This window comes from Variovorax sp. GW821-FHT10D07 (genome assembly GCF_059415325.1).
The window spans coordinates 1-55,686 of record NZ_JBWKMZ010000012.1 but is presented as its reverse complement, the minus strand read 5'-3'; the positions used below and the strand labels follow the sequence as shown (position 1 = coordinate 55,686).

At 69.0% G+C, this 55,686-nt stretch carries 52 protein-coding genes and 1 riboswitch (1 of these 53 only partly in view); of the genes, 27 read left to right on the top strand and 25 right to left on the bottom strand.

What is annotated here, in order from left to right:
• From AC07PU_RS29415 to AC07PU_RS29385, 7 genes are all read right to left on the bottom strand, one after another.
• Positions 1-188: the start of a branched-chain amino acid ABC transporter permease gene (locus AC07PU_RS29415; protein ID WP_495321890.1), read on the bottom strand. 790 nt of this gene lie to the left of the window's left edge; only the first 188 of its 978 coding nucleotides appear in the window; its start codon is at positions 186-188; the stop codon falls past the left edge of the window.
• Positions 185-1,057 carry a branched-chain amino acid ABC transporter permease gene (locus AC07PU_RS29410; RefSeq protein WP_495321889.1) on the bottom strand — a complete coding sequence of 291 codons (873 nt, stop codon included), beginning with the start codon at positions 1,055-1,057 and terminating at the stop codon, positions 185-187. Before AC07PU_RS29410 ends, AC07PU_RS29415 begins: the two co-directional genes overlap by 4 nt.
• Before the next feature lie 268 nt (positions 1,058-1,325).
• Entirely contained in the window at positions 1,326-2,528 is a 1,203-nt protein-coding gene (locus AC07PU_RS29405) for an ABC transporter substrate-binding protein (protein WP_261215011.1), read from the bottom strand.
• Positions 2,529-2,551: 23 nt separating this feature from the next.
• The gene (locus AC07PU_RS29400; RefSeq protein WP_093354113.1) at positions 2,552-3,334 is read right to left on the bottom strand and encodes a GntR family transcriptional regulator; all 783 of its coding nucleotides are present in this window, start codon (positions 3,332-3,334) and stop codon (positions 2,552-2,554) included.
• A gap of 141 nt (positions 3,335-3,475) precedes the next feature.
• On the bottom strand, positions 3,476-4,324 hold the full coding sequence (locus AC07PU_RS29395; protein WP_093353970.1) for a fumarylacetoacetate hydrolase family protein: 849 nt from the start codon (positions 4,322-4,324) through the stop codon (positions 3,476-3,478).
• A 46-nt stretch (positions 4,325-4,370) separates the two neighbouring features.
• Positions 4,371-5,123, bottom strand: coding sequence for an SDR family NAD(P)-dependent oxidoreductase (locus AC07PU_RS29390; protein ID WP_261215006.1), 753 nt, complete (start codon positions 5,121-5,123; stop codon positions 4,371-4,373).
• Positions 5,120-5,854, bottom strand: coding sequence for an SDR family oxidoreductase (locus tag AC07PU_RS29385; RefSeq protein ID WP_208509329.1), 735 nt, complete (start codon positions 5,852-5,854; stop codon positions 5,120-5,122). The genes AC07PU_RS29390 and AC07PU_RS29385 overlap by 4 nt, the downstream gene beginning before the upstream one ends.
• 123 nt (positions 5,855-5,977) lie before the next feature.
• Here AC07PU_RS29385 and AC07PU_RS29380 point away from each other — a divergent pair, with 123 nt between their 5' ends.
• Genes AC07PU_RS29380 through AC07PU_RS29350 form a run of 7 tightly spaced genes read left to right on the top strand, consistent with a single transcriptional unit; the run spans position 5,978 to position 13,349 of the window.
• Positions 5,978-6,685: a FadR/GntR family transcriptional regulator gene (locus AC07PU_RS29380; protein WP_057590941.1), complete on the top strand. Its 708-nt coding sequence runs from the start codon at positions 5,978-5,980 to the stop codon at positions 6,683-6,685.
• Positions 6,686-6,737: 52 nt separating this feature from the next.
• Positions 6,738-7,748, top strand: a complete 1,011-nt coding sequence (locus AC07PU_RS29375; RefSeq protein ID WP_398496127.1) for a sialic acid TRAP transporter substrate-binding protein SiaP — start codon at positions 6,738-6,740, stop codon at positions 7,746-7,748.
• Positions 7,749-7,806: 58 nt separating this feature from the next.
• A complete protein-coding gene (locus AC07PU_RS29370; RefSeq protein ID WP_495321887.1) occupies positions 7,807-8,364 on the top strand; it encodes a TRAP transporter small permease in 558 nt (185 codons plus the stop codon).
• A gap of 21 nt (positions 8,365-8,385) precedes the next feature.
• A complete protein-coding gene (locus AC07PU_RS29365; RefSeq protein ID WP_208509332.1) occupies positions 8,386-9,780 on the top strand; it encodes a TRAP transporter large permease in 1,395 nt (464 codons plus the stop codon).
• A gap of 34 nt (positions 9,781-9,814) precedes the next feature.
• Complete coding sequence (locus AC07PU_RS29360; RefSeq protein ID WP_495321886.1) at positions 9,815-11,341, top strand: UxaA family hydrolase; 1,527 nt, start codon at positions 9,815-9,817, stop codon at positions 11,339-11,341.
• A 13-nt stretch (positions 11,342-11,354) separates the two neighbouring features.
• Complete coding sequence (locus tag AC07PU_RS29355) at positions 11,355-12,287, top strand: SMP-30/gluconolactonase/LRE family protein (protein ID WP_495321885.1); 933 nt, start codon at positions 11,355-11,357, stop codon at positions 12,285-12,287.
• Between the two features lie 3 nt (positions 12,288-12,290).
• Positions 12,291-13,349 (top strand): malate/lactate/ureidoglycolate dehydrogenase, encoded by a 1,059-nt coding sequence (locus tag AC07PU_RS29350; RefSeq protein ID WP_495321884.1) that lies wholly within the window; start codon positions 12,291-12,293, stop codon positions 13,347-13,349.
• A 15-nt stretch (positions 13,350-13,364) separates the two neighbouring features.
• Here AC07PU_RS29350 and AC07PU_RS29345 read toward each other — a convergent pair whose 3' ends face one another.
• From AC07PU_RS29345 to AC07PU_RS29325, 5 genes are all read right to left on the bottom strand, one after another.
• Positions 13,365-13,925 (bottom strand): hypothetical protein, encoded by a 561-nt coding sequence (locus AC07PU_RS29345; protein ID WP_296794449.1) that lies wholly within the window; start codon positions 13,923-13,925, stop codon positions 13,365-13,367.
• 126 nt (positions 13,926-14,051) lie between these two features.
• Positions 14,052-15,575 (bottom strand): catalase, encoded by a 1,524-nt coding sequence (locus AC07PU_RS29340; RefSeq protein ID WP_495321883.1) that lies wholly within the window; start codon positions 15,573-15,575, stop codon positions 14,052-14,054.
• Between the two features lie 121 nt (positions 15,576-15,696).
• The gene (gene slmA / locus AC07PU_RS29335; protein ID WP_093353943.1) at positions 15,697-16,344 is read right to left on the bottom strand and encodes a nucleoid occlusion factor SlmA; all 648 of its coding nucleotides are present in this window, start codon (positions 16,342-16,344) and stop codon (positions 15,697-15,699) included.
• A 111-nt stretch (positions 16,345-16,455) separates the two neighbouring features.
• The gene (argB, locus tag AC07PU_RS29330; RefSeq protein WP_208509337.1) at positions 16,456-17,349 is read right to left on the bottom strand and encodes an acetylglutamate kinase; all 894 of its coding nucleotides are present in this window, start codon (positions 17,347-17,349) and stop codon (positions 16,456-16,458) included.
• Between the two features lie 58 nt (positions 17,350-17,407).
• Complete coding sequence (locus AC07PU_RS29325) at positions 17,408-18,505, bottom strand: glycosyltransferase family 4 protein (protein ID WP_093353938.1); 1,098 nt, start codon at positions 18,503-18,505, stop codon at positions 17,408-17,410.
• A gap of 43 nt (positions 18,506-18,548) precedes the next feature.
• Here AC07PU_RS29325 and AC07PU_RS29320 point away from each other — a divergent pair, with 43 nt between their 5' ends.
• Positions 18,549-19,307, top strand: a complete 759-nt coding sequence (locus AC07PU_RS29320) for a glycosyltransferase family 2 protein (protein WP_495321882.1) — start codon at positions 18,549-18,551, stop codon at positions 19,305-19,307.
• Between the two features lie 13 nt (positions 19,308-19,320).
• Here AC07PU_RS29320 and AC07PU_RS29315 read toward each other — a convergent pair whose 3' ends face one another.
• From AC07PU_RS29315 to AC07PU_RS29300, 4 genes are read right to left on the bottom strand one after another with little or no spacing between them, the layout of a single operon-like run.
• Entirely contained in the window at positions 19,321-20,364 is a 1,044-nt protein-coding gene (locus AC07PU_RS29315) for a glycosyltransferase family 2 protein (protein WP_398496107.1), read from the bottom strand.
• 18 nt (positions 20,365-20,382) lie between these two features.
• A complete protein-coding gene (locus AC07PU_RS29310) occupies positions 20,383-21,408 on the bottom strand; it encodes a glycosyltransferase family 2 protein (protein WP_495321881.1) in 1,026 nt (341 codons plus the stop codon).
• Positions 21,405-23,315 (bottom strand): glycosyltransferase family 2 protein, encoded by a 1,911-nt coding sequence (locus AC07PU_RS29305; protein WP_495321879.1) that lies wholly within the window; start codon positions 23,313-23,315, stop codon positions 21,405-21,407. Before AC07PU_RS29305 ends, AC07PU_RS29310 begins: the two co-directional genes overlap by 4 nt.
• Complete coding sequence (locus AC07PU_RS29300; protein ID WP_495321877.1) at positions 23,312-25,165, bottom strand: glycosyltransferase family 2 protein; 1,854 nt, start codon at positions 25,163-25,165, stop codon at positions 23,312-23,314. The genes AC07PU_RS29305 and AC07PU_RS29300 overlap by 4 nt, the downstream gene beginning before the upstream one ends.
• 324 nt (positions 25,166-25,489) lie before the next feature.
• On the opposite strand from AC07PU_RS29300, the gene AC07PU_RS29295 reads away from it, so the two are divergent.
• From AC07PU_RS29295 to gmhB, 7 genes are all read left to right on the top strand, one after another.
• Positions 25,490-26,293: an ABC transporter permease gene (locus AC07PU_RS29295; protein WP_208509342.1), complete on the top strand. Its 804-nt coding sequence runs from the start codon at positions 25,490-25,492 to the stop codon at positions 26,291-26,293.
• 6 nt (positions 26,294-26,299) lie between these two features.
• Positions 26,300-27,001, top strand: a complete 702-nt coding sequence (locus AC07PU_RS29290) for an ABC transporter ATP-binding protein (RefSeq protein WP_208509343.1) — start codon at positions 26,300-26,302, stop codon at positions 26,999-27,001.
• A 171-nt stretch (positions 27,002-27,172) separates the two neighbouring features.
• The gene (locus tag AC07PU_RS29285) at positions 27,173-32,128 is read left to right on the top strand and encodes a glycosyltransferase (RefSeq protein WP_495321876.1); all 4,956 of its coding nucleotides are present in this window, start codon (positions 27,173-27,175) and stop codon (positions 32,126-32,128) included.
• Positions 32,100-33,206 carry a GHMP family kinase ATP-binding protein gene (locus AC07PU_RS29280; protein ID WP_495321875.1) on the top strand — a complete coding sequence of 369 codons (1,107 nt, stop codon included), beginning with the start codon at positions 32,100-32,102 and terminating at the stop codon, positions 33,204-33,206. Before AC07PU_RS29285 ends, AC07PU_RS29280 begins: the two co-directional genes overlap by 29 nt.
• A complete protein-coding gene (locus tag AC07PU_RS29275) occupies positions 33,194-33,793 on the top strand; it encodes a D-sedoheptulose 7-phosphate isomerase (protein ID WP_495321874.1) in 600 nt (199 codons plus the stop codon). Before AC07PU_RS29280 ends, AC07PU_RS29275 begins: the two co-directional genes overlap by 13 nt.
• Positions 33,793-34,479, top strand: a complete 687-nt coding sequence (locus AC07PU_RS29270) for a nucleotidyltransferase family protein (protein WP_495321873.1) — start codon at positions 33,793-33,795, stop codon at positions 34,477-34,479. The genes AC07PU_RS29275 and AC07PU_RS29270 overlap by 1 nt, the downstream gene beginning before the upstream one ends.
• Positions 34,476-35,030, top strand: coding sequence for a D-glycero-beta-D-manno-heptose 1,7-bisphosphate 7-phosphatase (gmhB, locus tag AC07PU_RS29265; protein ID WP_495321871.1), 555 nt, complete (start codon positions 34,476-34,478; stop codon positions 35,028-35,030). Before AC07PU_RS29270 ends, gmhB begins: the two co-directional genes overlap by 4 nt.
• A 44-nt stretch (positions 35,031-35,074) precedes the next feature.
• Here the strand turns inward: gmhB and AC07PU_RS29260 are convergent, their stop codons facing one another.
• The 5 genes from AC07PU_RS29260 to rfbB form a co-directional block, all read right to left on the bottom strand.
• Positions 35,075-36,307 (bottom strand): class I SAM-dependent methyltransferase, encoded by a 1,233-nt coding sequence (locus tag AC07PU_RS29260; RefSeq protein ID WP_431511380.1) that lies wholly within the window; start codon positions 36,305-36,307, stop codon positions 35,075-35,077.
• Between the two features lie 324 nt (positions 36,308-36,631).
• On the bottom strand, positions 36,632-37,180 hold the full coding sequence (rfbC, locus tag AC07PU_RS29255; RefSeq protein WP_495321868.1) for a dTDP-4-dehydrorhamnose 3,5-epimerase: 549 nt from the start codon (positions 37,178-37,180) through the stop codon (positions 36,632-36,634).
• The gene (gene rfbA, locus AC07PU_RS29250) at positions 37,177-38,076 is read right to left on the bottom strand and encodes a glucose-1-phosphate thymidylyltransferase RfbA (protein ID WP_495321866.1); all 900 of its coding nucleotides are present in this window, start codon (positions 38,074-38,076) and stop codon (positions 37,177-37,179) included. Before rfbA ends, rfbC begins: the two co-directional genes overlap by 4 nt.
• A gap of 49 nt (positions 38,077-38,125) precedes the next feature.
• A complete protein-coding gene (gene rfbD, locus AC07PU_RS29245; RefSeq protein WP_495321864.1) occupies positions 38,126-39,016 on the bottom strand; it encodes a dTDP-4-dehydrorhamnose reductase in 891 nt (296 codons plus the stop codon).
• Entirely contained in the window at positions 39,013-40,083 is a 1,071-nt protein-coding gene (gene rfbB / locus AC07PU_RS29240; protein ID WP_495321862.1) for a dTDP-glucose 4,6-dehydratase, read from the bottom strand. Before rfbB ends, rfbD begins: the two co-directional genes overlap by 4 nt.
• Positions 40,084-40,342: 259 nt before the next feature.
• A riboswitch (glycine riboswitch) is annotated at positions 40,343-40,460 on the top strand.
• 88 nt (positions 40,461-40,548) lie between these two features.
• On the opposite strand from rfbB, the gene AC07PU_RS29235 reads away from it, so the two are divergent.
• Positions 40,549-41,856 (top strand): D-amino acid dehydrogenase, encoded by a 1,308-nt coding sequence (locus tag AC07PU_RS29235; RefSeq protein WP_495321860.1) that lies wholly within the window; start codon positions 40,549-40,551, stop codon positions 41,854-41,856.
• A 22-nt stretch (positions 41,857-41,878) separates the two neighbouring features.
• On the opposite strand, the gene AC07PU_RS29230 is transcribed toward AC07PU_RS29235, so the two are convergent.
• The 3 genes from AC07PU_RS29230 to AC07PU_RS29220 form a co-directional block, all read right to left on the bottom strand.
• Positions 41,879-43,159 carry an FIST signal transduction protein gene (locus tag AC07PU_RS29230; protein ID WP_261214948.1) on the bottom strand — a complete coding sequence of 427 codons (1,281 nt, stop codon included), beginning with the start codon at positions 43,157-43,159 and terminating at the stop codon, positions 41,879-41,881.
• A gap of 40 nt (positions 43,160-43,199) precedes the next feature.
• Positions 43,200-43,982 carry a PhaM family polyhydroxyalkanoate granule multifunctional regulatory protein gene (locus AC07PU_RS29225; protein WP_495321857.1) on the bottom strand — a complete coding sequence of 261 codons (783 nt, stop codon included), beginning with the start codon at positions 43,980-43,982 and terminating at the stop codon, positions 43,200-43,202.
• 71 nt (positions 43,983-44,053) lie between these two features.
• Positions 44,054-45,496, bottom strand: a complete 1,443-nt coding sequence (locus AC07PU_RS29220; RefSeq protein ID WP_495321855.1) for an aminotransferase-like domain-containing protein — start codon at positions 45,494-45,496, stop codon at positions 44,054-44,056.
• A 100-nt stretch (positions 45,497-45,596) separates the two neighbouring features.
• Here AC07PU_RS29220 and AC07PU_RS29215 point away from each other — a divergent pair, with 100 nt between their 5' ends.
• The 10 genes from AC07PU_RS29215 (at position 45,597) to AC07PU_RS29170 (ending at position 53,854) form a co-directional block, all read left to right on the top strand.
• Entirely contained in the window at positions 45,597-46,196 is a 600-nt protein-coding gene (locus AC07PU_RS29215) for a LysE family translocator (protein ID WP_495321853.1), read from the top strand.
• Between the two features lie 7 nt (positions 46,197-46,203).
• Positions 46,204-47,148 (top strand): DMT family transporter, encoded by a 945-nt coding sequence (locus AC07PU_RS29210; RefSeq protein ID WP_495321851.1) that lies wholly within the window; start codon positions 46,204-46,206, stop codon positions 47,146-47,148.
• Between the two features lie 76 nt (positions 47,149-47,224).
• Entirely contained in the window at positions 47,225-48,427 is a 1,203-nt protein-coding gene (locus AC07PU_RS29205) for an aminotransferase-like domain-containing protein (RefSeq protein ID WP_093353872.1), read from the top strand.
• Positions 48,428-48,450: 23 nt separating this feature from the next.
• On the top strand, positions 48,451-49,089 hold the full coding sequence (locus AC07PU_RS29200) for a LysE family translocator (RefSeq protein ID WP_495321848.1): 639 nt from the start codon (positions 48,451-48,453) through the stop codon (positions 49,087-49,089).
• Positions 49,090-49,099: 10 nt separating this feature from the next.
• Positions 49,100-49,933, top strand: coding sequence for a PhzF family phenazine biosynthesis protein (locus AC07PU_RS29195; RefSeq protein ID WP_495321846.1), 834 nt, complete (start codon positions 49,100-49,102; stop codon positions 49,931-49,933).
• Positions 49,934-49,973: 40 nt separating this feature from the next.
• A complete protein-coding gene (locus tag AC07PU_RS29190) occupies positions 49,974-50,615 on the top strand; it encodes a glutathione S-transferase family protein (protein WP_093353865.1) in 642 nt (213 codons plus the stop codon).
• Between the two features lie 3 nt (positions 50,616-50,618).
• Positions 50,619-51,542 carry a PhzF family phenazine biosynthesis protein gene (locus AC07PU_RS29185; RefSeq protein WP_495321843.1) on the top strand — a complete coding sequence of 308 codons (924 nt, stop codon included), beginning with the start codon at positions 50,619-50,621 and terminating at the stop codon, positions 51,540-51,542.
• 14 nt (positions 51,543-51,556) lie between these two features.
• Complete coding sequence (locus AC07PU_RS29180; protein WP_495321841.1) at positions 51,557-52,249, top strand: VOC family protein; 693 nt, start codon at positions 51,557-51,559, stop codon at positions 52,247-52,249.
• Position 52,250: 1 nt separating this feature from the next.
• Positions 52,251-52,883 carry a LysE family translocator gene (locus AC07PU_RS29175; protein WP_495321839.1) on the top strand — a complete coding sequence of 211 codons (633 nt, stop codon included), beginning with the start codon at positions 52,251-52,253 and terminating at the stop codon, positions 52,881-52,883.
• Positions 52,884-52,888: 5 nt separating this feature from the next.
• The gene (locus AC07PU_RS29170) at positions 52,889-53,854 is read left to right on the top strand and encodes a threonine dehydratase (protein WP_495321838.1); all 966 of its coding nucleotides are present in this window, start codon (positions 52,889-52,891) and stop codon (positions 53,852-53,854) included.
• Positions 53,855-53,883: 29 nt separating this feature from the next.
• Here AC07PU_RS29170 and AC07PU_RS29165 read toward each other — a convergent pair whose 3' ends face one another.
• The gene (locus tag AC07PU_RS29165) at positions 53,884-54,711 is read right to left on the bottom strand and encodes a creatininase family protein (RefSeq protein ID WP_495321837.1); all 828 of its coding nucleotides are present in this window, start codon (positions 54,709-54,711) and stop codon (positions 53,884-53,886) included.
• Between the two features lie 63 nt (positions 54,712-54,774).
• On the opposite strand from AC07PU_RS29165, the gene AC07PU_RS29160 reads away from it, so the two are divergent.
• Positions 54,775-55,572, top strand: a complete 798-nt coding sequence (locus AC07PU_RS29160) for an SDR family oxidoreductase (RefSeq protein ID WP_495321836.1) — start codon at positions 54,775-54,777, stop codon at positions 55,570-55,572.
• Positions 55,573-55,686: the final 114 nt, after the last annotated feature.

The window sequence follows — 55,686 nt, the reverse complement described above, 5'->3', positions numbered from 1 at the left end:
AACAGCGCATGGCCGAACGAGAACTGGCCGCCGAAGCCGCCGAGGATGTTCCAGGCCTGCGCGATCAGCGTGGCGTAGAGCGCCATCATCACGAAGTTGAGCGTGACGCCCGAGGTCGTGACCAGCGGCACGCACGCCACCAATACCGCGAACAGCGCGATGCCCGCGAGTTGCTTCGCCGCGCTCATGCCTTGGCCCCGAACATGCCCTGCGGCCGGAACAGCACCACGCCGATGAAGATCGCGAAGATGCCGATCTGGCCCAGCGATTCGCCGAGGTAGAGGCCGCCGAGCGACTCCACCACGCCGACCAGGAAGCCGCCGATCAGCGCGCCGACGAAGCTGCCCATGCCGCCGAGCACGACGATGGTGAAGGCCACGAGCACGAAGCCGCCGCCCACCTGCGGGTTGACGTAGTAGGCCGGCAGCAGGAAGCAGGCGGCCGCGCCGAGGCAGGCCAGGCCGATGCCGAAGCTCATGGCGTAGACGTGGTCGACGTCGATGCCCATGAGCTTGGCGCCCTCCTTCTCCTTGGCGACGGCGCGGATGGCGCGGCCGAGGTCGGTGCGGCCCATGATCCAGAACAGGATGCCCGAGACCACGAGCGCGCCCGCGAAGGCCACCAGCTTGGGCACGGCGATCATCGCGGGGCCGATGGCCACGGTGCTGAGCGAATAGGCGGTGTCGATGTTGCGCGTGTCCGACTTGAAGAACAGCAGCGCGAGGTTCTCCATCACGATCGCGATGCCGAGCGTGGCGAGCAGGATGTTCTCGTCCTTGCCGTGGCCCGCGCGGTTGATGACCACGCGCTGCAGCGCATAGCCGAGCGCGAACATGCCGAGCACCACCACGGGCAGCGCGAGGTAGGGATCGATGCCCAGCCGCTCCTTGAGGAAGTACACCGCGTACAGCGCCACCATCAGGCAGGCGCCGTGCGCGAAGTTGATGATGTGCAGCACGCCGTAGATCAGCGTGAGTCCCAAGGCGATCAGTGCGTAGACGGCGCCTGTGGTGAGGCCGTTGAGCAGCGAGGGGAAGAGGATGCTGGGGTCTAGCATTTTTTGTCGTCGCGCGTGGGATGGAGGCCGCCCGGCATGCGGTGCGGGTCGAGCGACCCCACTGCGCCGGCCGCTTCGCGGCTGCCCTGCGGTGCTCGCGTTTCGCGGGGTCTCGCAGAACTCGCTTCGCTCAAACAGCTGCGAGCCCTTATCCGCGAAACGCTGCGCTCCTCGGCGGCGCAGAGGGGATCGCCCGCCCCGCACCGCACGCCGGGCTCCGCGCCTGTTCGACGGCTGCAGGAGCCCCAGGGGATCACTTTTCTCACGCTCATGCCTTCAGCGGAAACAGCGGCTCCACCTCGCGGTAGTCGCGCGGGATGATGACCTTGATGTCGTTCTTCACCACCTGCGTCATCAGCGGCTGCGCGCCCTCGTTCTGGCCATTGACGAACTTGGTGGGGCCATAGGGCATGAAGTGGTTCGAGAAGGTGCTCTTCTCGAGCGCATCGACGATCGCGGCGCGCTCGCCCGACCTGGCGCGCTCCAGCGCATCGGCCAGCAGCCACATCGAGGCATAGGTCATGAAGACCTCGTAGCTGAAGAACTGGCCCTTGGCCTCGACGCGTTTGCGCAGCTCCTGCGCGCGCTTGTCCCTGGGGTTGAACCAGTGGTTGCAGTCGATGATGCCGTTGGCCGCGTCGGGAAACTCCTTCACGAACTTGTAGCTCGAGGCCGCGCCGCCGAGCACCGAGAAGATCGCCTTGGGCACCACCTTCTGCTGCTGCATGGTGCGCACCAGCAGCGCGTACTCGTTGTAGTAGTTGGCCGGGATCACGATGTCGGGGTTGATCGACTTCATGCGCAGCACGATGTTGTTGAAGTCGCGCGTGGGGTTGGCGTGCTTCACCACCTCCTTGACCTCGAAGCCGTAGCCCGGCAGCTCGCGCGCCAGCAGCTGCGCGGTGCCGGCGCCGAACAGCGACTCCTCGTGGATCACCATCACGGTCTTGGCCGGATTGCCCGCGGCCTTGTTGAGCACCAGCAGGTTGGCCATCGCGACCTCGGTCGACTTGCGGTAGCCGGGGCCGAAGCGGAAGGTGTTCTTCAGGCCGCGCTCGACGATCTGGTCGGCCACGCCCACGTCGACCACGTGCGGCAGGTTGTACTTGGCCGCGGCCTGCGTGGTGGCCAGGCAGATCGCCGAGGCGTAGGCGCCGACGATGGCGCTGACGCCGGCCTCGTTCATCTTCTCGACCTCGGCCGCGCCCGCCTGCGGCTGCGACTGCGCGTCGCCCAGCAGGGCCTCGAGCTTCGCGCCGCCGAGCGACTTGATGCCGCCCGCGGCATTGATGTCCTCGATCGCGAGCTGCGCGCCGAGCCGGCACTGCTGGCCCGAGTAGGCGAGCGCGCCCGTCACCGGGTGCAGCACGCCCACCTTCAGCGGCTTGGGTTGGGCCCCGCCGATCAGCGGGAAGGCGAGCGCGGAGGCCAGGGTGGCGGACTGCGAAACGAAGCGGCGGCGGGTCTGCATGGGGCGTTTCCTTTTCTTTGTCTTCAGTTGAACTTGGCCGACACGTCCCGGCTGACCCAGACCTTGGCGTCGATGCTGCCGACGCGGGACAGTTGCATCTCGTAGGTGTAGCGGTCGGGGCGGTAGAAGCCGTGCAGCCACTGCACCGGGCGCTCGGCTTCGTCGTAGATCAGGCGGCGTACCGCGAGCAGGGCCGAGCCGACCGAGACGTCGAGGTGCTGCGCGAGCACGTTGTCGGCCAGGCGCGCGGAGATGGTCTGGTGGGCCCGGCCCACCTTCACGCCCGACTCCTCGAGCAGCACCAGGATCGGCTTCTTCGACAGCTCGCGGCGGCCGAAGCGGCGCGCGATCGTGTCGGGCACGTAGGTCGTGATGTGCGAGAGCGGGCCTTCGCGCGTGGAGCGCACGCGCACCGCCTTCTGCACCGGGTCGCCGAGCTGCAGCTGCAGCGCCTCGGCCACCTGCGAGGAGGCCGTGATGGTCGCGACCTCGAGCACCTTGACCGAGGTGTGCAGGCCCATGGTGACGAGGTTCTCGAGCAGGCCGCGCAGGTTGGCGCGCTCGCTGGCCGGCGCGGTCGGCGCCTCGCCCGCGACCGGGCCGATGGGCCGCGTGCGGCGGCCCGGCGTGCGCGAGATCAGCCCTTCGGCGGCGAGCTGCTCGAGCGCGCGCCGCACGGTGACGCGCGCCACGCCGAACTGCTGCATGAGCGCGAGCTCGCCCGGCAGCCCGTCGGCGGCGAAGCGGCCCTCATGCAACTGCTCCCGCAGCACCAGGTAGATCTGGTGGTACTTGGGCAAGGGCATCTGCGACATGCAGGCGATGTTTTTGCAGTTTCAATGTTCTGTCAATGGGACATTTAAAGGCGCGCGGAAACGAAAAACGGCCCCCGCGGGGGCCGTTCGTCGATCCGGAAAAGGAAATCCGGGCGGCCGCGGCCGCCTGGCTCAGAGCTTGAAGGGCACCACTTCCTGGCGCTGCTCGCCGAGGCCCTCGATGCCGAGCGCCATCACGTCGCCCTTCTTGAGGAACAGCGGCGGCTTCATGCCCATGCCCACGCCGGGCGGGGTGCCGGTGGTGATCACGTCGCCGGGTTCCAGCGTCATGAACTGGCTCACGTAGCTCACGATCTTCGCCACGCTGAAGATCATGGTCTTGGTGCTGCCGGTCTGCACGCGCTGGCCGTTGAGGTCGAGCCACATCGCGAGCTTCTGCGGGTTCTCGACCTCGTCGCGCGTCACCAGCCAGGGGCCGATGGGGCCGAAGGTGTCGCAGCCCTTGCCCTTGTCCCAGGTGCCGCCGCGCTCGATCTGGAACTCGCGTTCGCTGACGTCGTTGATGACGCAGTAGCCGGCGACGTGGTCGAGCGCGCTCTTCTGCGAGACGTAGCGCGCGCGCGTGCCGATGACCACGCCGAGCTCGACTTCCCAGTCGCTCTTGACCGAGCCCTTGGGCAGCATCACGGGATCGTTCGGGCCCTGGATGCAGCTCGTGGCCTTCATGAAGACCACGGGTTCCTTGGGCACCGGCAGGCCCGACTCGGCCGCATGGTCGGCATAGTTGAGGCCGATGGCGATGAACTTGCCGACGCGGGCCACGGGGCTGCCGTAGCGCGGCTTGCCCTTGACCGGCGGCAGCTTGTCGGTCTTGAGCTTGCGCAGCTTGGCGATGGCGGCATCGCCGAGCTGCTCGGGACCGATGTCCTTGACGACGGCGCTCAGGTCGCGCAGCTGGCCGTTGGCGTCGACGAGGCCCGGCTTCTCCTTGCCGGGGTTGCCGTAGCGGACGAGTTTCATGCTTGCTTTTCCTTGGGTGGTTGGATGGTTCTGTGGGAAGGGGCGATCAGTAGGTCGAGCGGCCGCCCGAGAGGTCGAACACCGCGCCGGTCGAGAACGAGCAGTCGTCGGTGCACAGCCAGCCTACCAGCGCCGCGACCTCCTCGACGGTGCCGAAGCGGCCCTGCGGGATCTTCGACAGCATGAAGGCGATGTGGTCGGGCGTCATCTGGTCGAAGATCGCGGTCTTGACCGCGGCCGGCGTCACGCAGTTGACGCGGATGCCGGTGTCGGCGAGTTCCTTGCCGAGCGACTTGGTGAGGCCGATCACCGCGGCCTTGCTGGCGCTGTAGGCGCTGGCGTTGGGATTGCCGTCCTTGCCGGCCACCGAGGCGATGTTGACGATGCGGCCCTGGCCTCCCTGCGCGCGCATCTGCGCCACCACCTCGCGGCAGCACAGGAACACGCCGTTGACGTTGACCTCCATCACCTGGCGCCAGTCGTCCACCGGGTAGTCCCAGAGCTTGGCGTTGGGGCCGGTGATGCCGGCGCTGTTGACCAGCGCGTCGATGCGCGGCGCATGCGCGAGCGTGGCCGCCACCGCCTTGGCCACCGAGGGCTGCTGCGAGACGTCGACCTTGAGAGCGCGTGCCTTGCCCGGGCCCAGCGACTCGGCGGCGCGCGCGGCCGCGGCCTCGTCGCGGTCCCACAGCGTGACCGTGCCGCCCGAGGCGACCAGCCGCTGCGCGATGCCGAAGCCCAGCCCGGTGGCGCCGCCGGTGACCACCGCGTGGCGGCCGGCGAAGTCGAGCTGGTTCATATCGTGATGCCGCCGTCGACCGTGAAGGCCTGGCCGGTGGCGAAGATGGATTCGTCGCTGGCGAGGAACACGACCACGGGCGCGATCTCCTCGGCGCGCGCGAGCCGGCCCATGGGCTGGCGCGCGACGAAGGCCTTGCGCGCGGCCTCGGGATCGGCATTGGCGTTGATGCGCTCGCCCAGCGAGGGCGTGTCGACCGTGCCGGGGCACACCGCATTGCAGCGGATGCCGCGCGTGACGTAGTCGGCCGCCACGCTCTTGGTGAGGCCCAGCACCGCGGCCTTGGTGGTGCCGTAGACGAAGCGGTTGGGCAGGCCCTTCATGCTCGAGCACACGCTCGCCATGTTGATGATGCTGCCGCGGCCCGCCGCGAGCATGCCGGGCAGCACGGCCTGGATGGTCCACATCTGGGCGCGCACGTTGAGCGCGAAGGCGAAGGCGAGGTCGTCGTCGCTGGCCTGCTCGATGGTGCCGTTGTGTACCACGCCCGCGCAGTTGAACAGCACGTCGAGCGGCGGCAGGGTCGACACCAGCGCGCCGATGGCGGCCTTGTCGAGCACGTCGAGCTTGGCGGCCGTGACGTTCGGCACGCCGGCGTAGCGCTCGAGCAATTGCGCGTTGACGTCGGTGGCCCAGACCTGCGCGCCCTCGGCCGCGAGCGCGAGCACGCTCGCATGGCCGATGCCCTGGCCGGCCGCGGTGACGAGCGCGGTCTTTCCCTTCAATCTCATGGTGTCTCCGATTCGGGTTTGGCCCGATGGGTGGCACGGGCCGCGCATCGTATTCTGAATTGGCCTTACCACTTGTCCAATTCAGGACAACCCTTAAACCCACTCGTCTTCTTTTCTGACCCCGTGCCGCTGCAGACCGTCGAACCCCAACGCCTCTATCGCCAGATCGCCGACCAGCTGCGCGCGCTGATCGGCCAGGGCGAGTTCGCCGTGGGCGCGCGCCTGCCGGCCGAGCGCGACCTGGCCAAGCAACTCGGCGTGAGCCGCCCCTCGGTGCGCGAGGCGCTGATCGCGCTCGAGGTCGAGGGCTGGGTCGAGGTGCGCACCGGTTCGGGCGTGTACGTGCTCGACCGCTCGCACCGCGCCAGCGCGCCGGTGGCGCCCACCGAGTGGGGGCCGCTCGAGCTGATCCGCGCGCGCCGCGTGATCGAGGGCGAGACCGCGGCCATCGCGGCGCAGATGGGCAAGCGCAAGGACGTCGATGCGATGACGCGCGCCATCGAGGTCATGCGCGAACTGGCCGACCGCAAGGTGATGCCGCTCGAGGGCGACCGCGCCTTTCACCTCGCGATCGTCGGCGCCAGCGGCAACGCGGTGCTGATCGAGACGGTGCAGAACTTCTGGGACTCGCGCAAGGGCCCGATCTTCACGCGCCTGGGCGGCTACTTCGAGACGGTGTCCTCGTGGCGCTCGGCCATCGCCGAGCACGAGGCGATCCGCGACGCGGTGGCCGCGCGCGACGCCGAGGCCGCGCGCGCCGCGATGCACGAGCACATGGACAAGTCCCACCAGCGATTCAGCGCGAGCTGGCGACGCGCGAAGCCTTCCTGACTCCTCGCCAGCATTCCTGCCACTGCCAACTAATACAACGGAGACAAGCCACATGATCAGAGACAGCAAGAACAGCAAGCGCACCGCCCTCAAGGCCCTGGCCGCCTGCGCCCTCGCGGCCGGCGCGCTCGGCGTGTCGGGCCTCGCCTCGGCCCAGACCAAGCTCAAGTGGGCCCACGTCTACGAGACCTCGGAGCCCTTCCACAAGTACTCGGTGTGGGCCGCCGAGGAGATCAAGAAGCGCAGCAACGGCAAATACGACATCCAGGTCTTCCCGGCCTCCAGCCTCGGCAAGGAAGCCGACATCAACCAGGGCCTGACGCTCGGCACGGTCGACATCGTGCTGACCGGCGCGAGCTTCGCGGGCAACAGCTACAAGCCGCTGGCCATCACCTACTTCCCGTTCATCTTCCGCGACGCCGAGCACCAGCTCAAGTACGCCAAGAGCGACGTGTTCAGGGAGCTCGCCAAGGGCTACGACGACAAGACCGGCAACCACATCACGGCGCTCAACTACTACGGCGCGCGCCACGTGACCTCGAGCGCGGCACGGCCCGTGAGCAAGCCGGAAGACATGAAGGGCCTGAAGATCCGCGTGCCCGACGCGCCGGCCTACCTGGCCTTCCCCAAGTCGCTGGGCGCCAATGCCACGCCGATCGCCTTCGCCGAGGTCTACCTCGCGCTGCAGAGCGGCACGGTCGACGCGCAGGAGAACCCGCTGCCCACCATCGAGGCGAAGAAGTTCTTCGAGGTGCAGAAGAACATCTCGTTGACCGGCCACATCGTCGACTCGCTGCTGACCGTGGTCTCGGGCCAGCTCTGGGGCAAGCTCAGCGCCGACGAGAAGAAGATGTTCAGCGACGTGATGCAGGAAGCGGCCGAGAAGACCGGCCGCGAGATCATCGCCTCCGAAGCCCGGCTGGTGGAGGAGTTCAAGAAGAAGGGCAACAACGTGATCGTGGTCGACAAGAACGCGTTCCGCGAGGCCGTGCTCAAGAACACCAAGCCGACCGACCACGGCTACCGCCAGCAGGACTACGACCGGATCATCGCCATCCAGTGAAGCCGCGCGCGGCCGGCCGCCATGGCCGGCCGCCCTTGCACGACAACGAGGAGACACGATGAGCGATGAAAAGCTGCTGGGCGACGACGGCGAGTTCCACGTCACCGACGAAGCCGTCGACCTGTCCGGCACCACGATCGAGGGCTGGGTCGCGCTGGGCCTGTTCTGGGTGCTGGGACTGACCGTCCTCTACCAGTTCATCACGCGCTACGTGCTGAACGACTCGGCCTCCTGGACCGAGGAGATCGCGCGCTACCTGCTCGTGGGCACGGTGTTCGTCGGCGCCGCGATCGGCGTGGCGCGCAACAACCACATCCAGGTCGACTTCTTCTACCGCCACCTGCCGCTCAAGGTGGGCCGCGCGCTGGGCCTGCTGGTCGACGTGCTGCGCACCGCCTTCTTCGCGGCCGCGGTGGTGATGACGGTGCAGATGATGATCAAGATCGGCAACAACGCCAGCATGACCATCGTCGACCTGCCGATGAACATCGTCTACGGCGTCTGCCTGCTGGGCTTCACCGCCATGCTGGTCCGCTCGGTGCAGGTCAGCGTGGTGCACTGGCGCCGCGGCTACTGCGTGCTGGAACGGCCCGAATCCACGATCGACGACCGCTGAGGTCAGAACCATTCCCACGACATGCTGAAGATCGTCTTTCTGCTGTTCATGAGCGCCGGCATTCCGGTCGCCGTGGCCATGGCCGGCGCCTCGCTGGTCTACATCCTCTGGAGCGGCAACCTGCCGGGCTTCGTCGTCATCCACCGCATGGTGAGCGGCGTCGACAGTTTCCCGCTGCTGGCCGTTCCCTTCTTCATCCTCGCCGGCAACCTGATGAACAACGCCGGCATCACCAACCGCATCTACAACTTCGCGCTCGCGCTGGTGGGCTGGCTCAAGGGCGGGCTGGGCCACGTCAACATCCTCGGCTCGGTGATCTTCTCGGGCATGAGCGGCACCGCGATCGCGGACGCGGCCGGCCTGGGCACGATCGAGATCAAGGCCATGAAGGAACACGGCTACTCGACCGAGTTCGCGGTCGGCGTGACCGCGGCCTCGGCCACGCTGGGCCCGATCATTCCGCCGAGCCTGCCCTTCGTGATCTACGGGATGATGGCCAACGTGTCGGTGGGCGCGCTGTTCATCGCGGGCCTGATGCCGGGCCTGATCATGACCCTGCTGATGATGCTCACGGTGGCCTACTACGCGCACAAGAACGGCTGGGGCGCCGACGTGAAGTTCCAGTGGCCGCGGCTCATGAAGGCGCTGGTCGAGCTGCTGGTGGTGTGCCTGTGGCCCACGCTGCTGTGGTTCGCGGTCGACAAGTTCGGCGCGCCCGCGCAGCCCGCGGTGCTGATCGCGCTGGCGATCCTGTTCGTGGCCGACAAGGTCTTCAGGTTCGAGGCCGTGCTGCCGATCATGACGCCGGTGCTGCTGATCGGCGGCATGGCGACCGGCCTGTTCACCGCCACCGAGGGCGCGATCGCGGCCTGCGTGTGGGCGATGGTGCTGGGCTTCTTCTGGTACCGCACGCTCAAGTGGAAGATGTTCGTCAAGGTCTGCCTCGAGACGGTGGAATCGACCTCGACCGTGCTCTTCATCGTGGCGGCGGCCTCGATCTTCGGCTGGATGCTGACCGCCACCGGCGTCACGGCCGACATCGCGAGCTGGGTGCTCAACTTCACGAAGGACGCCTGGGTCTTCCTGCTGCTCGCGAACCTGCTGATGCTGTTCGTCGGCTGCTTCCTCGAGACGACGGCCGCGATCACGATCCTGGTGCCGATCCTGCTGCCGATCTCGAACCAGCTCGGCATCGACCCGGTGCATTTCGGCGTGGTGATGGTGCTCAACCTCATGATCGGCGTGCTGCATCCGCCGATGGGGATGGTGCTGTTCGTGCTCGCGCGTATCGCCAACCTCAGCATCGAGCGCACGACGATGGCGATCCTGCCCTGGCTGGTGCCGTTGCTGCTGAGCCTGGGCATCATCACCTACTGGCCCGCCACGGTGCTGTGGCTGCCGAAGATCATGCAATGACCCCGACCGGCGATCCCGCGCCGGCCCCCACACGATGAATCCCTACATAAGACTCCATCCCGCCGACGACGTCGTCATCGCGCGCTCGCAACTGCTCGGCGGCACCGTCGTCGAGGACGTCAAGGTCCACGGCCTGATACCGCCGGGCCACAAGGTCGCGATGCGCGCCATCGCGGCCGGCGAACCGGTGCGCCGCTACAACCAGATCATCGGCTTCGCGAGCAAGGCGATCGCGCCCGGCGAGCACGTGCACGTGCACAACCTCGACATGGGGCCCGACAAGGGCGACTTCGAACGCGACTACGCCTTCGGCGCCGACGTGAAGCCCGCGCCCGCGAAACGCGAGGCCACCTTCATGGGCATCAAGCGCGCCGACGGCCGCGTGGCCACGCGCAACTACATCGGCGTGCTGACCAGCGTGAACTGCTCGGCCACGGCCGCGCGCGCGATCGCCGATCACTTCTCGCGCAAGACCAACCCGGCCGCGCTCGCGGCCTTCCCCAACGTCGACGGCGTGATCGCGCTGACGCACGGCACCGGCTGCGGCATGGACACGCAGGGCACGGGCATGCAGATCCTCGAGCGCACGCTGACCGGCTATGCCACGCATGCCAACTTCGCGGCGGTGCTGGTGGTGGGCCTGGGCTGCGAGGCCAACCAGATCAACGCCTGGCTCGCGACCGGCAACCTCGCCGAGGGCGAGAACCTGCGCGTCTTCAACATCCAGGACACGGGCGGCACGCGCAAGACGGTCGACAAGGGCGTGGCGCTGATCGAGGAGATGCTGCCGCGCGCCAATGCCGTGACGCGCGAACCCTGCAGCGCGGCCCACATCACGATCGGGCTGCAGTGCGGCGGCTCCGACGGCTATTCGGGCATCAGCGCCAACCCCGCGCTGGGCGTGGCGGTCGACCTGCTGGTGGCGCACGGCGGCACCGCGATCCTGAGCGAGACGCCCGAGGTCTACGGCGCCGAGCACCTGCTGACGCGGCGCGCGGTGCGGCGCGAGGTGGGCCAGAAGCTGGTGGACCGCATCAAGTGGTGGGAGCACTACACGGCCATCAACGAGGGCGAGATGAACAACAACCCCTCGCCGGGCAACAAGGCCGGCGGCCTCACCACCATCCTCGAGAAGTCGCTGGGCGCGGTGGCCAAGGGCGGCACCAGCAACCTCGAAGCGGTCTACGAATACGCCGAGCCGGTGACGGCGCACGGCTTCGTCTACATGGACACGCCGGGCTACGACCCCGTGAGTGCCACGGGCCAGGTGGCCGGCGGCGCCAACCTGATCTGCTTCACCACCGGCCGCGGCTCGGCCTACGGCTGCGCGCCCTCGCCTTCGCTCAAGCTCGCGACCAACTCGGCGCTGTGGAAGCGGCAGGAAGAGGACATGGACATCAACTGCGGCGAGATCGTCGACGGCACGGCCTCGATCCAGGAGATGGGCCAGCGCATCTTCGAGCTGGTGCTGGCCACGGCCTCGGGCACGCCCTCGAAGAGCGAGCAGCACGGCTACGGGCAGAACGAGTTCGTGCCCTGGCAGGTCGGCGCGGTGATGTAGGAGCGCACAGCCGATGACGACGCTTCCCTTCGGTGCGCTGGAAGGCACCGGCTTCGAGACGCTGGACCCGCGCTTCACAGGCCTGGTGCCCAAGCCCGAGCGGCTCGAGCGGCTGTGGACCGGCGGGCGCTGGTGCGAGGGCCCGGCCTGGTTCGGCGCGCTGCGCATGCTGGTGTGGTCCGACATTCCGAACGACCGCATGCTGCGCTGGGACGAGCGCAACGGCCAGGCCGCGGTGCTGCGCGAACCCGCGAACAACACCAACGGCAACACCGTCGACCGCCAGGGCCGGCTCGTGAGCTGCGAGCACCTGGCGCGCCGCGTGGTGCGCACCGAGCACGACGGCTCGATCACGGTGCTGGCCTCGCACTGGCAAGGCCGGCGGCTCAACTCGCCGAACGACGTAGTGGTGCATTCGGATGGCGGCGTGTGGTTCACCGATCCGAGCTACGGCATCCTGTCGGACTACGAAGGCCTGCGCGCCGAGAGCGAGATCGGGGGCTGCCATGTCTATCGCATCGACCCGGCCAGTGGCGCGGTCGAGCGCGTGGCCGATGACTTCGTGAAGCCCAACGGGCTGGCCTTCTCGCCCGACGAATCCCTGCTCTACATCGCCGACACCGGCGCGAGCCACGAACCGAACGGGCCGCGGCACATCCGCCGCTTCCTCGTCGAACCGGACAAGAAGAGCCTGCGTGGCGGCGAGGTGTTCGCCGAATGCACCGCGGGCCTGTTCGACGGCTTCCGGCTCGACACCGAGGGCCGGCTCTGGACCAGCGCCGCCGACGGCGTGCATGTCTACCACCCCGACGGCACGCTGCTGGGCAAGCTGCGCGTGCCCGAGCGCGTGGCCAATGTCTGCTTCGGCGGGCCCAAGCGCAACCGCCTGTTCGTCTGCGCCACCACCTCGCTCTACGCCATCACCGTGAACGCCAAAGGAATCTGAACCATGCCGAGAACACTGCAGGCCGAGAGCCTGCAATCCACCGTCGCGAGCATCCTGCGCGCCGCGGGCAGCCAGCAAGCCGAGGCCGAACAGGTCGCGGCCAACCTCGTGATGGCCAACCTCAGCGGCCACGACTCGCACGGCGTGGGCATGCTGCCGCGCTACATCGACGCGGTGGCCGAAGGCGGCCTGCATCCCAACGCAGCGGTGCGCATCAACCTCGACATCGGCACCCTGCTCTCGCTCGACGGCCAGCACGGCTACGGGCAGGTGGTGGGCGTGCAGGCGATGGAGCTCGGCATCGAGCGCGCGCGCCGCCACGGCAGCTGCATCCTCACGCTCGCGCATGCGCACCACCTGGGCCGCATCGGCCACTTCGCCGAGATGGCGACCTCGCACGGGCTGGTGTCGATGCACTTCGTCAACGTGCTCTCGCGCCCGGTGGTCGCGCCCTGGGGCGGCGGCGACGGGCGCTTCGGCACCAACCCCTGCTGCATCGGCATCCCGCTCGCGGGGGCCGAGCCCTTCGTGCTCGACTACGCCACCAGCCGCGTGGCGCAGGGCAAGATGCGCGTGGCCCACAACAAGGGCGAGCGCGTGCCCCCGGGCTACCTCATCGACGAGAACGGCGCGCCCACCGACGACCCCGGCGTGGTGGTGGTGCCGCAGGGCAACGGCCTGTTCGGCGCGCTCATGACCTTCGGCGAGCACAAGGGCTACGGCATGGCGCTGGCCTGCGAGCTGCTGGGCGGCGCGCTGACCGGCGGCGGCACCTGGCACCGGCCGGCCGACACCAGCCGCAGCGTGCTCAACGGCATGCTCACCGTGCTGATCGATCCCGAGCGCCTGGGTACCCAGGCCAGCTTCGACCAGGAGGCGCGCGAATTCGTCGAGTGGCTGCGCCGCAGCCCGCCGGGCCAGGGCTTCGACGCGGTGCAGATCGCGGGCGAGCCCGAGCGCAAGGCGCGCGCGGCGCGCCAGCGCGACGGGATCTGGGTCGACGATGCGACCTGGGGGGAGATCGTGGCGGCGGGGGCGAAGGTGGGCGTGCAGGTCGCCTGACCGGCCCGGCGGACGCTAGCAGCGCCCGAGCACCTTGCGGATGTCTTCGATGAAGCGATCGGCGCTTTGTCGGCCGGTGATGTCGGTCTTGGGGTAGCTGATGCGCAGCTTCACGAAGTTGTTGCGCACGGCCGTGAGGTAGGTGTTCGACACGATCAGGTTGCCATCGAGGTCCATCTCGAAGGCCTTCCAGATGAATTGCGGGCCGCAGCCTGCGAACTGCGTGACCTGCCCGGGCGTGGCGGGCACCGTCACCTTGCTTGCATGGCCCATGGCCTCCATCTGCTTCGCCTCGTCGATCACCTGGGCGAAATGCTTGCGCACCACGGCGGATTCGGTGCCCTCGGGAATGCTGCTCAGGCCACCGGTGTAGACATACGTCGAAGCGAGCAGATGGCCATCGCTGCGGTAGCGCGTGGCGCTGCCCAGCGCTTTCTGCGCGAAGGTCTCCCTGCCCTGGAGCTGCAAGCCGCCGACCCGGTCGGGAAAGGACACGCCGATCGCATCCTCGAACACCGCCGCCGAAGCGAACGGCGGGAGGCACAGCAGCGTGAAGACGAGGATCAGCGAGCGCATGGCGAGGTCGTCCCTGGATGGTTCATGTTGGAAATGCGGCCCGTGCGAGCTTAGCGACTTCCTGCGACATGAACGAGCGACGCGCCCCACCGAAGCGGGACCGCGCCGCACCGCGCGCCTTGCCGCTCAGCTCTTGCTCGCGTCGTGCGCCGGCTTGCCGACCTGCACGCTGGTGTCGTCGCCCCTGATCTTCGCCTGCACGGCCCGGATCGCCTTCTCGAGCCGCGCACCGTAGTCGGCATCGGCCTGGCGGAAGTAGCTCACCGAACGGTCGATGATGTCCTGGCGCGTGACCGCGCCCAGGCCACCCGCGATGCTTTGGATCAGGCGCTCCTTCGCGGCCTCGTCCATCAGGCGGTAGAGGTCGCCGGCCTGCACGAAGTCGGTGTCCTCGGGGTGCTGTTGCCACTGGTGGCTGCCGGTCCAGCCGTGGATCTGCAGCGGCGCATAGACCGGCTCGTTGCTCTGCTTCGGTGCATCGCTGAAGCTGTTGGGCTCGTAGTTCGGGCCGCGGCCGCCGTTGCCGTCGCCACGCATCGCGCCGTCGCGGCCGTAGTTCTGCGCCGTGGTCGCGTGCGGCCGGTTCACGGGCAGCTGCGTGTGGTTGATGCCCAGGCGGTAGCGCTGCGTGTCGCCGTAGCTGAACAGGCGGCCCTGCAGCATCTTGTCGGGCGAGGGGCCGATGCCGGGCACGAAGTTGGCCGGGTTGAACGCGGCCTGCTCGATCTCGGCGAAGTAGTTGTCGGGGTTGCGGTTCAGCGTGAGGATGCCGATGTCGATCTTCGGGTAGTCCTTGTGCGACCAGACCTTGGTCAGGTCGAAGGGATTGAAGCGGTAGGTCTGCGCCTCGGCCACCGGCATGATCTGCACCTGCACGCGCCAGCTCGGGAACTCGCCGCGCTCGATCGAATGCAGCAGATCGAGGTGGTGGTGGTTCGGGTTCTCGCCGCCCACGCGCTGCGCCTCTTGCGCGACGAAGGTCTCGATGCCCTGGTTGGTCTTGAAGTGGTACTTGACCCAGAAGGCCTCGCCCTGCGCGTTGACCCACTGGAAGGTGTGCGAGCCGAAGCCGTCCATGTGGCGGTAGCTCCTCGGAATGCCGCGGTCGCCGAACAGCCAGGTGAACTGGTGCGTGGCCTCGGGCGAGTGCGAGAAGAAGTCCCAGGCGTTGTCGGGCTCCTGCACGTGGCTGTAGGGGTCGCGCTTCTGCGAATGGATGAAGTCGGGGAACTTGAGCGGATCGCGGATGAAGAAGATCGGCGTGTTGTTGCCGACCAGGTCGTAGTTGCCTTCCTCGGTGTAGAACTTGAGCGCGAAGCCGCGCGGATCGCGCACCGTGTCGGCCGAGCCGAGCTCGAGCGCCACGGTCGAGAAGCGCGCCAGCACCTCCGTCTTCTTGCCGACCTGGCCGAGGAATTTCGCCTTGGTCCATTTCGTGACGTCGGCCGTCACCTCGAAGGTACCGAAGGCACCCGAGCCGCGCGCATGCACCACGCGCTCGGGGATGCGCTCGCGGTCGAAGCGCGCGAGCTTCTCGATCAGGTGATGGTCCTGCATCAGCACGGGGCCGTTCACGCCGGCGGTCTGCGACTGCTGGTTGTTCTCGACGGGCGCGCCGTTCTCGGTGGTGAGCTTGCGGGGATCGGTCATTGGGCTTTTCCTATCGGTTGTGGGAGCCCGTTTATTTTCAGCAATCGAATGACCTGTTTCGATTGCGATTGCCTATGCCGACGATAAGCTGCGGCTGCTGCGCGGCCCTGTCCTCAGCGGTTCAGAGTACCAGCGCGAGCAGCGCGTCGAGGTGTTCGGAGGGTTCGCGGCGGAAGCCCGAGCGCGCGAAGCGCTGCAGGCGGCCGACCGCCAGCGAGGTCAGGGCCGAGGCACGCACCTGCGCATCGACGCTCGGCGTGGCCGAGCCTTCGGCGGCGCGGTCCTCGCGCAGCGCCTGGCGGATGCTGGCTTCGATCTTGTCGAAGAACTGGTTCATGCGCTGCTGCAGCCGCTCGTTCTCGTAGACCAGCGCATCGCCGACCATGACGCGCGTCATGCCGGGGTTGCGCTCGGCGAACTGCACCAGCATCGCGATGATGCGGGCCGCCTGCTCCTTGCCCGTGGCTTCGCGCTCGAGGATCTGGTTGACCAGGGTGAACACGCTCTGCTCGATGAAGTCGATCAGGCCCTCGAACATCTGCGCCTTGCTCGCGAAGTGGCGGTAGAGCGCGGCCTCGCTGACCTCGAGGCGGGCGGCCAGCGCCGCGGTGGTCACGCGCTCCGCGCCGGGCTGCTCGAGCATCGCGGCCAGGGCCTGCAGGATCTGCACGCGCCGCTCGCCGGGCTTGGGACGCTTGCGCGCCGGAGCGGCCGGCGCGGTCTCGGCCTGGGTCTCTGCACCGGGGACGACTGTCTCTTCGTTTTGCATGGGAGGCGCGTGCGGAAGATGTAAACAATTGATTCTCGCACAGCAGTGAGCGCGCGCCTCCCCGCGCGCCCGCTGGCCGCCGCCCCCGCCTCGGGGCCGGCCCCCACGCGCTCAGCGCGCGCGGATCATCGTGCCGTAGGCCTGATCGGTCAGGATCTCGAGCAGCATCGCGTGCGGCACGCGGCCGTCGATGATGTGCACGGCATTGACGCCGCTCTTGGCCGCGTCGAGCGCGCCCTCGATCTTCGGCAGCATGCCGCCCGAGATCGTGCCGTCGGCGAACAGGTCGTCGATCTCGCGCGCGCTCAGGTTGGTGAGCAGCTTGCCGTCCTTGTCGAGCACGCCGGGCGTGTTGGTCAGCAGCATCAGCTTCTCGGCCTTGAGCACGGTGGCCAGCTTGCCGGCCACCACGTCGGCGTTGATGTTGTAGCTCTCGTTCTCCTCGCCGAAGCCGATCGGGCTCACGACGGGGATGAAGGCGTCGTCCTGCAGCGCCTTGACCACGCTCGGGTCGATCGAGACGATGTCGCCGACCTGGCCCACGTCGTGGTGCACGCTGGGATCGGCGCGGTCGGCCAGCTTGAGCTTCTGCGCGCGGATCAGGCCGCCGTCGCGCCCGGTCAGGCCCACGGCCTTGCCGCCGGCCTGGTTGATCAGGCCCACGATGTCCTGCTGTACCTCGCCAGCCAGCACCCATTCGACGACTTCCATGGTCTCGGCATCGGTCACGCGCATGCCCTGGATGAAGCTGCCCTTCTTGCCCAGGCGGTTGAGCGCGGCCTCGATCTGCGGGCCGCCGCCGTGCACCACCACCGGGTTCATGCCGACCAGTTTGAGCAGTACCACGTCCTCGGCGAAGTCGGCCTGCAGCGCCGGGTCGGTCATGGCGTTGCCGCCGTACTTGATGACGATGGTCTTGCCGTGGAACTTGCGGATGTACGGCAGCGCCTGGGCCAGGATCTCGGCCTTGTCGCGCGGGGGAATGTTGAGGACGGGGTCGGTCATGGGCGGTCAGGCTCCGGGACGGTGGACGATGGGACGGGATTCTCGCAAAGACGAACGATCAGGGCCGCAGCCAGCGCGGCACCTTGAATCGCACGATCATGAGGTAGGCGCCGACATAGGTCGTGACGAACAGAAGACAGAAGAACATCAGCACCCAGGTGTTGTTCCAGAACAGCACCGCGGGCACCACCGACATCGCGGCGAAGATCCACAGGTAGGGCGAGGTGCGGTTGTTGCGCGCGAGCAGCTGGCGCGCCTCGTCGTCGGCGAAGGCCACGCGCACGATGCGGCGGAAGATCAGCTGGTGGAAGTGCAGCGCGTCGGCCGTGCCCGGCGACTGGCCGCGCGCGAGCTTGCGGTAGATGGAGAACAGGGTCTCCCACACCGGATAGATCAAGAGCAGCATCGGGAACCAGGGCGAGACCACGCGGTGGCGCTGCACCAGCGTCACGCAGGCCACGGCGATCACCATGCCCCAGACGTAGGCGCCGCCGTCGCCCGCGAAGATCTTGCCGCGCGGGTAGTTCCAGATCAGGAAGCCGAAGGTCGCGCCGACCAGGCAGACCATCATGGCCGCGAGCTGGCGATCGCCGAGCTGCAGCGCCACGTGCGAGATCGCGAGGCAGACCAGCACCGCCACCGTGCCCGCGAGGCCGTTGTAGCCATCGATGATGTTGAAGGCATGCGGCAGGCCGCCGATGGCGAGCGCGGCGAACAGCACCGAGGCATAGGGCACGGCCGCGAGCCAGCCGTCGACCAGCGGGATGCCGGTGCGCGCGAGGCTCAGGCCGTGCACCCAGCACACCAGCAGCGCCGCGCCCAGCGTGAGCATCAGCCGCCAGCGCACCTGCACGCGCTGCGTGACGTCCTCGACGATGCCGCCGAGCACGGCCGGCAGGATGCAGACCAGCATCAGCATCGAGGCCGACGCGGGCCACGAGACGTTGAACGGATCGGTGCCGGTGATGCCGGCCGCGAGCCAGGCCACGCCCATGCCGAGGATGATGCCCGCGCCCCCCAGGCGCGGCACATGGCCCTTGTGGAAGCGCTGCGGCATGTCGGCGCCGTACAGCCGCGCATGGCGGCGCGCGCGGCGCATGAAGATCTGGACCGCGAAGGCGGCGACGAAGAAGCTGATGACGATCAGGGCAATCATGGGTGGTAGCGGGGCCCCTAGAATCCCCGGGCGAAATTAGACCATGGCCACCCCCGCTACGACCTCCCCCGCCGTCACGATTTCGATCGTGAGCCACGGGCAGCTCGAACTCGTGCGCCCCCTGCTCGACCAGATCGACCGCTTCAGCCGCGAACAGGTGGCCAAGGTGGTGCTGACGCTGAACATCCCCGAGTCCGACGCGCCATTGGCCGGCGCCGCCTGGGGCTTCGCGCTCGAACGCATCGAGAACGCGGAGCCCAAGGGCTTCGGCGCCAACCACAACCAGGCCTTCGAGCGCTGCGCCACGCCATGGTTCCTGGTGCTCAACCCCGACATCCGCTTCGATGCCGACGTGCTGGCGCCGCTGGTCGCGCTGGCGGCACCCGACGCGGGGCTGCTCACGCCGCGCATCATGGAGCCCGGCAAGCGCGAGCCCGAGCAGCACCGCGACATCCTGACGCCGCTGGAGATCCTCACGCGCAAGAAGCCCGGCTATGCGCGCCCGGCCGTCCCGGCCTGGGTGCCGGGCCTGTTCATGCTGTTCCGTGCCGAGGCCTATGCCGCCGTCCACGGTTTCGACGAGCGCTTCTTCATGTACGGCGAGGACTTCGACATCTGCGCGCGGGTGCAGCTGGCCGGCTGGCGGCTGCAGGTCGGCGAGCAGCTGCGCGCGCGGCACGACGCGCAGCGCGCGAGCCACCGCAGCAGCAAGTACCTCTACTGGCATGTCACCAGCCTGCTGAAGATCTGGGCGTCGGGCGCGTTCTGGCGCTATCGCCGGCTGCGCCGCCAGGCGGCCTGATCGGCCCCGACCCTCAGCCCAGCAATCGCCGCAGCGAGCGCACCCCGGGCAGCCGCGTCAGCTTGCCGATGGCGCGGATCAGCCCCGGCGGGCTGTGCTCGGCCATGAAGACGGTGGCGCGCAGCTCGAGCTTCTTGCGGCCGCTGACCGCCGGGCTCGCATAGACGATCGCCGCGTACTCGGCGAGCACCGCGCTCATCTCGGCGCGGTTCGGGTCGTTGGCCTTCACCGCCTCGATCACGTGGTCCATGAAGAAGCGGCCGAAGCGCGGCATCAGGCAGTCGCGCAGCACGTAGCGGTTGCGCTTCGGTTCGTCGGGGAACATGCCGACCAGCTTCTTGAAGTACTTGAAGCGGCTGCGGATCATGCGCATGTCGAACGAGGTGCTGCCGGTATGGATGCACCAGACCGTGACCACCTTGTCGATGAAGTGGTTCGTGAAGCCCTTGCGGAAGATGCGCAGGAACAGGTCGTCGTCCTCGAAGCCCATGAACTGGGTGTCGAAGCCGCCCACCGCGTCGAAGGCCTTGCGCGTCACGATCGCGGCCGAGGGCAGCACGAAGATGTCGTGGCGCAGCATCTCGAAGATGTTGGTCTTCGGATGGTGCAGCGTGTGGTCCTTGACCATCGCCGCGCGGATGATGTTGCCCTCGCCGTCGGCCTCGGCCAGGTCGGCGTAGACGAAGCCCAGACGCGGGTCGTCCGCCGGGATGCCCTTGACCAGGATCTCGATGTGGTTCGACAGGTAGAAGTCGTCCTGGTCGAGGAAGCAGATGTACTCGGCCGTCGAGGCCGCCACGCCGGCGTTGCGAGCCGAGCCCTGGCCGCCGTTCTCCTTGTCGAGGATGCGGAACGGGAAGCGCGCGGCCAGCGCGTCCAGGCTGGCGCGCTCCTCGGGACGCGAGCCGTCGTTGACCACGATGACCTCGCTGGCCGGCATCGACTGCGCGAACACGCTCGCCACCGAGCGCTCGATGAAGGCCGCGCCGTTGTAGAACGGGATCACGACCACCACGGTCGGCGGCACGGGGACGGAGGTCTGGGGGATGTGGCTCACGGATGGCTCTGGAATGGATCAGACGGATTCGAACAGATCGCGCACCACGCCGCGAAAACCGCGGCCGAACCGGTCGTAGCGACCCGTTCGGGCCTCGCGCAGGATCGGCAGCACGCGCGCCCAGCGCGAGGCCGGCAGCTGCGTGCGGAAGCGCTGGTGCACGATCTTGCCGCGCAGCTTGTCGAGGGTGTCGGGGGCCACCGGCCGGCCCGCGCGCGCGACCTGCTCGAGGCGTTCGAGCAGCAGTTCGGCCTTGCGCGCGCGCTCGACGTGGGTGGTGCCGCGCGAGGCCAGGGCCTTGCGCACCTTCTCCCTGAAGGTGTCGCGCCGCGCGCCGATCTGGTTGCCGCCATGCTGGCGGTAGTCGATCAGCTGCGCCTCGACAGTGTCGATGCGCGCGAAGGCCGAGGCCACCGTGGCGATCCACTCGTCGTGCACCCATTCGACCGGGAACGGCAGCACCGCGTCGAGCAGCTCGCGATGGAACACCGTGGTCGCGCCGGTGACGATGTTGCGGCGCAGGAGCACGTCGAAGGCCTGGCCCGCATGCATGCGCTCGAGCTCGCTGGGCGTGACCTCGATCGCATGGAACAGCGTGCCGCCCAGCGGCGCGCCCTCGGCGTCGACGAGGCGCGCGTCCGAGTGCAGCAGCCGCAGCTCGGGCCGGCGCTCGAACTCGGCCACCAGCCGCTCGAGCCGCTCGGGCACCCAGGCATCGTCCTGGTCCGACAGCGCGATCAGCGTGCCGCCGCAGGCGCGCACCGCCTGCTCGAAGTTCTTGACCACGCGCAGGCCGACGGGATTGACGATGACGCGCAGCGCGATCACGAGGCCGGGCCGCTCGCGCAGGCATTCCTCGACGGTGGCGCGTGCCACCTCGACGCAGGCATCGCGCGAGGCGTCGTCGGACAGCACGATCTCCATCGGCGGCCGGGTCTGCAAGCAGATGCTGCGGACCTGCTCGCGCACGAAGCGCTCGCCGTTGTAGGTGCACAGGGCGACCGAGACGCTCAGCGGCTCGGCGGCGGCCGGGGCCGCGCTCATGGCGCCGCCACCCTCGCCGCGCGCGGCGGCCAGGCGTAGCTGAAGTCCTCGATCGCGAGGCTCAGGTTCGGGTTGTAGGCCGGGTCGTTGAAGAGCAACTCGCCCCAGCGCTGCTTCATGTAGCCCTCCTCGCCGAGGAAGCGCTGAATCTGCGCTTCCGACAGGTCAGAAGGCCGCGTGGCCGATTCGTGGTGGTAGAGCTCGGCATGGGGCGTCCAGACGTTGCGGTAGCCGGCCTCGCGCAGCCGCAGGCAGAAGTCGACGTCGTTGTAGGCGACCTTGAGGTTCTTCTCGTCGAGTCCGCCCACCTGTTCGTAGAGCGCGCGCCGCACGATCAGGCAGGCGGCCGTCACGGCCGAGAAGCCCTGCAGCAGCGCCGCGCGTCCGAAGTAGCCGGCATCGCCCTGGCCGAGCCGGCGGTGCGCATGGTCGGCCACGCCGCCGCGGTAGCCCAGCACCACGCCCGCATGCTGCAGCGTGTTCTCGGGGTACCAGAGCCGCGCGCCCACGGCGCCCACGCCGGGCTGCAGCGCGATCGAGACCATCTCGCCGAGCCAGTCGGGCGAGATCACCTCGATGTCGTTGTTGATGAGGCCGAAGACCTCGCCCCTGGCGACCGCCGCGGCCTGGTTGTTGAGTGCCGAGTAGTTGAAGGGGCTGTCGTCGCGCAGCACGCGCACGCCCGCGCGCGCCGAGATCTCCTCGAAGTAGCGCAGTGCCTCGGGGTCGTCCGAGCCGTTGTCGATCAGGATGATCTCGTAGCGCGGGTACAGGGTCTTCTCGAGGATGCTCTCGATGCACTGGCGCACCAGCTTCAGGCCGTTGCGCGTGGGGATGAACAGCGACACCAGCGGCGGCTCGGCCGGCAGCGCATGGCGCACGCGGAAGCCCGCGCCCGCGCGCTCGGCCGTGGCCTCGATGCCGCCGCGCGCCAGATGCGCCTGCAGCGCGCGCTCGCCGCCCTCGGGTGCGTACTCGGCCGGGTCCATCGCATGCACCGCGTCTTCGGAAGCCACATGACGGTGGTACAGCGCCTTCGGCACGTGGACGATGCGCGCCGCATCGAGGCGCTCGGCCGCGCGCAGCACCAGGTCGTAGCGCGCCGCGTCGCCGAAGCGCTCGTCGAGCCGCCCCACCTCGCGCAGCAGCGGCGCCGCGAAGAAGGCGAGCCGCGAGACGAAGTCCTGCGAGCGCAGCAGGTCGAGGTTCCAGTCGGGCTTGAAGTACGGCGCCGAGCGCTGCCCGTCGGCCGCGATGCGGTCCTCGTCGGTGTAGATCAGCGCGGCCTCGGGCCGGGCCACGGCGGCCTCGGCCACGCGCCACAGCGCATCGGCGGCCAGCGCATCGCGCGCGTCGCAGGCGGCGAGCCAGCCGTCGGCACCGGGGTCGGCGGCGTTGAAGGCCTGCGCGAGCGTCGCCTCGGCGAACTCGATGCGCGGCTCGGCCGCGGCCAGCCGGCCGGCCAGCGCCTTGACCGCCTGCGCCGTGCCCGGTCCGGCCGCGAGCACCAGCCGCCAGTGCGCGAAGACCTGGTCGCGCACCGAAGCCACGGCGCGCTCCGCCTGCTGCGCATCGGCGCCATCGAGCGCCATCACCAGCACGAAGCCGGGCTGGCGCGGCCAGCCGGCGGCCTGCGCCTCGAGCGCCTGGCGCTGGGCCGGCGCGAGCGGCGCGTCATGGCGCTTGACCCATTCGCGGTACTGGAAGCGGTCGGGCCGCGAGGCATCGGCCATCAGCGGCGGGCCGTCGTTGCGCAGCAGCACGCTGACCGAGCGCACCACGCCTCGCAGGCCCGACTGGCGCAGGATCTTCACGGCGCGGCGCGCGGTGCCGCCGAGGCCGCCGCCCTTGTAGAGGGCGTTGGGGATGAAGGCCAGGGCGCGCCAGAGGCGGTTGGGGGTGCTCATGGCCGAAGCTCCGGCAGCGGCCTCGGTGGCCAGGCCAGGCGGAAGTCTTCCGCCGCCAGGCTCAGGTTGGGGTTGTGGGCCGGGTCCTGCTCGAGCAGTGCGCCCCAGCGCGTCCTCATGTAGCCCTCCTCGCGCTCGACGCGCTCGCGCTGGGCCGGGTCCTGGTCGCGCGGGCGGGTCGCCGATTCATGGTGATAGAGCTCGGCATAGGGGGTCCACACGTTGCGATAGCCGGCCTCGCGCAGCCGCAGGCAGAAGTCGACGTCGTTGTACGACACCTTGAGCTTCGTTTCCTCGAGCCCGCCCACTTCCTGGTAGACCGCCTTTCGCACGACCAGGCAGGCCGCGGTCACGGCCACGAAGGACTGGACCAGTTGCGCGCGATTGAAGTAGCCGCCGTCGGCGCGCGCGAGGTGCTTGTGGGCATGTCCGGCGATGCCGCCAAGGCCCAGCAGCACGCCGGCATGCTGCACCGTGTTGTCCGGGTAGAGCAGCTTGGCACCGACCGCCCCCACGCCGGGCTGCAGCGCGATGGCGACCATCTGCTCGAGCCAGTCGGCGGTGATGACCTCGATGTCGTTGTTGACCAGCGCGATCACGTCGCCGCTGGCCTGCGCGACCGCCGCGTTGTTGAGGGCCGAGTAGTTGAACGGGCCGTCGTCGCGGATCACCTGGAAGCCCGGCAGATGCCGCAGCTGTTCGAAGTAGCGCAGGGCCTCGGGGTCGGTCGATCCGTTGTCGACCAGCACGATCTCGTAGTCGGGGTAGCTCGAGCGCATGACGATGCTCTCGATGCATTGCCGCACCAGGCCCAGCGCGTCGCGCGTCGGGATGATCAGCGACACCCGGGGCCAGCGTTCGGGCGCCGCCAGGTGCATGCGATAGCCATGGGGCGTGCTTTCGCTGCGCGCGGCGAGGCCGATGCGCGCGAAGTGCTCGTTCAGGGCCTGCTCTCCGGCCACCTCGGCATAGGGCTTGGCGCCGGCGGACTGCGCGGTGCTCTCGGCATGGGCACGCCAGTGGTACAGCACGTGCGGAAGATGCCGGATCTGCCGCGGCTCGACGCGCTCGATGCAGCGCAGCGCCAGGTCGTAGTCCTGCGCGCCCTCGAAGCCCTTGCGGAAGCCGCCGACCTCGTCCACGAGCGCGCGCTGGTAGGCGCCCAGGTGGGAAAAGATGTTCTGCGAGCGGAACAGCTCGAGGTTCCAGTCGGGCTTGAAGTAGGGGTTGTAGCGGCGCCCCGAGGCATCGATCTTGTCCTCGTCCGAGTAGATCATCCGGACATCGGGCCGGCTGCGGATCTCGTGGGCGACGCGCAGCAGCGCATCGGGGGCCAGCAGGTCGTCGTGGTCCATCAGCACCACCCAGTCGCCCTGGGCCAGGGCCAGCGCGCTGTTCGAGGCCTCGGAGATGTGGCCGTTGACCGGCCGGCGCACCCAGCGGATGCGGGCCTCCTCGCGCGCGCAGGCCTCCAGCAGCGCGACGACCTCGGGATCGGTCGAGGCGTCGTCGGCGATGCACAGCTCCCAGCGGCCGTAGCTCTGGGCCCGCACCGAGGCGATCGCCTCGCGCAGCCAGGCCGGCCGCGGGTTGTAGGTCGGCATCAGCACCGAGATCAGCGGCGGCGCCTGCCAGCGGGAAGCCTCCTCGGCCAGCGCCTTCGATGCCGGTGCGTTCAGCGCGGCGGTGCGGGCGATCCACTCGCCGTAGTCGCCGCCCTGGATATCGATCGGGACCGGCACGGTGCCCCGCAGCCGCTGCACCAGGCGACTGGCCCAGCGCACCGGCGCCGTCAGGCGCCAGCTGGTGGAGCGCTCCATGGCCTGCACCTGGTGCTCGAGCGCGTACACGCGCGCCTGCAGCTGCGCCTTGTTCGGTTCGCCAGGACGTGGAGGGAGCCGATTCCCTTGCGGTGCGGCAGGCAGCGTTGGCCTCATAAAATAAGATCCGTCATCCCGAATGCTCGCATTGAGGCCTGGGCCCTGCGATGTCAATGCCGTTCGCGCTGGGCGCGGTGCGTCGTGGGAACGCCTCTCACGGCTTGGCCCGAGAGGGGCCGGTAAAATTATCGCTCCAATAAAGACAGGTCAAAAAACAATGCGGGTGCTTTCAACGATGCGCTGCGAAATCGGCGAGGGCGGCGTTGCCCGCTTCGCGCACATCCACGCTCACCTATGAGCCTGGTCCATTCCAATCTGCACAAGAGCGCCTGGGCCGACTGGTGGGAAGGCTCCCGCCGGGTCGACATCTGGTGGACCCTCGCCTGGTTCGACATCGTCCTGCGTTATCGCCGCTCGCTGCTCGGGCCGCTCTGGCTCACGCTGAGCATGGGCGTGATGATCGCGGGCATGGGCCCGCTGTACAGCGCGCTGTTCGGCACCGAGCTGTCGCGCTTCTTCCCCCACCTCGCGCTCGGCGTGATCTTCTGGGGCCTGTTCTCCAGCATCGTCACCGACGCCTGCCACACCTTCGTCAATTCCTCGCACTACCTGAAGCAGGGCTACTTCCCGATCACGCTGTTCGTGTGGCGCAGCCTCGGGCGCAACATCATCCAGTTCGCCCACCAGATCGTGCTGTACGTGCCGGTGGCGTTGTGGGCCGGCATCTCGCTGTCGTGGCACGTGCTGCTGTTCTTCCCCGCCTTCCTGCTGCTGCTCGTGAACGCCCACGCCATCGGCCTGGTGCTGGGCCTGATCTGCACGCGCTTTCGCGACATCACGCAGATCGTCACCAGCTTCATGCAGATGCTGATGTTCCTGACGCCGGTGTTCTGGCTGCCCGAGAACCTGCCGGGCCGCGCCCGCTACGTGCTGTGGAATCCGCTGGCACAGATGCTCGACCTGCTGCGCACCCCGCTGATGGGCGGCGTGGCCAGCCTGCACGACTGGCTCGGCATCCTCTGCTGGACGGTCGCCACCATCGTCGGCGCCAGCCTGTTGTTCGTGAAGTACCGACGCCGCGTCGTCTATTGGCTCTGACCGCCCATGGCACTGATTTCTCTCCAGAACGTATCCGTCAGCTTCCCGATCTACGGCGCGGGCGCCAGCTCGCTGCGCAGCACGCTGGCCGCCTCGGTCACCGGTGGCCGCCTCGGCAAGGAGACGGGCGTGACCGTCGTTCAAGCGCTGCGCGACGTCAGCTTCGAGCTGCGCAGCGGCGACCGGCTGGGCCTGGTCGGCCACAACGGCGCGGGCAAGTCGACCCTGCTGCGCACCCTCGCGGGCGTCTACGAACCGACCTCGGGCTCGTTCACGCGCCAGGGCACTGTCTCCAGTCTGATCGATCCGGTGCTCGGCATCGAGGTCGATGCCACGGGCATCGAGAACATCATGCTGCGCGGCCTCGTGATGGGCATGAGCCGCAAGCAGGTGGACAAGCTGACGCAGGACATCTGCGAGTTCAGCGGCCTCGGCGAGTACGTGAACATGCCGGTGCGCACCTACTCCACCGGCATGCTGATGCGGCTGGCGTTCTCGATCTCGACCAGCATCCAGTCCGACATCCTGCTGATGGACGAATGGCTGTCGGTCGGCGATGCGGAATTCACCGAGAAGGCCGAGAAGCGCATGCGTGAGGTGGTGACCAACTCGGGCATCCTGGTGCTGGCGTCCCATTCGCCCGATCTGATTGCCAAGGAATGCAATCGCGTGATCCATCTGGAGCACGGGCGAATCGTCGAGCAATAGGGCTCCACCCACTGCGGCGACACCGCTCGCCGCACCTCTTCGCGGACGCTGGCTGAGAGGAATCTCACCAAACTTACGCAACCGCCAGGCAGTAGTTGGCGGTTTACATTTACTTTACATGGACAATACGCGCCTTGATTTAGGGGACGCGTTAACACGATGCTAAGAAAAATGGGTGAGCTTGCCTACTGGCGGAAGGGCGAGGAGAGCCAGAATTTCGGCGACTACCTGAACGAGTATCTGGCGGGTCATCTCTTTCTTTCCCCGGCACGCGATGCGACCCAGATCCGTCTGATCGGCAGCTTCCTGGGCGACCAAATCATTGAAGAGGCGGAGAAGACGGCCCACGAAGTGGGCGGCGGGCGCCTCGGCAGCCGCTTCCTGGCATGGGGCGGCGGCATTCGCGAGACTGGTGGCGTGAGCGCGCGCAATCGCGCCAAGGTGGAGATCCTGTCGGTGCGCGGACCGCTGTCCGCGAGCGAACTGCAGCTCGACGCGACGACGCCCCAGGGCGATCCGGCCTTCCTGCTGCCGGCGCTCCACAGCCCGCGCGCGCAGCCGCATTACCGCGACAAGACCCTGTGCATCCCCCATTTCAACGATCGCCGCAGCGATGCGGAACTGCTGGCCATCTCCAAGGCGGATCTGGTGCTGCGCCCCGGCATCGAGGCGACGGACGAAGCGGTCGAATCCTTCATCGATGCGCTGTGTTCCGCACGCTTCGTGCTGTCGGCCTCGCTGCACGGCGCGATCGTCGCGGCCGCCTATGGGCGGCCGTTCGCGCCATGGAATCCCGATTTCGTCGATCTGCCGGCCAAATGGCAGGACTTCGCGCAAGGGGTAGGCATTCCCGCTACCTTCGTGGCGAATGTCGAAGAAGGTATTCAGCACTACGCGGCCCAGATCGCGCCGAAGTTTCGGCGGCCTTCGCTGTGGGAGGCGCTGGCACGCGCGCCCTACGTGCCGAGTCCGGAAGCGATCCTGAAGATCCTGCGGCATGAGCTGCGCGCGGCCGAGGGCCAGCCGGCAGACGCGGTCCTGCAGGAGAAGATCGCGCTGTTCGAAGCGTCGAGGTCCCATTTCGCGGCCATCGCGCAGGAGTCCAGGGCGCTGGTCGATGCGGCCTGGCAACGCGAGGACGCCGCGCAGGCGCGCATCGCCGAGCACGGCGCGGGCCTCGAGAAACTCCAGGCCCAGGTCGAGACGCTGCTGAGCCAGATCGAAGCGGCCCGGGCGCATGCCACCCAGTCCGACGCGCACCTCGCGGAGCGCGAGGAAACCATCGCGCGGCTCAGGAAGCAGGCCGATGCCCAGTCGAAGCAGTCGGATGCCGCCAGGGAGCGCGCCACCCGGTTGGGCATCCGCGTCGAGGAGTTGCAAAGGGAAGTCGACATGGCACGCCACCAGGTCGGCGCGGTGCAGGCCGCTTTCGAGGAGATGCGGCGCTCGAGTTCATGGCGGCTCACGCGCCCCCTGCGCGCGCTGGCCGACTTGCTCAAGATCCCGCTGCGGGCCATCGGCCGCACGGGCCTGCTGTTTCGCGCGATGCTGGGATTGCTGCTGCTGCTGCCCGCGTCGGTGTATTGCGGCGGCTTCGGGGCCGTGTTCCGGGCCTATCGCAGGACCCCGGCCTTCGCGGCCACGGTCTTCGATGCCCACCAGGAGATCCGCCAGCGCCTCATGGCCAAGCCTCGCTGGTGGCGGCGCATCGTCATGCTGAGCTACACGCTCGCCCACCGCGTCTATCTCGCCGGCAGCGTGGGCCGCGTGGTGGGCAGCGCGCTGCGCATGCTTCGCTCCGAAGGCCTGAGCGGCCTGCGTGCCAGCCTGGCGCGCACGGGCCCCGGCGGCGGACCCGACGGCTTCGAGCGGCGCATCCTCGTGCTCGACTACCGCATCCCCCGCGGCGATACCTCGGCCGGGGAACTCGCCACCGTGGGCATCCTGCGGGACCTGGTGGCGCTCGGCTACGAAGTGGTGTTCGCGCCGAACGACATGACGCCGTCGCCGCGCTACGAGAAGGAACTCGAGAGCTTCGGCGTCACGGTGATCACGCGCCAGGCGGGCTTCCAGTACACCGGCCACTACATCGAACGGCATGGCGCGAGCTTCGGCGTCTTCTACGTCATGCGCTTCGACGTGGCCGAGAACGCGCTGCCCTCGATCCGCAAGACCGCGCCGCATGCGCGCGTGATCTTCCATGCGCCCGACCTGTACTTCCTGCGCGAGATGCGCGAGGCGCGGCTGCTCGACGATCCGGCCGCCGTCGCGCGCGCCGAAGCGACGCGGCAGCGCGAGGTCGCGATGATGCGCGCTGCCGATCACGTCGTGCTGGTGAGCCCTGCGGAAGTGCCCTTCCTGCGCGAGGAACTGGGCGCAGAGAAGCCGATCACCGTGTTCCCGGTGCTGTACGCACCAGTCGCGCCGCGGCCCGCCGGGTTCGCCGCGCGGCGCGACATCTTCTTCCTGGGCGGCTTCGGCCACGCGCCCAACGTCTCCGCGGTGCAATGGTTCGCCAAGGAGATCTGGCCGGCGGTTCGCGCGGCGCTGCCCGAGGTCGAATTCCACGTCGTCGGCGCTGAAGTGCCCGAGAGCATCCAGGCCCTCGAAGCCGTTCCGGGCATCAAGATCAGGGGCTTCGTTCCCGACCTGGAGCCGGTGCTCCAGGGCTACCGTGTCGGCGTGGCGCCGCTGCTCTTCGGCGCGGGCATCAAGGGCAAGGTGGCGATGACGCTGGGCGCGGGCATCCCCTGCGTGGGCACGCGGATCGCCGCCGAAGGCATGGGCATCCAGAGCGGCGTCCATTCGATCATCGAGGACGAGCCGGACAAGTTCGCCGCGGCCGTGGTCGCGCTCTACCAGGACGAGGCGCTGTGGCAGCGCCTGTCGCGCAACGGGCAGGCACTGGTCGAGGAACGCTTCGGCGAAGTGGCCAACCGCAGCGCGCTGCTCCGGGTCCTCAACGACGCGCGCGGACTGCCGCTGTCGCTGTTCCGATCGTTCTGCGCGCAGGACCGGCCTTTCGCCGTTCCGCAGCCGCCGGCGGACGTGCCGGTCGACGTCTCGATCATCGTTCCGGTCTACAACAAGTGGGCGCTGACCCGGGCCTGCCTGGCCTCGATCGCCTACACCAACGCGGGCGTGGGCATCAGCTACGAAGTGATCCTGGCCGACGACAGCTCCAGCGACGAGACGCTGCGCGCGCAGGAGTTGGTGCCGGGCCTGCGCATCGCGAGAACGCCGCAGAACATGGGCTTTTTGCGCAACTGCAATCACGCGGCCAAGCTCGCGCGCGGGCGCCACATCCTGCTGCTCAACAACGACACCGTCGTGCTGCCGGGCTGGCTGGACGCGATGCACCGCACGCTGGAGGGCGACGATTCGATCGCCATCGTCGGCTCGAAGCTGCTGTACCCGAACGGCCGCATCCAGGAAGCCGGCGGCGGCATGCTGGCGAATGCCGACGGCGTGAGCATCGGCCGCTGGCTCTACCGCCAGGGCCTGCCCATGCCGGTGCCGCGCGACGAGCCGGTGTTCAACTTCGAACGCGAGACCGACTACCTGACCGGCGCCTCGATCCTGATCCGCGGCAGCTTCTGGCGTGCAACCGGCGGCTTCGACGAACGCTTCGGCAATGCCTATTGCGAGGACTCCGACCTCGCCATGCAGGCGCGCGCGCGCGGCCTGCGCGTGGTCTATCAGCCGGCGTCGGAGCTGGTGCATCTGGAACACCAGAGCTATGCGGACGAGGTCGATGCCGACCACATCGAACTGCAGCGGCGCAACAAGGCCGTGCTGGTCGAGAAATGGCACGACGTGCTGCTGCGCGACCATCTGCCCGCCGGTGCGCAATGGCAGCAGGTGGCGGCCCGCGGCGAACGCTCGATTCCCCCCGCGGTGCAAGCACGCCGTGCCGCCTCCGAGTCGCGCAACATCCTGTACTTCAGCCCCTTCCCCTCGCATCCGAGCAATCACGGCAACCAGGCGACGATCCAGCAGTTCGCGCGCCAGTTCCAGCGCTCGGGCCACAAGGTGCATTTCGCGCTGCTCCAGAGCAACATGTACGACCTCGAGGCCGAGCAGTCCATGCGTGCCGAGTGGGACAGCTTCGACATCCTGCCGAATGCGCATCCGCTGGGCGCCGACGGATCGGCGATCCCCTTCGACGGCTGGTACGAGGACGGCCTCGGCGAGGCCGTGCGCGCGCTGTGCGCGCGCTACGACATCGACGTCGTGTTCTGCTCCTATGTGTTCCAGTCGAAGATGCTCGACTACATCCCCTCGTACATCCTGCGGGTCATCGACACGCACGACAAGATGGGCGGACGCTACGAGATGCTCCAGCAGCGCGGCCTGCCGCTGGAGTTCTTCTCCTGCACCCCCGAGGAAGAAGGCGCCTACCTGCGGCGCGCCGACGTCGTGGTCGCGCGGCGGCAGGAAGAGGCCGACTACTTCGACAGCGTGAGCGGCGCCGGCTCGGCGATCGTGGTGCCGCACTTCGAAGCCCCGCACTTCGTGCGGCGCGCCTTCACGGACCTGCGCCAGGTCGGTATCGTGGCCAGCGCCAACCGGATCAACCTGGAGATCGTGCGCGACTGCCTGCAGTCGATCGACCGCCAGGTCGGCACGGGCCACTGTCCCTTCCTGGTCCTCGTCGCGGGACAGGTCAAGGCGCTGATTCCGACGCTGCCCGCCCACGAGGCCGCGCTGTTCGACCGCCCCTGGGTCCGGCTGCTGGGATTCGTCGAAGACATCCAGGAGTTCTACGAATCGGTGGACGTGGTGATCTCGCCCGTGACCATGGGCACCGGCATCAACGTCAAGACGGTGCAGGCGATCGCCTACGGCATGCCGCTGCTGACCACCGAGTGGGGCAGCAAGGGCGTCGACACCTCGGAACCGCTGCACAAGCTGGCATCGCTCGACGATCTGGTGCGCACGCTGCTCCAGCTGGTCGAGCGGCCGGCGGAACTGGAGCGTCTGGCTGCCGTCAGCCGCGGCCTGTATCAACAGTTCTTCGACACCAGCGTGACGGCGCTGCAGGCACTGGTACAGCGCGTACCGATGTCGGCGGCGGGGCACGCAGCGGCGTTCCAGGATGGTGCCCCCCGGGGCGATACCATCTGAAGCGCTGCGCCCCGAAGCCGCCCAGCCCAGAAAACCACGAGGAAACCAGGTGAAAACTATTCGAGCAAGAGCCCCGCTTCGGCTCGGCCTCGCCGGGGGCGGGACCGATGTCTCGCCCTACTGCGACGTGCACGGCGGCTGCGTTCTCAACGCCACCATCGACCGCTATGCCTACGCGGTCATCCAGCCGCTGGAGGAATCCGCGGTCCGCTTCGTCGCGTCGGACAAGCAGGACAAGGAAAGCTGGGGCCTGGTGCCGCACATCACACTGAACGGCGGCCTCGACCTGCACAAGGCGGTCTACAACCACTTCGTGGCGAACTACAACGGCGGCCAGCCGATCGCGATCCAGCTCAGCACCTTCTGCGACGCGCCGGTCGGGTCCGGCCTCGGCTCGTCCTCCACCCTGGTGGTGGCGATGATCGAGGCCTTCGTGGAACTGCTCAATCTGCCGCTGGACGACTACATGGTCGCCCACCTGGCCTACAAGATCGAGCGCGTGGACTGCGGCCTGCAGGGCGGCCGCCAGGACCAGTATTCCGCCACCTTCGGCGGCTTCAACTTCATGGAGTTCTACGCCGACGAGCGCGCGCTGGTGAATCCGCTGCGCATCCGCAGCTCGATCATCTGCGAGCTCGAGGCCTCGCTGGTCCTGTTCTTCACCGGCGTCTCGCGCGAGTCCGCGAAGATCATCGCGGACCAGAGCGGCAACCTCAAGAGCGGCGCGACCGATGCGCTGGAGGCGATGCACGGCATCAAGCGCGAGGCGCTGGCGATGAAGGACTGCCTGCTGCGCGGCGATTTCACCGGCCTGGTGGAATCCATGCGCCTGGGATGGGAGAACAAGAAGCGCTCGGCAAAGACCGTTTCGAACGCGCACATCGACGAGATCTACGAGGCGGCGACGGCGGCTGGCGCACTGGCCGGCAAGGTGTCGGGCGCCGGTGGAGGCGGGTTCATGCTCTTCTTCGTCCCCAACGAACAGCGCATGGACGTGATTCGCGCACTGGACCGGTTCAACGGTCAAATCAGCAACTGCCACTTCACCAAGAACGGAGCGCAAGCATGGAGAATCTGACCCCCTCCTCCTACATCTCGGCCCAGATCGCCGAGGCCCAGCGAGTCATGACCGCGATGGCGGCCGACGCGACGCTGCAGGAAACGCTGGCCGCCACCGCCGAGGCCTGCATCGCCGCGCTGCGCAACGGCCGCAAGATCCTGCTTGCCGGCAACGGCGGCAGCGCCGCCGACGCGCAGCACATCGCCGGCGAATTCGTCAGCCGCTTCGCCTTCGACCGACCCGGCCTGCCGGCGATCGCGCTGACCACCGACACCTCCATCCTGACGGCCATCGGCAACGACTACGGCTACGAGAAGCTGTTCTCGCGCCAGATCCAGGCGCTGGGCCAGGCAGGCGACATCTTCATCGGCTACTCGACCTCGGGACGCTCGCCCAACGTGCTGGCCGCCTTCACGGAAGCACGCGCGCGCGGCATGCTGTGCGTCGGCCTCACCGGCAACCGCGGCGGCCCGATGCTCGAGCTCTGCGACTTCGTGCTGGCGACGCCCTCGGCCGACACGCCGAAGATCCAGGAAGGCCATCTGGTGATCGGCCACATCCTGTGCGGCCTGGTCGAACGCGCCATCTTCACGCCGCCGAACTGATGGAAGCCATCGTCCTGGCGGGCGGGTTCGGCACCCGCCTGCGCTCGGAGGTTCCCGATCTGCCCAAGGCCATGGCCCCCGTGGCCGGTCGCCCGTTCCTGGAGATCCTGCTGGACGGGCTGGCGCGCCAGGGCTTCTCGCGCATCGTGCTGTCGCTGGGCTACATGGCCCCGACCATCATGAGCCACTTCGGAGCGAGCTACCGCGGCATGGCGCTTCGCTTCGTCGTCGAGGAACAGCCACTGGGCACGGGCGGCGCGATCCGCCTGGCGATGACCGAGGTCGCCGACGACCACGTCTTCGTCTTCAACGGCGACACCTTCCTCGACCTCGATTGCGCGGCGCTGGAGGCCTGCTGGCAGCGGCATCGCAAGCCCGTCATCGTGGGACGCCCGGTCGCCGACGTGAGCCGCTACGGCCGGCTCGTGGTGTCGGACGATCGCGTCGTGGGCTTCGCCGAGAAGGGCAGCCCGGGCGCCGGCCTGATCAATGCCGGCTGCTATGTCTTCCCCACCTCGCAGTTCGACGACCGTGCGCTGCATGCCGCGTTCTCGCTCGAGCAGGACTTCCTCGCGCGGGCGGTTCCCGCGACGGACATCCGGGTCTTTCCGTGCGAAGGACAGTTCATCGACATCGGCGTTCCCGAGGACTATCGGCGGGCACAGGTCGAGCTGGCGATGCGATGACGGGGCGCCGCGCGCTTTTTCTCGACCGCGACGGTGTCGTCAACGTCGAGAAGAACTACCTCCATCGCCAGGAGGACGTCGAATTCGTCGACGGCATCTTCGAACTCGTGCGCACCGCCAATGCCGCGGGCTTCCTGGTCGTCGTCGTGACGAACCAGGCCGGCATCGGGCGCGGCTACTACACCGAGGCGGACTTCCACGCGCTGTCGGCCTGGATGTCGGCGCAGTTCCTCGCCCAGGGCGCGCGCATCGACGGCGTCTACTTCTGCCCGCACCACCCGGTGCATGGCATCGGCCCCTATCGACGCGACTGCGATTCGCGCAAGCCGGCCCCCGGCATGCTGCTGCGCGCGGCGCGCGAACTGGGCATCGATCTCTCGGCGTCCGTGATGGTCGGCGACCGCATCACCGACATGCAGGCGGCACGCGCCGCGGGCGTTCCCGTGCGTTTCCTGCTGGCCGGCAACGAAGAAGCGGTGGACCTGGCGCAGCTCGATGGCGCCCGCGTCATTGCGTCGCTGTCCGGCGCCCTGGCCTCGCTCGACGGCTGAGCCGGCGCCAGCGGGTACGCTGCGCCAGAACGCACGCGCGCTGGCTACGAACCCTTCGAGCCGCGGAGCACGCGGACCAGCGGCGACAGGATGGCGCGAACGCCACCCGCGAGGCCGGGATGCCGGGTGCCGAAACGCCGGATCGGGCCGCTCACCCGCCAGTAGGCGCTGCCCGTGACGGCCTGGTAGAGCGTCGTGACGTGCGCGGCCTGGCGTTGGGCCTCCAGCTTCTCCGCTTCGCATTGCGCCAGCCGCTCGCGCTCGATCTGCAGCTGTGCCTGGCCCTGGTCGCGCGCCTCCTGCACGGCGGCATCGCGCTTGCGCGCATAGGTGGAGCGCGCCTGCGTCAGACGCTCCTCGATCGCCGGGTTGGTGGTGCGGTAGTAGCGGTCGCTGCTGTAGAGGCAATCGGGGTAGCGGAACAACGGCTCGTCCGAGGTCTTGCGGGCCTGGACCAGGATGGTGTCGCCGAACAGCGAGGCATCGATCGACAGCATGGCACCGACTTCGAAGATGTCGGTCACGTGCTCGGGCTCCGCGAAGGCGCAGATGGTGCGGAACGCGACGTCGGTGAGCCCCGCGCTGCGCAGCGCCATCTTGAAGAAGATGGGCGTGTATTCGAACGAATGCCGGGGTTCGTGCCCGAGGTCCGGATGGAAGAACCAGTAGACCCAGGGCGGTGCCCCCGCGATGAATTCCCGCAGCGTCTTGTACGAGGCCGAATTCGGCACCGAGGTCACGAGGATGGAGTCGCGATGCATGCAACGCGTGACGTTGAGCAGCACGCCGGACGGGTCCTGGTCCACGTGTTCCAGCGTCTCGAAGAAGAGCACCGTGTCGAAGGTGGCATCGAGCGGCCACTGTGCCTGGGTGATGTTGAAGTTGTAGCTCTTCAACTCCAGGCGGCGCCCTTCCATCTCGATGCTGCGCGTCAGGATGGGCTGGTCGATGTCGGGCCGCATCTCGATGCCCTCGACGCGCGCATAGCCCAGGTAATGCCAGGCCCAGAAGGCCATGTAGCCATAGCAGCCGATATCGAGGCACGACGCATCCGGCGATTCGGCATACGGAATCATCGTGAGCGACAGCGACAGCCGGCGGCGATGCGCCGTCAGGTAGAGAAATTCGGTGGCCGACCCGGTCCTGCGCACATGCTCGATGGTGGTGTCGAGGATGTTCTCGGCCTCGGCGATCGACAGGTAGCGGCCCTCTTTCGGGGTGTCGGGCGTGGATTTCAGATCCGAAATGACTTCTCGAATCAATTCCTGCTGATCCATCTTCTGGGGCTCTCCGGCTGCGCGGCTTGTCGGCGCGTTCTAGGGGGAAGTGGGGTGCCGATTCTCGGCACCGGCACGCCTTGGTGGCGTGCTCGATGCCGTCGATCCATCGTGCGGGGAGTCATCGAGGAAGTGTTACCTCAATGCAAACAAATACTAACATCGACCTATGAAATGTCGATGAAGCGAGCGCTTTCGGGGGGGCGCTGCGGCTGGATATTGCGCGGGCTGCGCGCAGCGGTCATGAAGCGACCGTGCGCGAGCGGCGTCGGGATCGGCGGCCACGAGAGGGCCGCGCCGATGCCCGCGCCGGGTTCGAGATTGTCAGTCGAACACTTCGGCGCCGGCGAAGCTGGCGCCGGCCTGGTCCTTGCCGGAGAGCTGCGGAGCGCCTCCGGTCGCGGGCCACGCGATCGCCAGGTCGGCGTCGTCCCACTTGATGCAGCGCTCATGCGCCGGCGCGTAGTAGTCGGTCGTCTTGTAGAGAAACTCCGCCGTCTCCGTCAGCACCAGGAAGCCATGCGCGAAACCCGCGGGCACCCACAGCTGCTTGTGGTTGTTCTCGCTGAGTTCCTCGCCCACCCACTGGCCGAAGGTCGGCGACGACCTGCGGATGTCCACCGCCACGTCGAACACCGCGCCGCGCACGCAGCGCACCAGCTTGCCCTGCGGCTGCTGGATCTGGTAATGCAGGCCGCGCAGCACGCCCTGGGCCGAGCGCGAATGGTTGTCCTGCACGAACTCGACGTGGCGCCCCACGGCCTCATCGAAGGCCTTGCCGTTGAAGCTCTCGAAGAAGAAGCCGCGCGCGTCGCCGAACACCTTCGGCTCGATGACGAGGACTTCGGGAATGGCGGTGGGCGTGGCCTTCACGAGCGCACCTCGTCCTTCAGCAGGCGTTGCAGGTACTTGCCGTAGCCGCTCTTGGCCAGCGGCGCGGCGAGCTTCTCGAGCTGCGCGGCGTCGATGAAGCCGTTGCGCCACGCGATCTCCTCGGGGCACGCGATCTTCAGGCCCTGGCGATGCTCGAGCGTGGCGATGAACTGGCCGGCCTCGAGCAGGCTCTCGTGCGTGCCGGTGTCCAGCCACGCATAGCCGCGCTGCATGATCTGCACATTGAGCTGGCCGAGGTCGAGGTAGGCCTGGTTGACCGCGGTGATCTCGAGTTCGCCGCGCGCGCTGGGCTTGACGGCCTTGGCGATGTCGACGACCTGGTTGTCGTAGAAGTAGAGCCCGGTCACTGCATAGCTGCTCTTGGGTTCGAGCGGCTTCTCCTCGATGCTGCTGGCCTTGCCCTGCGCATCGAAGGCCACCACGCCGTAGCGCTCGGGGTCGTGCACGTGATAGGCGAAGACGGTCGCTCCCTTGGCCTGCGCATGGGCGTCGGACAGCAGGTGCACGAAGTCGTGGCCGTAGTAGATGTTGTCGCCCAGCACCAGCGCGCTCGGCGAATTGCCGACGAACTTGTCGCCGATGATGAAGGCCTGCGCCAGCCCGTCGGGACTGGGCTGCACGGCGTACTGCAGGTTCAGGCCCCACTGGCTGCCGTCGCCCAGCAGTTGCTGGAAGCGCGGCGTGTCCTGCGGCGTGCTGATGACGAGGATGTCGCGCATGCCGCCGAGCATCAGCGTGCTCAGCGGGTAGTAGATCATGGGCTTGTCGTACACCGGCAGCAGCTGCTTGCTGATCGCGAGCGTGGCTGGATGCAGCCGCGTGCCCGAGCCGCCGGCCAGGATGATGCCTTTGCGCTGCGTCGTCTGGATGGTCATCGTTGGTGTCTCTTCTCTTCGGGTGTCGTGTTCGGCACGGATGCCGGACTCAGAGGATCTCGCGCAGCATGCGCGCGACGCCGTTCTGCCACGGCGGCAGCACCAGCCCGAAGGCGGCCTGCAGCTTCGAGGTGTCGAGGCGCGAGTTGTGCGGCCGGGTGGCCGGCGTGGGAAAGGCGCTGGTCGGCACGGCCTCGACCTGCTGCGGCCCGGCCTTGAGCTCGACACCGGCCTGTTGCGCGAGTTCGAGCACGTAGCGCGCGTAACCGTACCAGGTGGTCTCGCCGCCCGCGATCGCGTGATAGAGCCCGGCCTTGGACGGGTCCTGCAGGGTGGCGCGGATGGCATGGGCCGTGATGTCGGCCAGCAGCTCGGCACCGGTGGGTGCGCCGAACTGGTCGTCGATGACGGTCAGCTTGTCGCGCTCCCTGGCCAGCCGCAGCATGGTCTTGGCGAAGTTGCCGCCGCGCGCTGCATAGACCCAGCTGGTGCGAAAAATCAGGTGCTTCGTGCAGTGCTGCGCCACCAGTTGCTCGCCTTCGAGCTTGGTGCGGCCGTAGACGCTCAGCGGCCCGGTCGCATCGTCTTCCTTCCAGGGCGTGCTGCCGCTGCCGTCGAAGACATAGTCGGTCGAGTAGTGGACCATCAGCGCGCCGATCTCCTGCGCGGCCTGCGCCACCACGCCGGGCGAGGTGGCGTTGAGCTTGCGCGCGAACTCGGGCTCGCTCTCGGCCTTGTCGACGGCGGTATGGGCGGCGGCATTGACGACCACGTCGGGGCGCACCTGCCGCACGGTGTCGGCCAGCTGTTCGGGCCGGCTGAAGTCGGCGTGGAAGTCGGTGCTGTCGAAATCGAGCGCGACCAGCTCGCCCAGCGGTGCGAGGCTGCGCTGCAGTTCCCAGCCGACCTGTCCGCCCTTGCCCAGCAGCAGCAGCTTCATGCGGAAGCCTTCGCGTCGTACTGCTTCTCGACCCAGGCCCGGTAGGCGCCGCTTTGCACGTTGCGCACCCAGTCGCCGTTGGCGAGGTACCACTCGACCGTCTTGCGGATGCCGGTGTCGAAGGTCTCGGCCGGCTTCCAGCCGAGCTCGCGCTCGAGCTTGCGCGCGTCGATGGCATAGCGGCGGTCATGGCCGGGGCGGTCGGTGACGTAGCTGATCTGCTCGGCATAGCCCTTGCCGTCGGCGCGCGGACGCAGCCCGTCGAGCAGCGCGCACACGGTCTTCACGATCTCGATGTTCGGCTTCTCGTTCCAGCCGCCCACGTTGTAGGTCTCGCCGAGCCGGCCCGCTTCGAGCACGCGGCGGATCGCGCTGCAGTGGTCCTTGACGTAGAGCCAGTCGCGCACCTGCATGCCGTCGCCATACACGGGCAGAGGCTTGCCGGCCAGCGCGTTGACGATCATCAGCGGGATCAGCTTCTCGGGGAAATGGAAGGGGCCGTAGTTGTTCGAGCAGTTGGTGGTGAGCACCGGCAGGCCGTAGGTGTGGTGCCAGGCGCGCACGAGGTGGTCGCTGGCGGCCTTGCTGGCCGAGTACGGGCTGTTGGGCTCGTACTTGTTCTCCTCGGTGAAGGCCGGGTCGGCCTTCGAGAGCGAGCCGTAGACCTCGTCGGTCGACACGTGCAGGAAGCGGAAGGCCGCCTTCTGGTCGGCCGGCAGCGCGTTCCAGTGGCCGCGCACCGACTCGAGCAGCCGGAAGGTGCCGAGCACATTGGTCTGCACGAAATCCTCGGGGCCGTGGATCGAGCGATCCACGTGCGACTCGGCCGCGAAATTGACCACCGCGCGCGGTTTGTGCTCGGCCAGCAGGCGGTCGAGCAGCGCGCTGTCGCCGATGTCGCCCTGCACGAAGACATGGCGCGGATTGCCCTTGAGCGAGGCCAGGGTCTCGAGATTGCCGGCGTAGGTGAGCTTGTCGAGGTTCACGACCGGTTCGTCGCCTTGCGCGATCCAGTCGAGGACGAAATTGGCGCCGATGAAGCCGGCGCCGCCGGTAACCAGGATCATGGAGTCCCCTGTGCTGTGTGATTGCTGAGTCACGTGGTCGAAAGCCCGAAGCCGCGCGGGCGCGGCCGGGCGTGGATTATCCCACCCGTGCGCAAGGCCGAATCCGGGGTTGGCCGGTGCCCGCGGCCCGCCTACAATCGCCACCCATTGCAGGAGAGCGGGCCGCATGCATCGCGCAGGCAGCCCCACCGAAGGCGCAAACTCCCATAAACGCTCAGGTCGGCTCCACGCTTCCCGCGGGGCCTGTACTGCAACCACTGAAACGCCGTCTGGAGAGCCAGCACATCGCCCATCGCGGCCGTGCTGCGCCGAAGGAGCAAGTCCGCTGCAAGGTGCAGCGGATGAAACTCTCAGGTACCGAGGACAGGGGGAGCGGCAATTGGACGGCCGTCCGGTTGCGCGCTATCTATTCAGTAGCACGACCTTCACGCCGTTCAAGCGCTTCGACCTCGAAAGGTACTTGAAATGCGCGTGATCGTATTGGGCGCCGGCCTGCTCGGCGTGACCTCGGCCTACTACCTCCAGCAACTCGGCCACGACGTGACCGTGATCGACCGGCAGGCCACCCCGGCCGCCGAAACCAGCTTCGCCAACGGCGGCCAGATCTCGGTGAGCCATGCCGAGCCCTGGGCCAATCCCAGCGCGCCGCTCAAGGTGCTGCAGTGGCTGGGCAAGGAAGACGCCCCGCTGCTGTTCCGCATCCGCGCCGACATGCGCCAGTGGCTCTGGGGCCTGCAGTTCCTGCGCGAATGCACGCCCGCGCGCACACGCCACAACATCGAGCAGATCGTGCGGCTGGGCACCTACAGCCGCGACACGCTGCAGCAGCTGCGCCGCGATACCGGCATCCGCTACGACGAGCGCACGCAGGGCATCCTGCACTTCTACACGACGCAAAAGGAGTTCGACGGCGCTCTCGCGCCTGCCGAGCAGATGCGCGCGCTGGGCTGCGAGCGCCAGGTGATCTCGGCCGACGAGGCCGTGAAGCTCGAGCCCGCGCTGGCCCACATCCGGCCGCAACTGGCCGGCGCCACCTACACGGCCGAGGACGAATCGGGCGACGCCAACCGCTTCGCGCGCGAACTCGCGCGGCTCGCGGCCGAGGCCGGCGTGAAGTTCCTGATGAGCCACACCGTCACCGCGCTGCGCGAGGTGGGCGGCGCGATCGACCACGTCGAGGTCACCGACGCCGAGGGCCGCTTCCAGCGCATCCGCGGCGATGCCTTCGTGATGGCGATGGGTTCGCTGAGCCCGCTGCTGGCGGCACCGCTGGGCATCCGGCTGCCGATCTATCCGGCCAAGGGCTATTCGGTCACGCTGCCGGTCAAGGACGCGAGCAAGGCCTACCAGGTCTCGCTGACCGACGACGAATACAAGCTGGTGTTCTCGCGCTACACCTCGGAATCGGGCGACCGCATGCGCATCGCCGGCACGGCCGAGCTCAACGGCTACGACCGCGACCTCAACCGCGTGCGCTGCGAAGCCATCGTGCGCCGCGTCGAGCAGTTGTTCCCCGGCGCCGGCGACACCGCGCAAGCCCAGTTCTGGACCGGCCTGCGCCCGGCCACGCCGAGCAACGTGCCGCTGATCGGCCGCACGAAACTCGCGAACCTCTACCTCAACACCGGCCACGGCACGCTCGGCTGGACCCATGCCTGCGGCTCGGGCAAGTCGATCGCGCGCATCGTGAGCGGTCTGGCGCCGGAGGTGGATTTCGCGTTCACGGGGCTGCCCCGGCCCGTAGCGGGCGTGGCGCGGCCCGCGCTGGGCTGAGCTTCCGAAAGAAGGCGGACGCTCAGTCGTCCGCCGTGAACACCGTCAGCACACCCGTGTAGCCATACACGTGGTGCCGCGCGATCTCGCCCGCGGCGAAGAAACCGACCAGCGGCACGTCGCCCAGCGCGTGGCGCACGATCTGCAGCTCGGCGCCCGGTGCGCCGAAATGCGGGCCGCCGCGGCCCGAGCAGCTCACGTAGACGGCGCCGGCGATGCGGCGCGCGGGATGCGGCGCCGCCTCGGCCTCGCCGGCGGCGACGGCGCGCGCGGTGGCCAGGGTCTGTTCCTCGGGCTCGAGTTCCTCGCGGATCTCGGCGCAGATGCGCATCAGGTCGGCGCGCGCAGCCTGGGCGTTGCGGCGGCAGAAGCTCAGGCGCATGCCGGCCTCGGCCACGTCGGCGATCGCGATGCCGCGGCGCGTGGGGTCGAGGCCGATGATGTGGCGCACCAGCACGTCGGCGCCGAGGTCGCCCGTGCGGCGGATGCCGTCGCTGCCGGCATCGACCAGGCCCACCAGGGTGGCGCGCACGGCCTCGATGGCTTCCTGCGGCCGCTCGAGCGAGACCTGCAGGTCGGCCAGCAGCACGTCGAGCGCGGGCTCGCCGTCGAGCTGCAGCACCAGGTTGCCGTCGGCCTCGGTGATCTCGCGCTCGCGCGCGCTGCCCGAGCGCAATGGCTGGCAGCCCTGCGTGACGCGCGACACCAGCCGCACGCCCTCGCCGAACACCACGCCCGACAGGCCGCCCGAGAACACGCCGCCGGCCGCACCCTGGCCGCGGATGTTGCCGTTGCCGCCGACCGCGAACTGCAGCGCGCCGCCGCGGCCCGAGGAGAGGCCGCCGAACAGGTAGCCGGTGTCGGTGCGCCCGGCCATCTCGCCGATGAGCTCGGTCAGGTCGGGGGTGGCGGGGTCGGCATGCACCAGCGCCGTGTGAGCCTCGAAGCCGCTCATCTCGGAACTCGCCAGCGGCGCCACGCCCGAGAACACGCGGTACTGGTCGCTCGGCAACGCGCAGAGCATCAGGCTCAGGCCGGGCTCGTCAAAGTACTCGGCATTGTTGGCCGACACGCCGACGCCCACGGTGCCGGCCCAGTCGGTCACCTCGGGCAGCTCGGCGCTCAGGTGGTCGAGGATCTCCTGCGCGTCGACCGCATAGTGGTCGGTGATGTAGAGCAGCCCGAGGGTGGGTGCCGAGGCGTAGTCGGGCAACGCCATCTGCGCGCGCAGCTGGGCCAGCACGAGGCCGGCCGCCATGCGCCATTGCGGATGGGTGGCGTGACCGGAGGGAAACAACTTCATCGTGCCAACCTGCTTCGTTCGATGGTCAAGACAAGGCGGCTCAGCGTCGGCCGCCCGTTCGCTTGCGGGCCGCGGGCGCCGCGGCCGGCTTCTTCGCCGCCGGTCGCTTGGCGGCCGTCGAGGCCTTGCGGGGGGTGGACTTGCGCGAGGCGCTCGCGGTTCCCATGGCCTTGCCGACGGCGTCGGCCAGCGGCTGGGTCACGGCCGGCATCTTGAGCTGAGCCGCGTCCTGCAGCGCGGTGCTCGCGATCTGCTGGAACTGCTCGGTCAGCGAGCCCCACCACTTGAGCGGGTCGACCGCGCCGCCGGCGGCATCGCCCGTGGCGGATTTGGCCGAGGCCTTGGCGGCCGGCCTGGCCTTGCGGCGCGGCGGCGGAGCCTCTTCCTCTTCTTCCTCCTCCTCGTCGAGTTCCTCTTCGTCCTCGAACTCGACCTCGGGTTCGGGCGCCGCGGCCGGCGCGGCTGCCGGCGCCGGGCTGACCGCCGCGGCCGCCGCATTCGCCTGCCGCGTGAACACGCCCGCGAGGTCCTCCATGCGCACGTTCATGCCGCGCAAGGTGGACAGCGTCATCTTCTGAACCTCCAGCGCCTGGATCGTGGCCTTGAGCGCGTGGCCGTTCTGCTCGAGCCAGTACTGCACCGTCTTGAGTTCCTGGATGCGCTTGTCGACCTCCTCCACGCTCATGGTGGGCGCCACCCAGCTCGCCAGGCTCGGGATGCCGGGCACGGAACCGGCGCCGCTCGCACCGGCCGCGAGGTTCTTGAGGAAGTCGAAGCCGGGTACGAACTGGCTGAAATCGAAGGGTTGGCTGGCTTTGTTCATGCGGCAGGTCTCCGGTCTGGCGGGTGTTGTGCTGCCAGCTTACTCCAAGGCAGGGCCCGCCCCGCCCCGGATCAGAGCTCGTCGCGCGTCTTGGCGAAGACCTTCCAGAAGCTCGCGTCCTGCGAGCTCGCGAAGTTGATGCGCATCAGCGTGGTGGGCGGCCGGCGCGCATGGAACAGCGAGCCCGGCGCCAGCAGGTAGCCCTGGTCGAGCATGCGCTGGGTCAGCATGTCGGTGTCGACGCCGGTGTCGACCCAGCCGAACAGCCCCGCGGGCTCGGACGCGAAGGTGCAGCCGTGCGCCAGCACCAGCTTGGCGGCACGCGCGCGGGCGCCCTCGAGGCGGATGCGCACGCGCTCGGCATGGCGGCGCAGTTGGCCCTGGTCGATGCACCACGAGAGCGCCCGCTCGAACAGCGCGGGCGAGGTCAGCGTGGCCAGCAGCTTGGTCTCGAGCAGCCGCTCCTTGAGCGCGGGCGAGGCGGCCAGGAAGCCGATGCGCCAGTTGGGCGCGAGGATCTTCGCGAAGCCGCTGACGTAGATGGTGCGCTGCAGCCCGTCGAGGGCGCTGAGCCGCGTCGCGTGCTCGGGCGCGAGGTGGCTGTAGGTGTCGTCCTCGACGATGTGGAAGTCGTGCTCGTTGGCCAGCTTGAGCACGCGGTGCGCGCTGTTGGGCGACAGGCTGTAGCCGGTCGGGTTGTGCAGCACGCTCACGCTGACGAACAGCTTGGGGCTGTGCAGCGCGCAGTACTGCGCCATCACGTCGAGGTCGGGCCCGTCGGCGCGGCGCGGCACCGGCAGGATGCGCATGCCCAGCGCCTCGAGCCGCGCGAACTCGAGCGCCCAGCCGGGCTCCTCGACCATCACCGGATCGCCGGCGCGCAGCATGGTGCGGCTCACGATGTCCAGCGCATGGGTGGCGCCGATGGTGGTCACGATCTGGTCGGGCGCGGCCGGCACGTTGATGCCCACCAGCTTCTGCGACAGGCTGCGCCGCAGCGCCGCGTCGCCCGCGGGCTCGCCGTACTGCAGCGACAGCTCCTGCAGCATCGCGGTGCTGGTCATGCGCCGCACCGCCGTCGGCATGAACGAGGAATCGAGCCAGTCGGGCGGAAACACGCCCATGCCGGGCTGCGGCTTGTCGCTCGGGCGGTGGAACATGCTGCGGATCAACGAGCTGGCGTCGGCCGGCGTGCGCGAGGCCATCATCTGCGTGACCATCGACAGCGCGCTGATCTGCAGCGGGTCGCCCGCCGGCTGGGCCGGGTCGCGGCCGGGATCGCGGCCCGAATCGCGCACGAAGAAGCCGCGCTGGCGCCGCGCCTCCACCAGCCCGAGCGCCAGCAGTTGGTCGTAGGCGGCCACCACGGTGTAGGGGCTCACGCCCTGCTGGCGCGCGCATTCGCGCACCGAGGGCAGGCGCGCGCCCGGCAGCAGCAGCCGGTTGCGGATGCGTTCGGCCAGGCGATCGGCCAACTGGGCGGTCAGCGACTGGGACGAGGTTCGTGTCAGCATCGGCGTTCGATCTGTGTTGTACGCAAGGCCGATACAGATTGACTGTGTGTACGGCCATCTGTACTGGAACTGTAATGGTCCAAAGTTTAGAGTGTGTGTCATGAACTGGCAAGAATTCACCGCGCTGCTGGTGCTGGCCACGGCGATGAGCTTCTCGCCGGGCCCGAACACCACGCTGTCAACCACCCTCGCGGCCAACGGCGGCCTGCCGCGCGCGATGCGCTTCGTGGTCGCGGTGCCCGTGGGCTGGACCCTGCTGCTCGCGCTGTGCGCAGCCGGCCTGGGCGCGCTGGTGATGGCGGCGCCCGCGCTGCGCTGGGCGATCAAGGCGCTGGGCATCGCCTACCTGCTGTACCTCGCGTTCAAGCTCGCCACCAGCACCACGCTGGGCCGCGCCGACGATGCCAACCTGTCGGTCGGCTTCGTGCAGGGCGTGGCACTACAGTTCCTCAACATCAAGGCCTGGCTGCTCGCGCTCACGCTGGTGGCCGGCTGGATCGCGGGCCAGGCCGAGCCGCTGCACCGCTTCGCGATCGTCGCGCCCGTGATGCTGGTCTACGCCTTCGCGAGCAACTTCACCTATGCGCTGGCCGGCGCGCTGCTGCGCGAATGGCTGTCGAAGGGCAAGCGCCTGGCCTGGTTCAACCGTGCGATGGCCGCCGTGCTGGTGCTCACCGCCTGGTGGATGCTGCGCGTCTAGGGCCGCCATGAAGATCAAGGACGAAACCCTCGGCATGTGGCTCGGCGTGATCGGCGTGGCGCTGTTCGCGGTCACGCTGCCGATGACGCGGCTGGCCACCGGCACGCAGGCGCAGCCGCAGCTCTCGCCGTGGTTCGTCACGCTCGGCCGCGCCGCGCTCGCGGGCCTGCTGTCGGCCGTGTTCCTGCTGGTCACGCGCTCGCCGCGGCCCGCGCCCCACCAGTGGAAGCCGCTGGGAATCGCGGTGCTCGGCAACTGCGTCGGCTTTCCGCTGCTGCTGGCCTATGCACTGCGCGTGGTCACGGCCAGCCATGCGGCGGTGGTGACGGCGCTGCTGCCGCTGGTCACGGCCGCGGTCGCGGCCTGGGTGCTGCACCAGCGCGCGCGGCTCGGCTTCTGGCTCTGCGCCATCGCGGGCAGCCTGCTGGTGGTGGTGTTCTCGCTGGTGCGCGCGAGCCAGAACGGCCACGGCTTCGGTTTCGAATGGGCCGACCTGCTGCTGGTCGGCGCCGTGATCGCCGCCTCCTTCGGCTACATCTACGGCGCGCAGGTCACGCCCGCGCTCGGCGCCGAGCGCGTGATCTGCTGGGTCTGCGTGATGGCGCTGCCGGTCACCCTGCCGGCCACGCTCGCGCTGTGGCCCACGCAGCCGATCGCCACCGCCTCCTGGCTGGGCTTCGTCTACGTCGGCATGTTCTCGATGTGGATCGGCTTCTTCGCCTGGTACCGCGGCCTGGCCCTCGGCGGCGCGCTGCGCGTGAGCCAGACGCAGCTGCTGCAGCCCTTCCTCTCGATCCTGGTGTCGATCCCGCTCCTGGGCGAGCCGCTCGACGTGGTCACGCTGGGCTTCGCGGCCGCGGTGGTGGCCACGGTGGTGGTCGGCAAGCGGCTGTCGCAGCCGTCGGCACCGGCCGCCCCGGTCCTGCGCGCGCCGGTCGGCGCCGTGGACTGATCGCGCCCTCCGTCTTACCCTCGCATCCGCACTCCGTTCGTTCGCATCGCTCCTCACCGTCAGAAAGAAGACTCCCATGAACTGGAAACTCGCCGCCCGCGCCGCCAAGATGAACCCGTCGGTGCTGCGTGAAATCCTCAAGGTCACCGAGCGCCCCGGCATCATCAGCCTGGCCGGCGGCCTGCCCTCGCCCAAGACCTTCCCGATCCAGGCCTTCGCCGACGCCTGCGCCGAGGTGCTGCACAACGACGGCCAGGCCGCGCTGCAGTACGCCGCCAGCGAGGGCTTCGCGCCGCTGCGCCAGGCCGTGGCCGACATGCTGCCGTGGAACGTCGATCCCTCGCAGGTGCTGATCACCACCGGCTCGCAGCAGGGCCTCGACCTGGTCGCCAAGGTGCTGATCGATCCGGGCAGCAAGGTACTGGTCGAGACGCCGACCTACCTCGGCGCGCTGCAGGCCTTCGGCCCGATGGAGCCCAACCCCGTGGGCGTGGCCAGCGACGACGACGGCGTGATCGTCGAGGACCTGGTCGCCAAGGCCAAGGACGCGCGCTTCGTCTACCTGCTGCCCAACTTCCAGAACCCCACCGGCCGCACCATGACCGAGGAGCGCCGCGCCGCCGTGTCGGCCGCCGCCGCCGCGGCCGGCCTGCCGATCGTCGAGGACAACCCCTACGGCGAGCTCTGGTTCGACGAAGCCCCGCCGCCGCCGCTGGCCGCGCGCAACCCCGAGGGCGTGATCTACCTGGGCTCGTTCTCGAAGGTGCTGGCACCCGGCCTGCGCCTGGGCTTCCTGGTGGCGCCCAAGTCCATCTACCCGAAGCTGCTGCAGGCCAAGCAGGCGGTCGACCTGCACACGCCGATCTTCACGCAGCGCATGGTGTCGGCCGTGATGAAGGACAACTTCCTCGAGCGCCACGTGCCCACCATCCGCGCGCTCTACAAGCGCCAGCGCGATGCGATGAGCGCCGCGCTCACGCGCGAGATGGCCGGCCTGGACGTGAAGTTCAACGCGCCCAAGGGCGGCATGTTCCTGTGGGCGCGGCTGCCCGAGGGCATCGACACCGTGACCCTGCTGCCCAAGGCGGTCGAGCGCAACGTGGCATTCGTGCCGGGCGCGCCCTTCTATGCCGGCGAAGGCGATGCGCGCACGCTGCGGCTGTCGTTCGTGACCGCGAGCGTCGAGGAGATCGACACCGCGATCGCCGCGCTGGCGCAGACCGTGCGCGAGGAACTCGCGCTGGCCGGCGACAAGCAGCTCGCGGCCGCGCAGATCTGAGCGCGCATTCACCGGAGCCTGCCTTGATCGGCCTCGCAACGCTCTCGCTGTTCCTGCTCGCGGTGCTGGCGCTGTTCCTGTCGCCGGGCCCGAACATGGCTTTCGTGCTCTCGCACGGCGTGGCCCATGGCCCGCGCGGCGGCTTCGCGGCGGCGCTCGGGATCTCGGCCGCCGACCTGGTGCACACGCTGTTCGCCGCCACCGGCGTGACCGCGCTGGTGGCGGCCTGGCCGCCGTCCTTCGACCTGCTGCGCTATGCCGGCGCGCTGTACCTGCTGTGGCTCGCCGTGCAGGCGTTGCGCAGCAGCGGCGGCCTGCGGCTCGGCGCGCACGCGCGGCCGGCAGGCTTCGGCCGCATCGTGCGCATGGCCTTGCTCAACAACCTGGTCAATCCGAAGGCGCTGCTGTTCTTCATGGTGTTCCTGCCCCAGTTCGTCGATCCCACGCGCGGCAGCGTGCCGCTGCAGCTGGTGCAGCTCGGCATCGTGCTGTCGCTGGCGGCGCTGGGCTTCAACACCCTGCTGGGCGCCTGCAGCGGACAGGTCGGCCGCTGGCTGCAGCGCCGCCCCGGCGCCGAGAAATTCCAGCGCGGCCTGCTCGCCACCGTGATGCTGGCGCTCGCGGTACGCCTGCTGTTCCTCGACCGGCCCGTGCCGCGCTGAAGAGGTCCCCATGAATGTCCTGAAGATCGCGGCCTTCTCGGATGGCGAGCAAGGCGGCAATCCCGCCGGCGTCGTCATCGCCGAGGCCCTGCCGCCCGAGGCGCAGATGCAGCGCATCGCCGCCGACGTGGGCTTCTCCGAGACCGCCTTCGCCGCGCGCACCGGCGACGGCTGGCGCGTGCGCTACTTCGCGCCGCAGTCCGAAGTGCCGTTCTGCGGCCACGCGACGATCGCGCTCGGCGCGGCGCTCGCGCTGCAGCAGGGCGACGGCGTGTTTCCGCTCACGCTCAACCAGGCGCGGATCACGGTCGAGGGCCGCCGCAACGGCGCCACCGTCGAGGCCGCGCTGCAGTCGCCGCCCACGCGCAGCGCCGCCGCCGTGCCCGCCCTGCTGTCCGCGGCGCTGGAGTTGTTTGGGCTCGACGCGGCCGCGCTCGATGCGCGCATCCCGCCGGCCGTCGCCCATGCGGGTGCCGATCATCTGGTGCTCGCGCTCGAGAGCCGCGCGGCGCTGGCGGCGATGCACTACGAGCTCGAGGCCGGCCGCGCACTGATGGCCCGCTTCGATCTCACGACCATCGTGCTGCTGCATGCCGAGAGCGCGCAGCGCTTCCACACGCGCAATCCCTTCGCCTCGGGCGGTGTCTACGAAGATCCCGCGACCGGCGCCGCCACCGCCGCGCTGGCCGGCTACCTGCGCGATATCGGCTGGCCGCACGACGGCGCGATCGACGTGGTGCAGGGCGAGGACATGGGCATGCTGTCGCGCCTGCATGCCGACATCCCGGCCGCGCCCGGCAGCTCGATCCGCGTCTCGGGCACCGCGCGCATCATGCGGGACTGACTCGAACACGAACACACAAGCTTCAAGGAAAGACGACGACATGCTCAACATCTGGGGCCGCATCAGCTCGATCAACGTCCGCAAGGTGGTGTGGTGCGCACAGGAACTCGGGCTGGACTTCCAGCGCACCGAGGCCGGCGGCCGCTTCGGCGTGGTGCAGACCGACGAGTACCTGGCGCTGAATCCCAACGCCATGGTGCCCACCATCGACGACGGCGAGGGCGCGGAGCGCGTGGTGCTCTGGGAATCGAACGTGATCGTGCGCTACCTCTGCGCCAAGTACTCGCACGGCGCCTTCTACCCGGCCGACCTGCCCGCGCGCTTCGACGCCGAGCGCTGGATGGACTGGCAGCAGACCACGCTCAACCGCGCGAGCCGCGATGCCTTCGTGCAATGGGTGCGCACGCCGCCGGCCGAACGCCAGCCGGCGCTGATCGACGCCTCGGTGCGCGAGAGCGAGGCGCTGTTCGGCCTGCTCGACGCCCACCTCGCGCGCCATCCCTACATCGCCGGCGAGCGCTTCACCATGGCCGACATCCCGATCGGCTGCGAGGCGCACCGCTGGTTCAACCTGCCGGCCGCCGAATACCGCCGGCCCGGCTGGCCGAATGTCGAGCGCTGGTTCAACGACCTGCTCATCCGTCCGGGCGCGCGCGGCGTGCTCGATCTCCCTCTCGAGTAAGAAATGAAAACCCGCCCGTTCAAGCAAGTCGACGTCTTCACCCCCCATCCCTACTTCGGCAACCCGCTGGCCGTGGTGATCGATGGCAGCGAGCTCGACGATGCGGCCATGCTGCGCTTCGCGCAGTGGACCAACCTGTCCGAAACCACCTTCCTGCTGCCACCCACCGACCCCGCGGCCGACTACCGGGTGCGCATCTTCACGCCCGGCGGCGAGCTGCCGTTCGCGGGCCATCCCACCATCGGCAGCTGCCATGCCTGGTTGCAGGCCGGCGGCAAGCCCAAGGCCTCCGGCCAGGTGGTGCAGCAATGCGGCGCGGGCCTGGTGCCGCTGCGGCGCGAGGGCACGCGGCTGGCTTTCGCGGCGCCGCCGCTCAAGCGCAGTGCGCCGAGTCCCGCGCTGCTGGCCAAGGTGGCCGGCGCGCTGGGCCTGAAGGCGCAGCAGGTGATCGCCGCGCAGGTGCTCGACAACGGCCCGGTCTGGTTCGGCCTGCTGCTCGAGGATGCCGACGCGGTGCTCGCGCTCTCGCCCGACCATCGCGCGCTCAAGGAGCTGGGCGTGAAGGCCGGCGTGGCCGGCGTGCCGACCGTACACGACACCTCGCTGCTGATTGGCCGCTCGAACCGCGAAGCGCGCGCCTTCGGCAACCGCCCCGCCGTGCCGCTGGACGACGGCGCGAAGATCGACCTCGAGGTGCGTGCCTTCGCCGAACCGATCGGCGTGCAGGAAGACCCGGTCACGGGCAGCCTCAACGCGGGCCTGGCCGAATGGCTGATCGCCGACGGCCACATGCCCGCGCGCTACCTGGCGGCGCAGGGCCAGTGCCTGGGCCGCGCGGGCCGCGTCCACATCGAGCGCGACGCCGAGGGCCGGATCTGGGTCGGCGGCGATGCCGTGACCTGCGTCGACGGCAGCGTCGCGCTCTGAACGGAGACACCGCGATGCATGCCGAAGTCGACCACCTCGTGATCGCCGCCGCCTCGCTGGCCGAGGGCGTGGCGTGGTGCGAGGCCACGCTGGGCGTGGTGCCCGCGCCCGGCGGCACGCATCCGCTGATGGGCACGCACAACCGGCTGCTGAACGTCGCGAGCGAGGCCTTTCCGCGCGCCTACGCCGAGATCATCGCGATCGAACCGGGCCAGGCGCCGTCGCGCCCGAACACGCGCCGCTGGTTCGACCTCGACGATGCCGAGCTGCAGGCCGGGCTCGCGCAGCACGGCCCGCGGCTGATCCACTTCGTGGCGCGCGTACCCGATGCGCGCGCCGCCATCCAGGCCCTGGCACGCGAGGAGCATGCGCAGATCGACCGCGGCCACCTGCTCGAGGCCTCGCGCGACACCGCGGCCGGCCGGCTCGAATGGCAGATCGCGGTGCGCGACGACGGCCAGCGGCTGTTCTACGGCGCGCTGCCCACGCTGATCCAGTGGGGCCCGGTGCATCCGGTCGATGCCATGCCGGCCTCGGGCCTCGCGCTGCGTTCGCTGCATGCCACCCATCCGCGCGCGCCGGCGCTGTCGGCCGCGCTCTCGGCCATCGGCCTGCGTGCGCTGCAGGTCGATGCCGGCGCACCGAACCTCGTGGCCGTGTTCGACACGCCGCGCGGCCCCGTCACCCTGGAATCCCGAGGACTCTGACATGCTGACCCTGACCGAAATCGCCTGGTTCGCCTTCGCCTCGCTGCTGCTCGCGCTCACGCCCGGGCCGAACATGATCTATTGCGTCTCGCGCACCCTGATCCAGGGCCGCCGTGCCGGGCTGATCTCGCTGGGCGGCGTGCTGATGGCCTTCCTGGTGCACCTGTGCGCGGCCGCGCTCGGGCTCACGGCGCTGCTGCTCGCGGTGCCGCTGGCCTTCGACGCGATCCGCTTCGCGGGCGCGGCCTACCTGCTGTGGCTCGCCTGGCAGGCGGTGCGCCCCGGCGGCACCGCCCCCTTCGAGGCCCGCGCGCTGCCGGCCGACCCGCCGGGCAAGCTGTTCCGCATGGGCTTCCTCACCAACCTGCTGAACCCGAAGGTGGCGATGTTCTACCTCTCGTTCTTTCCGCAGTTCATCCATCCCGAGCGCGGCTCGGTGCTGCTGCAGAGCCTGCAGCTCGGCGCCGCGCAGATGGCGAGCAGCGCCGTGGTCAACACGACCATGATCGTCGGCGCCGCGAGCATCACGGCCGTGCTGTCGAAGAGCGAAGGCTGGCTGCGCGCGCAGCGCTACGTGATGGGCAGCGTGCTGGCCGCGCTGGCGGTGCGTGTCGCATTGACCGAAAGAAAGTGATCACCATGCGATTCACCCGCGAAGAAATGGAAGCCGCGCTCGCCACCGTGCACGCGGCGATGCCGCCCACGCCGCAGTACGCCTGGCCGCTGCTCGAGCGGCGCATGGGCGCGAAGCTCTGGGCCAAGCACGAGAACCACACGCCGGTCGGCGCCTTCAAGATTCGCGGTGGCCTGACCTACTTCGAGACGCTGGCGCGCGAGCAGCCCGGGGCGCGCCACGTGATCAGCGCCACGCGCGGCAACCATGGCCAGTCGCTCGGCTTCGCGGCGCGCCGCCACGGCCTGGCCGCGACCATCGTGGTGCCGCACGGCAACTCGGTCGAGAAGAACGCCGCGATGCGCGCGCTCGGCGTCGAGCTGGTCGAGCACGGCGAGGACTTCCAGGCCGCGTCCGAGCATGCGGCCGTGCTGGCCGAGCGCGACGGATTGCACCGCGTGCCCTCGTTCCACCGCGAGCTGGTGCGCGGCGTGTCGACCGCCTACGTCGAGTTCTTCGAGGCGCTGAAGCACGCGCCGCCCGACGTGCTGTTCGTGCCCATCGGCCTGGGCTCGGGCTTCGCGGGCGCGGCAGCGGCGCGCGCGCACTGCGGCGTCGCCACGAAGATCATCGGCGTGGTGTCGGCCCATGCCACCGCCTACCTCGATTCGTTCCGCGCGCGCCATCCGGTCGAATCGCCGGTCAGCACGCGCCTGGCCGACGGCATGGCCTGCCGCGTGCCGGTGCCCGAGTCGCTCGAGGTGCTGCTGCGCGAGGCCGACGACGTGGTCGCGGTCAGCGACGAAGAGGTGGCCGAGGCGATGCGCATCCTTTTCAGCGACACCCACAACGTGGCCGAGGGCGCGGGCGCCGCCGCGCTCGCCGGTGCGCTTCAGCAGCGGGAGCGCTGGCGCGGCAAGACGGTGGGCATCAGCCTGACGGGCGGCAACGTCGACTCGGGCATGTTCGCCGAGGTGCTGGCGAAGGCCTGAGCGGTCGCCGCTCTTCTCTCACTCTTTTTTCAGGGCAGCGGACCGGTGTTCGCGGTGCTCAGCGGCAGGCGCGACACCTCGGCCAGCAGCAGCGCGAGTTGCGCCGCCGCGGCATCGACGACCGCCTGCCCCGCTGGCGCCGTGGCCGCCGCCGCATTGCCCGCCGCACCCTGCGCGTTGTAGTCCTCGATCGCCCAGCCCAGCTTCGCGCTCCTGCCGTTGCCGAGGATCGCGTAGTCGGCCGCGCGCTGCTCGGAGCTGGAGCGGAAATCCTGTGCCGCGTCCATGCGCACCAGCTGCGGCGCGAGCGCCAGCATCATCGAGGTCTCGATCTCGCCCGCATGCACGCCGAAGCGGTGCTCGTGCGCGCTGAACCGGGCACCCGCCTCGCCCAGCGGCAGGTTGAACCAGCTCGCGGAATAGACGATCAGCCCGTGCGCGGCGCGCAGTTCGCGCGCCACGATGTCCATCGCGCCCACGTGGCCGCCATGCGCGTTGAACAGCACCAGCTTCTTCACGCCGGCACGCGCCACCCCGGCGCCGATCTCGCTCCACACGCGGATCAGCGTCTCGGCCGACAGCGTGAGCGTGCCCGCGAAGCGCGCGTGCTCGGGACTCAGGCCGATCTGCTGGGTCGGCAGGAACAGCACCGGCAGCTCGGCCGGCAGCAGCGGCAGCGCCGCCGCGACGATGCCGTCGGCCAGCACCGTGTCGACCCCGAGCGGCAGGTGCGGCCCATGCTGCTCGGTGGCGCCCAGCGGCAGCACCGCCACCGTGGCTGCCACATCGAGCGCGGCGAAGTCGCGCGTGGACAGCTGTGACCAGAAGCGGGGCAGGGATACCGTGGGAGCGTTCATCCGGCGATCTTAGAGCGGTGATTCAATCCACGCGACTCCGCCAACCAACCCAAGGACACCTTCATGGATCTCGAACTCCAGGACCGCCACGTACTCATCACCGGCGGCAGCAAGGGCATCGGCCTGGCCTGCGCGCTCGGCTTCCTGCGCGAGGGCGCGCGCGTGAGCCTGGTGTCGCGCGATCCGGCCAACCTGGAGCAGGGCCGCCAGGAACTGCTCGCGGCCCACGCGCAGGCCGAGGGCCGCGTCTCGCTGCACGCCGCCGACCTCAAGGACCCGGCGGCCGCCCTGGCCGCCCTCGACGCCGCCGAGCAGGCCTTCGGCCCCGTCGACGTGCTCGTCAACTCGGCCGGCGCCGCGCGCCGCACCCCGCCCGACGACCTCACGCCCACGGCCTGGCACGACGCGATGGACGCGAAGTACTTCAGCTACATCCACATGATCGACCCGGTGGTCAAGCGCATGGGGCAGCGCGGCAGTGGGGCCATCGTCAATGTCATCGGGCAGGGCGGCAAGGTCGCGAGCCCTGTGCACATGGCCGGTGGGGCCGCCAATGCGGCGCTGATGCTGGTCAGTGCGGGCATGGCTGCGGCTTATGCCGCCAAGGGGGTGCGCGTGAATGCGGTGAATCCTGGACTCACGCTGACTGCTCGGCTTGCCGAAGGGATGAAGGCGGATGCGAAGCTGCAGGGTATCGGTACCGAGGAGGCGCTGCAGCGGGCTACCGCGCGGCTGCCGCTGGGGCGCATTGCTACGCCGGAGGAGGTGGCGAATACGGTGCTGTTTCTGGCTTCGGGGAAGGCTAGTTATGTGACGGGGGCTATCGTGGCTATGGATGGGGCGGTTACGCCGATGATTTGAGTTGCGTTTGGCGGGCTGGTTGTCAGTTTTTTTGTTGAGGCTGTTGGCCGGGTCTCGCCCCGGCGGGCGAGTCACTTTCTTTTGCTTCGCCAAAAGAAAGTAACCAAAGAAAAG

What these genes read in the sequence shown, in the direction of transcription:
- AC07PU_RS29165 (WP_495321837.1), bottom strand. Translation starts at nt 54,711, where the DNA reads ATGAACGCTCCCACGGTATCCCTGCCCCGCTTCTGGTCACAGCTGTCC.
- AC07PU_RS29365 (WP_208509332.1), top strand. Translation starts at nt 8,386, where the DNA reads ATGCTGAAGATCGTCTTTCTGCTGTTCATGAGCGCCGGCATTCCGGTC.
- AC07PU_RS29235 (WP_495321860.1), top strand. Translation starts at nt 40,549, where the DNA reads ATGCGCGTGATCGTATTGGGCGCCGGCCTGCTCGGCGTGACCTCGGCC.
- AC07PU_RS29405 (WP_261215011.1), bottom strand. Translation starts at nt 2,528, where the DNA reads ATGCAGACCCGCCGCCGCTTCGTTTCGCAGTCCGCCACCCTGGCCTCC.
- AC07PU_RS29360 (WP_495321886.1), top strand. Translation starts at nt 9,815, where the DNA reads ATGAATCCCTACATAAGACTCCATCCCGCCGACGACGTCGTCATCGCG.
- AC07PU_RS29270 (WP_495321873.1), top strand. Translation starts at nt 33,793, where the DNA reads ATGGAAGCCATCGTCCTGGCGGGCGGGTTCGGCACCCGCCTGCGCTCG.
- AC07PU_RS29375 (WP_398496127.1), top strand. Translation starts at nt 6,738, where the DNA reads ATGATCAGAGACAGCAAGAACAGCAAGCGCACCGCCCTCAAGGCCCTG.
- AC07PU_RS29170 (WP_495321838.1), top strand. Translation starts at nt 52,889, where the DNA reads ATGCGATTCACCCGCGAAGAAATGGAAGCCGCGCTCGCCACCGTGCAC.
- AC07PU_RS29285 (WP_495321876.1), top strand. Translation starts at nt 27,173, where the DNA reads ATGGGTGAGCTTGCCTACTGGCGGAAGGGCGAGGAGAGCCAGAATTTC.
- gmhB (WP_495321871.1), top strand. Translation starts at nt 34,476, where the DNA reads ATGACGGGGCGCCGCGCGCTTTTTCTCGACCGCGACGGTGTCGTCAAC.
- AC07PU_RS29370 (WP_495321887.1), top strand. Translation starts at nt 7,807, where the DNA reads ATGAGCGATGAAAAGCTGCTGGGCGACGACGGCGAGTTCCACGTCACC.
- AC07PU_RS29350 (WP_495321884.1), top strand. Translation starts at nt 12,291, where the DNA reads ATGCCGAGAACACTGCAGGCCGAGAGCCTGCAATCCACCGTCGCGAGC.
- AC07PU_RS29355 (WP_495321885.1), top strand. Translation starts at nt 11,355, where the DNA reads ATGACGACGCTTCCCTTCGGTGCGCTGGAAGGCACCGGCTTCGAGACG.
- AC07PU_RS29175 (WP_495321839.1), top strand. Translation starts at nt 52,251, where the DNA reads ATGCTGACCCTGACCGAAATCGCCTGGTTCGCCTTCGCCTCGCTGCTG.
- AC07PU_RS29280 (WP_495321875.1), top strand. Translation starts at nt 32,100, where the DNA reads ATGGTGCCCCCCGGGGCGATACCATCTGAAGCGCTGCGCCCCGAAGCC.
- AC07PU_RS29305 (WP_495321879.1), bottom strand. Translation starts at nt 23,315, where the DNA reads ATGAGCACCCCCAACCGCCTCTGGCGCGCCCTGGCCTTCATCCCCAAC.
- AC07PU_RS29400 (WP_093354113.1), bottom strand. Translation starts at nt 3,334, where the DNA reads ATGCCCTTGCCCAAGTACCACCAGATCTACCTGGTGCTGCGGGAGCAG.
- AC07PU_RS29290 (WP_208509343.1), top strand. Translation starts at nt 26,300, where the DNA reads ATGGCACTGATTTCTCTCCAGAACGTATCCGTCAGCTTCCCGATCTAC.
- argB (WP_208509337.1), bottom strand. Translation starts at nt 17,349, where the DNA reads ATGACCGACCCCGTCCTCAACATTCCCCCGCGCGACAAGGCCGAGATC.
- AC07PU_RS29385 (WP_208509329.1), bottom strand. Translation starts at nt 5,854, where the DNA reads ATGAGATTGAAGGGAAAGACCGCGCTCGTCACCGCGGCCGGCCAGGGC.
- AC07PU_RS29215 (WP_495321853.1), top strand. Translation starts at nt 45,597, where the DNA reads ATGAACTGGCAAGAATTCACCGCGCTGCTGGTGCTGGCCACGGCGATG.
- AC07PU_RS29230 (WP_261214948.1), bottom strand. Translation starts at nt 43,159, where the DNA reads ATGAAGTTGTTTCCCTCCGGTCACGCCACCCATCCGCAATGGCGCATG.
- AC07PU_RS29205 (WP_093353872.1), top strand. Translation starts at nt 47,225, where the DNA reads ATGAACTGGAAACTCGCCGCCCGCGCCGCCAAGATGAACCCGTCGGTG.
- AC07PU_RS29220 (WP_495321855.1), bottom strand. Translation starts at nt 45,496, where the DNA reads ATGCTGACACGAACCTCGTCCCAGTCGCTGACCGCCCAGTTGGCCGAT.
- AC07PU_RS29275 (WP_495321874.1), top strand. Translation starts at nt 33,194, where the DNA reads ATGGAGAATCTGACCCCCTCCTCCTACATCTCGGCCCAGATCGCCGAG.
- AC07PU_RS29185 (WP_495321843.1), top strand. Translation starts at nt 50,619, where the DNA reads ATGAAAACCCGCCCGTTCAAGCAAGTCGACGTCTTCACCCCCCATCCC.
- AC07PU_RS29195 (WP_495321846.1), top strand. Translation starts at nt 49,100, where the DNA reads ATGAATGTCCTGAAGATCGCGGCCTTCTCGGATGGCGAGCAAGGCGGC.
- AC07PU_RS29390 (WP_261215006.1), bottom strand. Translation starts at nt 5,123, where the DNA reads ATGAACCAGCTCGACTTCGCCGGCCGCCACGCGGTGGTCACCGGCGGC.
- rfbA (WP_495321866.1), bottom strand. Translation starts at nt 38,076, where the DNA reads ATGACCATCCAGACGACGCAGCGCAAAGGCATCATCCTGGCCGGCGGC.
- AC07PU_RS29180 (WP_495321841.1), top strand. Translation starts at nt 51,557, where the DNA reads ATGCATGCCGAAGTCGACCACCTCGTGATCGCCGCCGCCTCGCTGGCC.
- AC07PU_RS29260 (WP_431511380.1), bottom strand. Translation starts at nt 36,307, where the DNA reads ATGGATCAGCAGGAATTGATTCGAGAAGTCATTTCGGATCTGAAATCC.
- AC07PU_RS29395 (WP_093353970.1), bottom strand. Translation starts at nt 4,324, where the DNA reads ATGAAACTCGTCCGCTACGGCAACCCCGGCAAGGAGAAGCCGGGCCTC.
- rfbD (WP_495321864.1), bottom strand. Translation starts at nt 39,016, where the DNA reads ATGAAGCTGCTGCTGCTGGGCAAGGGCGGACAGGTCGGCTGGGAACTG.
- AC07PU_RS29340 (WP_495321883.1), bottom strand. Translation starts at nt 15,575, where the DNA reads ATGACCGATCCCCGCAAGCTCACCACCGAGAACGGCGCGCCCGTCGAG.
- AC07PU_RS29160 (WP_495321836.1), top strand. Translation starts at nt 54,775, where the DNA reads ATGGATCTCGAACTCCAGGACCGCCACGTACTCATCACCGGCGGCAGC.
- AC07PU_RS29210 (WP_495321851.1), top strand. Translation starts at nt 46,204, where the DNA reads ATGAAGATCAAGGACGAAACCCTCGGCATGTGGCTCGGCGTGATCGGC.
- slmA (WP_093353943.1), bottom strand. Translation starts at nt 16,344, where the DNA reads ATGCAAAACGAAGAGACAGTCGTCCCCGGTGCAGAGACCCAGGCCGAG.
- AC07PU_RS29190 (WP_093353865.1), top strand. Translation starts at nt 49,974, where the DNA reads ATGCTCAACATCTGGGGCCGCATCAGCTCGATCAACGTCCGCAAGGTG.
- AC07PU_RS29410 (WP_495321889.1), bottom strand. Translation starts at nt 1,057, where the DNA reads ATGCTAGACCCCAGCATCCTCTTCCCCTCGCTGCTCAACGGCCTCACC.
- AC07PU_RS29295 (WP_208509342.1), top strand. Translation starts at nt 25,490, where the DNA reads ATGAGCCTGGTCCATTCCAATCTGCACAAGAGCGCCTGGGCCGACTGG.
- AC07PU_RS29325 (WP_093353938.1), bottom strand. Translation starts at nt 18,505, where the DNA reads ATGATTGCCCTGATCGTCATCAGCTTCTTCGTCGCCGCCTTCGCGGTC.
- rfbB (WP_495321862.1), bottom strand. Translation starts at nt 40,083, where the DNA reads ATGATCCTGGTTACCGGCGGCGCCGGCTTCATCGGCGCCAATTTCGTC.
- AC07PU_RS29345 (WP_296794449.1), bottom strand. Translation starts at nt 13,925, where the DNA reads ATGCGCTCGCTGATCCTCGTCTTCACGCTGCTGTGCCTCCCGCCGTTC.
- AC07PU_RS29320 (WP_495321882.1), top strand. Translation starts at nt 18,549, where the DNA reads ATGGCCACCCCCGCTACGACCTCCCCCGCCGTCACGATTTCGATCGTG.
- AC07PU_RS29225 (WP_495321857.1), bottom strand. Translation starts at nt 43,982, where the DNA reads ATGAACAAAGCCAGCCAACCCTTCGATTTCAGCCAGTTCGTACCCGGC.
- AC07PU_RS29310 (WP_495321881.1), bottom strand. Translation starts at nt 21,408, where the DNA reads ATGAGCGCGGCCCCGGCCGCCGCCGAGCCGCTGAGCGTCTCGGTCGCC.